Source organism: Saccharothrix ecbatanensis (assembly GCF_014205015.1).
Lineage (GTDB): Bacteria > Actinomycetota > Actinomycetes > Mycobacteriales > Pseudonocardiaceae > Actinosynnema > Actinosynnema ecbatanense.
Window position 1 is genome coordinate 514,358 of sequence record NZ_JACHMO010000001.1, and the last position, 57,671, is coordinate 572,028.

General features: G+C 69.6%; 51 protein-coding genes (2 of these 51 running past the window's edge). 28 read left to right on the forward strand and 23 right to left on the reverse strand.

Annotated elements, in window-relative coordinates; genetic code table 11:
- Positions 1–456 carry the 3' portion of a hypothetical protein gene (locus tag F4560_RS02375; RefSeq protein WP_312868202.1) on the forward strand. 342 nt of this gene lie to the left of the window's left edge, so 456 of the gene's 798 nt are visible here — the last part of the coding sequence; its start codon lies off the left edge, out of view; its stop codon occupies positions 454–456.
- 549 nt (positions 457–1,005) lie between these two features.
- Here the strand turns inward: F4560_RS02375 and F4560_RS02380 are convergent.
- The 3 genes from F4560_RS02380 to F4560_RS02390 form a co-directional block, all read right to left on the reverse strand.
- Positions 1,006–1,179 carry a hypothetical protein gene (locus F4560_RS02380; RefSeq protein WP_184915597.1) on the reverse strand — a complete coding sequence of 58 codons (174 nt, stop codon included), beginning with the start codon at positions 1,177–1,179 and terminating at the stop codon, positions 1,006–1,008.
- A 265-nt stretch (positions 1,180–1,444) separates the two neighbouring features.
- Positions 1,445–3,763: a glycoside hydrolase family 65 protein gene (locus F4560_RS02385; protein WP_184928843.1), complete on the reverse strand. Its 2,319-nt coding sequence runs from the start codon at positions 3,761–3,763 to the stop codon at positions 1,445–1,447.
- 23 nt (positions 3,764–3,786) lie between these two features.
- A complete protein-coding gene (locus tag F4560_RS02390; RefSeq protein WP_184915600.1) occupies positions 3,787–4,503 on the reverse strand; it encodes an HAD family hydrolase in 717 nt (238 codons plus the stop codon).
- Between the two features lie 82 nt (positions 4,504–4,585).
- On the opposite strand from F4560_RS02390, the gene F4560_RS02395 reads away from it, so the two are divergent.
- Complete coding sequence (locus tag F4560_RS02395) at positions 4,586–5,890, forward strand: NAD(P)/FAD-dependent oxidoreductase (RefSeq protein ID WP_184915603.1); 1,305 nt, start codon at positions 4,586–4,588, stop codon at positions 5,888–5,890.
- A 24-nt stretch (positions 5,891–5,914) separates the two neighbouring features.
- On the opposite strand, the gene F4560_RS02400 is transcribed toward F4560_RS02395, so the two are convergent.
- Positions 5,915–6,235: a DUF3140 domain-containing protein gene (locus F4560_RS02400; protein WP_184915607.1), complete on the reverse strand. Its 321-nt coding sequence runs from the start codon at positions 6,233–6,235 to the stop codon at positions 5,915–5,917.
- A gap of 114 nt (positions 6,236–6,349) precedes the next feature.
- Between F4560_RS02400 and F4560_RS02405 the strand changes: the two genes are divergently transcribed.
- Both F4560_RS02405 and F4560_RS02410 read left to right on the forward strand, forming a co-directional pair.
- Positions 6,350–6,739 carry a hypothetical protein gene (locus F4560_RS02405; RefSeq protein WP_184915609.1) on the forward strand — a complete coding sequence of 130 codons (390 nt, stop codon included), beginning with the start codon at positions 6,350–6,352 and terminating at the stop codon, positions 6,737–6,739.
- The gene (locus tag F4560_RS02410) at positions 6,736–6,876 is read left to right on the forward strand and encodes a hypothetical protein (RefSeq protein ID WP_184915612.1); all 141 of its coding nucleotides are present in this window, start codon (positions 6,736–6,738) and stop codon (positions 6,874–6,876) included. Before F4560_RS02405 ends, F4560_RS02410 begins: the two co-directional genes overlap by 4 nt.
- On the opposite strand, the gene F4560_RS02415 is transcribed toward F4560_RS02410, so the two are convergent.
- Both F4560_RS02415 and F4560_RS02420 read right to left on the reverse strand, forming a co-directional pair.
- Positions 6,873–7,499: an SRPBCC domain-containing protein gene (locus F4560_RS02415; protein WP_184915618.1), complete on the reverse strand. Its 627-nt coding sequence runs from the start codon at positions 7,497–7,499 to the stop codon at positions 6,873–6,875. The two genes, F4560_RS02410 and F4560_RS02415, sit on opposite strands and share 4 nt — an antisense overlap.
- Positions 7,496–7,840 carry an ArsR/SmtB family transcription factor gene (locus F4560_RS02420; RefSeq protein ID WP_184928844.1) on the reverse strand — a complete coding sequence of 115 codons (345 nt, stop codon included), beginning with the start codon at positions 7,838–7,840 and terminating at the stop codon, positions 7,496–7,498. The genes F4560_RS02415 and F4560_RS02420 overlap by 4 nt, the downstream gene beginning before the upstream one ends.
- A 116-nt stretch (positions 7,841–7,956) precedes the next feature.
- Between F4560_RS02420 and F4560_RS02425 the strand changes: the two genes are divergently transcribed.
- From F4560_RS02425 to F4560_RS02445, 5 genes are all read left to right on the forward strand, one after another.
- Positions 7,957–8,607, forward strand: a complete 651-nt coding sequence (locus F4560_RS02425) for a hypothetical protein (protein WP_184915619.1) — start codon at positions 7,957–7,959, stop codon at positions 8,605–8,607.
- Positions 8,608–8,757: 150 nt separating this feature from the next.
- Positions 8,758–9,426, forward strand: coding sequence for a sunset domain-containing protein (locus tag F4560_RS02430; RefSeq protein WP_184915620.1), 669 nt, complete (start codon positions 8,758–8,760; stop codon positions 9,424–9,426).
- A gap of 127 nt (positions 9,427–9,553) precedes the next feature.
- Positions 9,554–10,591, forward strand: a complete 1,038-nt coding sequence (locus F4560_RS02435) for a chemotaxis protein CheB (RefSeq protein WP_184915622.1) — start codon at positions 9,554–9,556, stop codon at positions 10,589–10,591.
- Positions 10,588–11,319, forward strand: a complete 732-nt coding sequence (locus F4560_RS02440; protein WP_184915624.1) for an ATP-binding protein — start codon at positions 10,588–10,590, stop codon at positions 11,317–11,319. Before F4560_RS02435 ends, F4560_RS02440 begins: the two co-directional genes overlap by 4 nt.
- Positions 11,320–11,339: 20 nt before the next feature.
- Complete coding sequence (locus F4560_RS02445; RefSeq protein ID WP_184915626.1) at positions 11,340–13,202, forward strand: CheR family methyltransferase; 1,863 nt, start codon at positions 11,340–11,342, stop codon at positions 13,200–13,202.
- 15 nt (positions 13,203–13,217) lie between these two features.
- Here F4560_RS02445 and F4560_RS02450 read toward each other — a convergent pair whose 3' ends face one another.
- The 3 genes from F4560_RS02450 to F4560_RS02460 form a co-directional block, all read right to left on the reverse strand.
- Positions 13,218–13,565: an STAS domain-containing protein gene (locus F4560_RS02450; RefSeq protein WP_184915628.1), complete on the reverse strand. Its 348-nt coding sequence runs from the start codon at positions 13,563–13,565 to the stop codon at positions 13,218–13,220.
- A gap of 121 nt (positions 13,566–13,686) precedes the next feature.
- Complete coding sequence (locus F4560_RS02455; protein WP_184915631.1) at positions 13,687–14,691, reverse strand: C40 family peptidase; 1,005 nt, start codon at positions 14,689–14,691, stop codon at positions 13,687–13,689.
- A gap of 131 nt (positions 14,692–14,822) precedes the next feature.
- Positions 14,823–15,695 carry a PfkB family carbohydrate kinase gene (locus F4560_RS02460; RefSeq protein WP_184928845.1) on the reverse strand — a complete coding sequence of 291 codons (873 nt, stop codon included), beginning with the start codon at positions 15,693–15,695 and terminating at the stop codon, positions 14,823–14,825.
- A gap of 126 nt (positions 15,696–15,821) precedes the next feature.
- Between F4560_RS02460 and F4560_RS02465 the strand changes: the two genes are divergently transcribed.
- Positions 15,822–17,117, forward strand: coding sequence for a lytic polysaccharide monooxygenase (locus F4560_RS02465; protein WP_184915634.1), 1,296 nt, complete (start codon positions 15,822–15,824; stop codon positions 17,115–17,117).
- Positions 17,102–17,662 (forward strand): hypothetical protein, encoded by a 561-nt coding sequence (locus F4560_RS02470; RefSeq protein ID WP_184915637.1) that lies wholly within the window; start codon positions 17,102–17,104, stop codon positions 17,660–17,662. The genes F4560_RS02465 and F4560_RS02470 overlap by 16 nt, the downstream gene beginning before the upstream one ends.
- 8 nt (positions 17,663–17,670) lie before the next feature.
- On the opposite strand, the gene F4560_RS02475 is transcribed toward F4560_RS02470, so the two are convergent.
- The 4 genes from F4560_RS02475 to F4560_RS02490 all read right to left on the reverse strand — a co-directional run bounded on the left by F4560_RS02475 (position 17,671) and on the right by F4560_RS02490 (position 21,907).
- Positions 17,671–18,714 (reverse strand): LacI family DNA-binding transcriptional regulator, encoded by a 1,044-nt coding sequence (locus F4560_RS02475; RefSeq protein WP_184915642.1) that lies wholly within the window; start codon positions 18,712–18,714, stop codon positions 17,671–17,673.
- A 228-nt stretch (positions 18,715–18,942) separates the two neighbouring features.
- Entirely contained in the window at positions 18,943–19,761 is an 819-nt protein-coding gene (locus tag F4560_RS02480; protein ID WP_184915644.1) for a carbohydrate ABC transporter permease, read from the reverse strand.
- Positions 19,758–20,612, reverse strand: a complete 855-nt coding sequence (locus F4560_RS02485; RefSeq protein WP_184915646.1) for a carbohydrate ABC transporter permease — start codon at positions 20,610–20,612, stop codon at positions 19,758–19,760. Before F4560_RS02485 ends, F4560_RS02480 begins: the two co-directional genes overlap by 4 nt.
- Positions 20,612–21,907 (reverse strand): extracellular solute-binding protein, encoded by a 1,296-nt coding sequence (locus F4560_RS02490; protein WP_221483307.1) that lies wholly within the window; start codon positions 21,905–21,907, stop codon positions 20,612–20,614. The genes F4560_RS02485 and F4560_RS02490 overlap by 1 nt, the downstream gene beginning before the upstream one ends.
- Before the next feature lie 194 nt (positions 21,908–22,101).
- On the opposite strand from F4560_RS02490, the gene F4560_RS02495 reads away from it, so the two are divergent.
- Both F4560_RS02495 and F4560_RS02500 read left to right on the forward strand, forming a co-directional pair.
- A complete protein-coding gene (locus F4560_RS02495; RefSeq protein ID WP_184915647.1) occupies positions 22,102–23,091 on the forward strand; it encodes a LacI family DNA-binding transcriptional regulator in 990 nt (329 codons plus the stop codon).
- Complete coding sequence (locus tag F4560_RS02500; protein ID WP_184915648.1) at positions 23,085–25,409, forward strand: beta-xylosidase/alpha-l-arabinosidase; 2,325 nt, start codon at positions 23,085–23,087, stop codon at positions 25,407–25,409. The genes F4560_RS02495 and F4560_RS02500 overlap by 7 nt, the downstream gene beginning before the upstream one ends.
- 163 nt (positions 25,410–25,572) lie before the next feature.
- Here the strand turns inward: F4560_RS02500 and F4560_RS02505 are convergent, their stop codons facing one another.
- Positions 25,573–26,541 (reverse strand): acetylxylan esterase, encoded by a 969-nt coding sequence (locus F4560_RS02505; RefSeq protein WP_184915649.1) that lies wholly within the window; start codon positions 26,539–26,541, stop codon positions 25,573–25,575.
- A 104-nt stretch (positions 26,542–26,645) separates the two neighbouring features.
- Here F4560_RS02505 and F4560_RS02510 point away from each other — a divergent pair, with 104 nt between their 5' ends.
- The 6 genes from F4560_RS02510 to F4560_RS02535 all read left to right on the forward strand — a co-directional run bounded on the left by F4560_RS02510 (position 26,646) and on the right by F4560_RS02535 (position 32,900).
- Entirely contained in the window at positions 26,646–27,668 is a 1,023-nt protein-coding gene (locus F4560_RS02510) for a LacI family DNA-binding transcriptional regulator (RefSeq protein WP_184915650.1), read from the forward strand.
- A gap of 294 nt (positions 27,669–27,962) precedes the next feature.
- Complete coding sequence (locus tag F4560_RS02515) at positions 27,963–29,579, forward strand: cellulase family glycosylhydrolase (protein WP_184915652.1); 1,617 nt, start codon at positions 27,963–27,965, stop codon at positions 29,577–29,579.
- A gap of 9 nt (positions 29,580–29,588) precedes the next feature.
- Positions 29,589–30,695, forward strand: coding sequence for a cellulose binding domain-containing protein (locus F4560_RS02520; RefSeq protein WP_184915654.1), 1,107 nt, complete (start codon positions 29,589–29,591; stop codon positions 30,693–30,695).
- 143 nt (positions 30,696–30,838) lie between these two features.
- Positions 30,839–31,243, forward strand: a complete 405-nt coding sequence (locus F4560_RS02525; RefSeq protein ID WP_184915657.1) for a YciI family protein — start codon at positions 30,839–30,841, stop codon at positions 31,241–31,243.
- 14 nt (positions 31,244–31,257) lie between these two features.
- Positions 31,258–32,454 carry an RNA polymerase sigma factor gene (locus F4560_RS02530; protein ID WP_184915660.1) on the forward strand — a complete coding sequence of 399 codons (1,197 nt, stop codon included), beginning with the start codon at positions 31,258–31,260 and terminating at the stop codon, positions 32,452–32,454.
- A 41-nt stretch (positions 32,455–32,495) separates the two neighbouring features.
- The gene (locus F4560_RS02535) at positions 32,496–32,900 is read left to right on the forward strand and encodes a DnaJ family domain-containing protein (RefSeq protein WP_184915663.1); all 405 of its coding nucleotides are present in this window, start codon (positions 32,496–32,498) and stop codon (positions 32,898–32,900) included.
- A gap of 66 nt (positions 32,901–32,966) precedes the next feature.
- Here the strand turns inward: F4560_RS02535 and F4560_RS02540 are convergent, their stop codons facing one another.
- Positions 32,967–33,200 carry a helix-turn-helix transcriptional regulator gene (locus F4560_RS02540; RefSeq protein WP_246477703.1) on the reverse strand — a complete coding sequence of 78 codons (234 nt, stop codon included), beginning with the start codon at positions 33,198–33,200 and terminating at the stop codon, positions 32,967–32,969.
- 110 nt (positions 33,201–33,310) lie between these two features.
- Positions 33,311–33,835 (reverse strand): GNAT family N-acetyltransferase, encoded by a 525-nt coding sequence (locus F4560_RS02545; RefSeq protein ID WP_184915668.1) that lies wholly within the window; start codon positions 33,833–33,835, stop codon positions 33,311–33,313.
- 242 nt (positions 33,836–34,077) lie between these two features.
- Between F4560_RS02545 and F4560_RS43960 the strand changes: the two genes are divergently transcribed.
- The 6 genes from F4560_RS43960 (at position 34,078) to F4560_RS02580 (ending at position 41,401) form a co-directional block, all read left to right on the forward strand.
- Positions 34,078–36,177: a pectinesterase family protein gene (locus F4560_RS43960; RefSeq protein ID WP_312868221.1), complete on the forward strand. Its 2,100-nt coding sequence runs from the start codon at positions 34,078–34,080 to the stop codon at positions 36,175–36,177.
- Positions 36,174–37,049 (forward strand): carbohydrate ABC transporter permease, encoded by an 876-nt coding sequence (locus F4560_RS02560; RefSeq protein ID WP_184915671.1) that lies wholly within the window; start codon positions 36,174–36,176, stop codon positions 37,047–37,049. The genes F4560_RS43960 and F4560_RS02560 overlap by 4 nt, the downstream gene beginning before the upstream one ends.
- Positions 37,046–37,939: a carbohydrate ABC transporter permease gene (locus tag F4560_RS02565; RefSeq protein ID WP_184915674.1), complete on the forward strand. Its 894-nt coding sequence runs from the start codon at positions 37,046–37,048 to the stop codon at positions 37,937–37,939. The genes F4560_RS02560 and F4560_RS02565 overlap by 4 nt, the downstream gene beginning before the upstream one ends.
- An 8-nt stretch (positions 37,940–37,947) precedes the next feature.
- Entirely contained in the window at positions 37,948–39,234 is a 1,287-nt protein-coding gene (locus tag F4560_RS02570; protein WP_184915677.1) for an ABC transporter substrate-binding protein, read from the forward strand.
- The gene (locus F4560_RS02575) at positions 39,231–40,382 is read left to right on the forward strand and encodes an enolase C-terminal domain-like protein (RefSeq protein ID WP_184915679.1); all 1,152 of its coding nucleotides are present in this window, start codon (positions 39,231–39,233) and stop codon (positions 40,380–40,382) included. The genes F4560_RS02570 and F4560_RS02575 overlap by 4 nt, the downstream gene beginning before the upstream one ends.
- An 80-nt stretch (positions 40,383–40,462) precedes the next feature.
- The gene (locus F4560_RS02580; protein WP_184915682.1) at positions 40,463–41,401 is read left to right on the forward strand and encodes a pectate lyase family protein; all 939 of its coding nucleotides are present in this window, start codon (positions 40,463–40,465) and stop codon (positions 41,399–41,401) included.
- 64 nt (positions 41,402–41,465) lie between these two features.
- On the opposite strand, the gene F4560_RS02585 is transcribed toward F4560_RS02580, so the two are convergent.
- From F4560_RS02585 to F4560_RS02595, 3 genes are all read right to left on the reverse strand, one after another.
- Entirely contained in the window at positions 41,466–42,947 is a 1,482-nt protein-coding gene (locus tag F4560_RS02585; protein ID WP_312868226.1) for a ricin-type beta-trefoil lectin domain protein, read from the reverse strand.
- A 163-nt stretch (positions 42,948–43,110) separates the two neighbouring features.
- Positions 43,111–46,956, reverse strand: coding sequence for a galactose-binding domain-containing protein (locus F4560_RS02590; RefSeq protein ID WP_184915689.1), 3,846 nt, complete (start codon positions 46,954–46,956; stop codon positions 43,111–43,113).
- A gap of 222 nt (positions 46,957–47,178) precedes the next feature.
- The gene (locus F4560_RS02595) at positions 47,179–47,355 is read right to left on the reverse strand and encodes a hypothetical protein (protein WP_184915691.1); all 177 of its coding nucleotides are present in this window, start codon (positions 47,353–47,355) and stop codon (positions 47,179–47,181) included.
- 172 nt (positions 47,356–47,527) lie between these two features.
- Between F4560_RS02595 and F4560_RS02600 the strand changes: the two genes are divergently transcribed.
- The gene (locus F4560_RS02600; protein ID WP_184915693.1) at positions 47,528–49,948 is read left to right on the forward strand and encodes a tetratricopeptide repeat protein; all 2,421 of its coding nucleotides are present in this window, start codon (positions 47,528–47,530) and stop codon (positions 49,946–49,948) included.
- Positions 49,949–50,269: 321 nt separating this feature from the next.
- On the opposite strand, the gene yjfF is transcribed toward F4560_RS02600, so the two are convergent.
- The 4 genes from yjfF to F4560_RS02620 form a co-directional block, all read right to left on the reverse strand.
- On the reverse strand, positions 50,270–51,226 hold the full coding sequence (gene yjfF / locus F4560_RS02605; protein ID WP_184928848.1) for a galactofuranose ABC transporter, permease protein YjfF: 957 nt from the start codon (positions 51,224–51,226) through the stop codon (positions 50,270–50,272).
- Positions 51,227–51,276: 50 nt separating this feature from the next.
- Entirely contained in the window at positions 51,277–52,299 is a 1,023-nt protein-coding gene (locus F4560_RS02610) for an ABC transporter permease (RefSeq protein WP_184915695.1), read from the reverse strand.
- Positions 52,296–53,792: a sugar ABC transporter ATP-binding protein gene (locus F4560_RS02615; RefSeq protein ID WP_184928849.1), complete on the reverse strand. Its 1,497-nt coding sequence runs from the start codon at positions 53,790–53,792 to the stop codon at positions 52,296–52,298. The genes F4560_RS02610 and F4560_RS02615 overlap by 4 nt, the downstream gene beginning before the upstream one ends.
- A 100-nt stretch (positions 53,793–53,892) precedes the next feature.
- Positions 53,893–54,867: an ABC transporter substrate-binding protein gene (locus F4560_RS02620; protein WP_312868230.1), complete on the reverse strand. Its 975-nt coding sequence runs from the start codon at positions 54,865–54,867 to the stop codon at positions 53,893–53,895.
- A 252-nt stretch (positions 54,868–55,119) separates the two neighbouring features.
- Between F4560_RS02620 and F4560_RS02625 the strand changes: the two genes are divergently transcribed.
- On the forward strand, positions 55,120–57,336 hold the full coding sequence (locus F4560_RS02625) for an immunoglobulin-like domain-containing protein (protein ID WP_184915697.1): 2,217 nt from the start codon (positions 55,120–55,122) through the stop codon (positions 57,334–57,336).
- Between the two features lie 81 nt (positions 57,337–57,417).
- Positions 57,418–57,671, forward strand: partial view of an alpha-L-arabinofuranosidase family protein gene (locus tag F4560_RS02630; protein WP_184915699.1) — the beginning only. It continues 2,224 nt past the right edge of the window; only the first 254 of its 2,478 coding nucleotides appear in the window; it begins with the start codon at positions 57,418–57,420; its stop codon lies off the right edge, out of view.

Sequence of the window (57,671 nt, forward strand, 5' to 3'; positions counted from 1 at the left end):
GACAAGATGGCCCTGTTCGAACGCCGGGGCGAGTACGTCGTGCGGGACGGCGTCGTGCACGGGTACGACCGGCGCGGCTGGTTACGGCCGCTGACGGGCGACCACGACGTGTTCGACATCCGCGCGTCCGGTGGCATGCCCCTGACCCGCCGCCGCTACGACCGGGCGGTGGCGACCATGATGTCGCTGGACATGGGCGTGACCCACGGCGCCCACATGTACTGGCGGCCCACCACCAAGTCCGACCGGGCGATGTTCGAGTCGATCGCCCGCAGCGGCGACGACAAGCTGCGGTTCAACCCGGACGGCACGATGAGCGCCGGCGACTACTCGCGCTTGAACGCCGGGATCAAGGCGATGACCACGCCCGCCAAGGCCGCCCGGCCGTACGCCAGCGTCTCCCACGTGGGCAGACCGAGGGTGCCGGTGTCCTCGGCGTCGGCGATGAACAGCTGACCGTAGAGCAGGACCAGGGCGACACCGTAGAGCCGGGCGTGCCGGTGGTCCCACGCGAGCATGACCCCGGCCAGGCCGGTGGCGACGTAGAGGGCGTGGGTCCCGCTGTCGGCGAGGGGGAGGAACGGGACGGAGGCGAGGACGAGCTGGAGCGCGCCGACCAGGAGCGCGAGCAGTTGGGCCCGGCTGAACGGCCGGCGCCCGGTGGTCGGGTCGGCTTCGCGGTCGGCCTTCTTCGTGGCTTTCCGGGACTTCACGGCTGCCTCGTTCCGCATGGCGGGGGGTTACCCGCGCCCGTTCGGCTCATCCCCCAGGGGTGGCGGTTCCGCCTAGAAATCCCATCGCCGTACACGGTTCGGTATTACGGGTCAGCACGTGTCACGATCGATATCACCTGATCGGGGAGTAGGTCTGCTCTGGGTGGCAGGCACCGGCGGTGTGCAGTCCGCTGTCGGGAGCAACGCCCGTGCCGCGGTCCGCTCCACCCGATCGGGGTCGTCCGGAGTGGTCGGCCACTCCGCCGCGGGCGGCGGAGTCCGGGGTCGGAAGTCAGGCCTTGGGCCGCTTGCGCGGCTCGGTCGGCGTCTTGGTCCGGTCGGCGGGAGGCGGGGACTGCGGCGCCGTCTTGCCCGCCTGGACGGGTTCGGCCGGCTCGCGGGGGTCGGGTGTGAGGTCGGCGAGGTAGGTGGCCGCCAACTCGTCGTAGATCGGTGTTGAGCTCACGTTTCGGAATCCTGTAGGGCCACGGCCCGCGGCGCTGCCCCTCTCACTCCTGTGGGTTACCTTGCGATCGGTAGGAACCGCATTTTTGCGGAGATCATTTCGCCGCGATGACGTAGATCACGCATCGGGTACCCGATTCCGCGATTGAAACCCGGTAACAGGGGTACTCCAGCCCACGATGAGGGCTTAGGCGACCACCACCCCCCACTGGTCGCCTAACAGTCCCGGCCGGGCTCCCATCCCCCCTGGAGCCCGGCCGGGCGCCTCATCCCCCCGGTGGCACCCGCCGAGCGGGCGCACGGGACGGCGGCTGGTTCAGGACCGGCGGCTCCGGCGGATCCGGTGTGGACAACGTGACCGGCCGGCCCGGTTCGACCAGCACCGGGACGCCGTGGTGACGGGTGCGCAACGCTTCGCCCGCGACGATCCGGTACGTGACCGAACCCGGCTCGACCTCCACCGCGAAGCGGGTGCCCCGGAACGCCATCCGGAACGCCATCCGGCTCAGCCCCGGCGGCAGGCGCGGCGCGAACGTCAGCCCGCCGTCGTGGTCACGCATCCCGCCGAACCCGGCCACCAAGCCCACCCAGGCTCCCGCCAGCGACGCCATGTGCAGTCCGTTGTGGACGTTGCGGTGCAGGTCGTGAAGGTCGGTGAACGCCGCCTCGGCCAGGTAGTCGTAGGCCAGCCGCAACGCGCCCACCTCGGCGGCCAGCACCGCCTGCGTCCCCGCCGACAGGGAGGAGTCGCGCACCGTCCGTGACTCGTAGTAGGCGAAGTTCCGGGCCTTCTGCAACGGCGTGAACGCGTCGCCGCGCACGTGCATGGCCAGCACGAGATCGGCCTGCTTGACCACCTGCTTGCGGTACAGGTCGAAGTACGGCCGGTTGAGCAGCAGCGGGTACTCGTCCGGGTCGGTGCCGTCGAAGTCCCACTCCGCGTGCGACGTGAACCCCTCGTTCTGCGGGTGCACGCCCAGGAGCTGGTCGAACGGGATCACGATCACGTCGGCGGCCTTCCGCCACCCGGCGATCTCCTCGGCGGTCACGTCCAGGCGCTCGGCCACGTCGGAGTGCCGGTCGCACGCGTCCGCCGCGCAGCGCAGGTTCTTCTGCGCGACGAGGTTGGTGTAGACGTTGTTGTCCGCCAACGCCGAGTACTCGTCCGGCCCGGTCACCCCGTCGATGCGGAACCCGTCGTGCTGGTCGTGGTGCCCCAGCGACGTCCACAGCCGGGCGGTCTCGACCAGGATCTCCGCGCCGCACTCGCGTTCGAACGCCATGTCGCCGGTTGCGTTCACGTACTGCGCCACCGCGTGCGAGACGTCGCCGGAGACGTGGAACGCCGCCGTGCTCGCGGGCCAGTACGCGGAGCACTCCGCGCCGCTGATCGACCGCCACGGGAACGCCGCGCCGCGCTGGCCGAGCACCGCCGCCCGCTCCCGCGCCTTGTCCAACGTCGAGTGCCGCCACCGCAACGCGTCCCGCGCCGCCTCCGGCACCGTGTAGGCCAGCACGGGCAGCACGAACATCTCCGTGTCCCAGAACGCGTGCCCGTCGTACCCCGGCCCGGTCAGGCCCTTGCCCGGGATCGCCCGCGTCTCACCGCGCACCGCGGCCTGCATGATGTGGAACAGCGCGAACCGCAGCGCCTGCTGGAGCTCGTCGTCGCCGCGCAGCTCGATGTCGGCGACCTCCCAGAAGTCGTCCAGGAACTGCCGCTGCTCCGCCAGCAGGCCGTCCCACCCGGTCTGCCGCGCGCCCGCCAGCGCCGCCTCGACCTGGGCCCGCAGCGCCGGGATCGACCGTTGCGCGGACCAGCCGTAGCCCAGGTACTTCACCAGCCGCAGCTTTCCGCCCGCGGGCACGTCGATGGCGGCGGTGAACCTGGCAAGGTCGCCTTCGGCGCGGATCTCGGTGCGCAGGCCGTCCTCGACCTCCAGCTCGTGGTCCATCGCGGCGGCCATCCGCAGACCGGAGTTGCGCGCGTGGTGGGCCAGCACCGCCCGGTAGTCCTCGACGTGCGCGAACTCCGCCACCAGCGGGTCGTTCAGCGCGGCGGCCACCCTGGGGTCGTCGCTGTCGTGCTCGACGGGTTCGTTGGCCAGCAGGTCGGACTGCACCACCAGCTGGAGGTCCTCGCTCGGCTCGACCTCGTAGTGGATGGCCGCCACGGCGCGCTGGGTCAGCGACACCAGCCGTTCGCTGCGCACGGTCACCCGGCGGCCCGTCGGCGACTCCCACTCGGTGTGCCGGCGCAGCGTTCCGGTGCGGAAGTCCAGCTCACGCCGGTGCACGGGGGCCCGGCCGTAGCGCATGTCCAGCGGCTCGTCCTCGACCAGCAGCCGGATCACCTTGCCGTCGGTGACGTTGACGACGGTCTGCCCGGCCTCGGGGTAGCCGTAGCCGGACTCGCCGTACGGCAGCGCGTGCTCCTCGTAGAACCCGTTCAGGTAGGTGCCGGGCAGTCCGCGCGGCTCGCCCTCGTCCAGCGTGCCGCGCATGCCGATGTGGCCGTTGGACAGCGCGAAGATCGATTCGGTGCGGCGCAGCTGGTCCACCGCGAGGCCGTCCCACCGCACCATCCAGGGATCGACCACCCAGCCCGTCACAGCAGCTCCGCGAGGTCTTCGACCACGACGTCCGCGCCGTGTGCCGCCAGGGCTTCGCGTTGACCGGTCCGGTCCACGCCGACGACGTGCCCGAACCCGCCCGCACGGCCCGCCTCCACGCCGGACAGCGCGTCCTCGAACACGGCGGCTTGGTCCGGCCGGACGCCGAGCAGCCGCGCGCCCGCCAGGAACGAGTCCGGCGCGGGCTTGCCCTTGAGCCCGTCACGGCTGATGACCACGCCGTCCACCAGGGCTTGCACGAACGGGGCGAGACCGGCCGCGTCGAGCACCTTCCGGGCGTTCGCCGACGACGTCACCACGCCGATGCCCAGGCCGGCGTCCTCGACCGCCCGCAGGTAGGGCACCGTGCCCGCGTACGGCGTCACGCCTTCGTGTCGGATGATCGCCTCCAGCAGGTCGTTCTTGCGGTTGCCCACGCCGTGCACGGTGTCCCGGTCGGGAGGGTCGTCGGGCTCGCCCTCCGGCAGCGCGATCCCGCGCGAGGTCAGGAACGCCCGCACCCCGTCGTAGCGCGGACGGCCGTCCACGTACTGGATGTAGTCGTTCTCGGCGAACGGCGGTTCGCCGCGCGGGCGCAGGAAGTCGTCGAAGGTGCGCCGCCAGGCACGGCGGTGCAGCACGGCCGTGCTCGTCAGCACGCCGTCGAGGTCGAAGAGACAGGCGGTGATCGCGTCGGGCAGTCCCAGGGCCATGGATCGTGTCTACCCGTTCCTGGTCCGGGGTACCCGCCAGCGGAACGGGACGAGACGGACTCCCCACCGGAGGGATCGAGCCATGGGCAAGCCGCGCGTGCTGGTCGTCGGAACGGGCTTCGCGGGCTACCACTGCCTGCGCACGCTGGAACGGGTGCTGCCGGCCGACGCCGCCGACCTGGTGGCGGTCAACCCCACCGACTACATGCTCTACGTCCCGCTGCTGCCCGAGGTCGCCGGAGGTTCGCTCGACCCGCGCCGGGTGGCCGTGCCGTTGCGGCCCAAGCTGCCGCGCACCCGGCTGGTGCAGGCGCACGCGACGGGGCTCGACCTGGCCGCGCGGACGTGCACCGTGGTGGACGTCGAGGGGCGCGAACAAGTCCTGGAGTGGGACCGGCTCGTGCTGACGGCCGGTTCGGTCACCCGGTTGATGTCGATCCCCGGCGTGGCCGAGCACGCGTTCGGGTTCAAGTCGGTCGCGGAGGCGGTGTACCTGCGTGATCACGTGCTGCGGCAGGTCGAGTTGGCCGAGCTGGCCACCGACCCGGCCGAACGGGCGGCGCGGGCGACGTTCGTGGTGGTCGGCGCGGGCTACACGGGCACCGAGCTGGTGGCGCAGGGCCAGCAGCTCACCCGGTCGGCGTTGCGCGGACGCAGCGGGTTGTCCGAGTCCCAGGTGAAGTGGGTGCTGGTGGACATGGCGCCGCGGGTGTTGCCGGGGCTGGACGAGCGGCTGTCCGGGCCCGCCGCGCGGGTGCTGCGGGCGCGGGGCGCGGACGTGCGGCTGGAGACGAGCGTGGAGGAGGTCACCGCGAACTGCGCGCGGCTGACCGACGGCTCGGAGATCCCGACCCGGACGCTGGTGTGGTGTGTCGGCGTGCGGCCGGATCCGTTGGTGGAGTCGGTCAAGCTGGCCACGGTGAAGGGGCGCGTGGCGGTCGATCCGACGCTGGCCGTGCCGACCAACCCGCACATGTTCGCGGCCGGTGACATCGCCGCCGTGCCGGACGTGTTCAACGACGGCAAGCCGACGCCGATGACCGCGCAGCACGCGCAACGCCAGGGCAAGCTCGCCGGCCGGAACGTCGCGGCCTCCCTCGGTCACGGCGCCGTGGGGACGTACCGGCACCGCGACCTCGGCTTCGTGGTGGACCTGGCCGGCGCCCAGGCCGTCGCCGACCCGCTGCACGTGCCGCTCACCGGGCTGCCCGCGAAGGCGGTGGCGCGTGGCTACCACCTGCTGGCGATGCCCGGGAACCGGCTGCGGGTGGCCGTCGACTGGCTCACCGAGCTCGTCGCCCGCCGCCAGGTCGTGCAGTTCGGCCTCGTCCCCGAGGCGGGCGTGCGGTTGGGTGACGCCGAGAAAATCGGCGTCGGCCCCCGATGACGGCGCTCCCCCTGGTGACGGCGCTCAAGCGGGCTTGAGCGGGTCGTGGCCGATCGACATCAGCCGGTGCCTCCAGTGCGCCTCGCCCGCCGTCGGCTCCAGGTCGTCGCGCCGCTGCTCGTGCACCCGGTCCACGACCTTGCGCATCACCTTGACGTCCTCGGTGGTCAGGTCGGTGCGCCGCTTGCGCAGGACCCGCAGCACCTCCTGGCCGGTAGGCGTCCCCGCCTGGTCGGGCAGGGCCTCGGTCTCCTCGTCCGCCGAGCGGGTGCGCAGCCAGTCCTCCAGCTCGTGCGAGGTCATGTTCACTACGCGGTGGAACTCGTCCCACAAGGTGTCGGTCATGCGGCAGAGGGTTGCCACTCGCCCGCACCCCGAAACGGGGGAGTTCCGGCGTCTTTGCGTGATCCGAACACTCGCCGGACACGCCCCACACCCTCGGACGCCATCGTGATCGGCATGAACACGTGGATTCGCCGCATCGCCGTCATCGGGACCGCCGCACTCGGTTTCACCTCAACGGGTGTCGCCACCGGTGTCGCTGCCGCACAGGAGTACGCGCCCATCACCATCAGCCCGGAGAAGGTCCAGCAGCTGTGCGAGCAGCGCGCGCCGAGGATCGAGGAGCGGATCGAACGGATCACCACCCGCGTCAACGGCGGACCGGAGGTGATCGGTTCGACCGCTTGGCTCCAGGCCAACGCGCAGAAAGCCCGCGACGCCGGCCACACCGCCCGCGCGGAACGGTTGGAGCAGCGGGCGGCACGGCGCGGGGACCAGCTGACCAGGCTGGCCGACGCCCAGCACCGCGTCGACAAGTTCCAGGCCGACCACTGCGGCACGAAGTGAAGGCACTGACGGCCGCGGTGGTGTTGCTGCTGTCGCTGGTCGCGTGCCGGGCCGACGACGCCAGACCGACGGACCCGGGCTTCGACGGGATCGAGACGACGCTCGACGCCGTCGAAGCCGAGATCGCCGAACCCTAGGCCTGGTCCTCGGCGTCCGGCGCGAACTGCGCCTTCGACGCCTCGACCGCCGCCGCCAACTCCTCCGCCGTGGCCGTGCCGGACTCCTCGACCGCCGCGGTCCACAGCTCGATGGAGCCGAGGTTGAAGCGCTGGGTCTCCGGCGAGGCGGCGGCGGTGGTCGGGTCGAAGCCCTCGCCCGTCTCGCCCGCGAGGAACAGGGCCAGGCCGAGCAGCGCGCCGTCCCAGCCCGGTCCCACGTACAGCGCGCCCGCCCCGCTGCCCGCCATCGCCTTGGGCACGGTGTGCTCCAGCTCGACGGTCGTGCGGTCGTTGCCCTCCGGGATCAGGCGCAGCTCCACGATGCTGGTCTCGCCGCCGAACGTCACCCGCAGCAGCTTCGGCGGCGCGCACGTCAGGATGTCGCCGCTCGCGTTGCCCTCCAGCTGGAAGCTCCCGCCCACGCGCAGGTCGCCGCTGACCGGCAGGAACCAGCGCTTGAGCCGCTCCGGGTCGGTGACCGCGTCCCACACGTCCTCGGCCGCCGCGGTGTAGGTGCGGCGCAGCAGCACGCCCACGGTGTCGGCCGTGCCGGCGTGGACCTCGCGCTGGATGGCTTTGAGCTGGTCGGCGATGTCGATCACTGTCGTTCCTCCCTGAGTCGTCTCTCGCGCTGGACGCGCGCGAGTTCGGTGGCCAGCGCGTCGAGGTGGCCGCTCCAGAACCGGCGGAACCGGTCCAGCCACTCGTCCGCCTCCCGCAGGCCTTGGTCGTCCAGCGCGTAGAGGCGCCGGGTGCCCTCCGCGCGGACGCGGGCGAAGCCGTTCTCGCGCAGCACGCGCAGGTGCTGGGATACGGCCGGCTGCGAGATGCCGAACTCCCGGCTGACCACCTCCGTGACCGCGCCGGAGGCCTGCTCGCCATCGGCGAGCAGCTCCAGGATGCGGCGGCGGACCGGGTCGCCGAGTACGTCGAACGCGTGCACGACCTGCATCTTTCGGTTTCAGCTTATATAAGTCAAATCTATGGCTCCGGAATTGTCGGTGGTCGGTGGCACTATCTCGAACGGGTGTTCGGTACGCGTTCGAAGGGAGCCATGAGATGCGTGTTCGACTCGATCCCCGTCAGTGGCCCGGCCGTGTCATCCCCGAGACCGACGCCGAGATCGACACGGCGGTCGAGGCGCTCTGCCTGCGTGCGACCTGGCCCGACGCCAACCGCGCCGCCGTGCGCAGGGTCGTCGAGCCGTGGTTCGGCGAGGGGTGGAGCGTCGATGCCCTGCTGGCGGCGGTCGACCGCAGGCCGGACGGCACCAGGCAGGGCAGCCCGAGAAGCCGCGACCAGGTAGCGCACGACTTCCTCCGTGCGCGACTGCGTTCGTGGTGGCAGCAGGGGGGCGCGCACCGAGCGCGCCCCCCGGTGCCCGGCATGACGCTGGGCACGTGGTGGCGGGTCAACCGGCGCAACGCCCGGCTGACCCAGCCGCGGCCGGCGCGGCCGTTGAGCGCGGCGGGGACGTTGGCCCGTGAGCAGTCGCGCGAGCGGGTGCGGGCGAGGCTGAAGGATCCGGTGCAGCGTTCACGGGAGTTGGCGCGGCGGCGGCAGGAGGTGCTCGACGGCCTTCTCGTGCCAGGGCAACGGGTGCCGACGTTCGACGACGCGCGCAAGCTGCTGGTCGATGTGCGGCTGCCCGCGCACCCGGTGTGCAGCCGGTGCGGGTGCAGGCAGGGGGTGCTGCCACACGCCGCGTGACGCGTGCCTAGTCTGTGGTCCCCGACACGGTGAACATTCGGCCGATGGGTCGCGCGCGGCTCGTCGGTATGCGCCAGTCGGCGTCCTGTTCCGCTCGCAGTGGCCGTATAGGAGTTTGCAGTGTCCTGGTTGATCACTCTCGTCCTGTGCGTGGTGGCGTTCCTGGCCGGCGCGGCGTTCACCCGGCTGCGCCACAACGCCGCGGCGCGCGCCCTGGCCGACCGTCCGGCGGCCGACACCAAGCCGGCAACGGCCCCCGAACCCGCACCTGTCGTGCTCCCGGTGCAGGCGTCGGCGCCTGAAGCCACGGCGCCTGAAGCCACGGCAGTCGTCTCCGAGGAAACCGCGCCGGCAGAAGCCGCCACCGCGCCCGTTGCCACCGAACCAGTTGCGACCGAACCAGTTGCGACCGAGCCCGTTGCCGCTGAGCCTGTCGCCGAGCCTGTTGTGACCGCGGAGACCGCTCCCGAGCCCGAGGTCGTCGTGGAGCCCGTGACCGCCGTGGAGCCGGTGGCCGTCGCGGAGCCGGAAGTTGTTGCGGAGCCCGAGGTTGTCGCGGAGCCCGAGCCCGAGCCGGCGGCGGTTGTCGAGCCGGAAGCGCCCGAAGCCCCGGCTGCCCCGGTTGCCGAAGAGCCGGCGGATGGCGAGGAGGAGATCGAGGTCAAGGCGAACTCCAAGTCGATGATCTTCCACACGCCCGACTCGCCGTACTACAAGCGGATGAAGGGCGATGTCACGTTCCGCTCGGTCGCCGAGGCGGAGCGCGCCGGCTACACCCAGTGGACCCCGAAGGCCAAGGTCGGCTCCTCCGCCCAGTAGTCCCCGCCCAGTAGTCATCAGCTCAGTAGTCATCAGCCCGGCAGGCCGGCGACGAACGGTCCGATGCGCCGGTCGTCACGACGAGTAAGCTCGCGCAACTCGGGTATCCACCGATCGGGGTGACCTGATGCCAACGCGAGACCTGATCGTCGTCGGCGCGTCCGCCGGAGGTGTCGAAGCTCTGCGCTCGTTCGTCGCCGGCCTGCCCGCTGACCTGGACGCCGCCATCGCGGTGGTCCTGCACCTGCCGGCCGGCGGCACGAGTGCGCTCGCCGGAATCCTCGGGCGTAGCGGTTCGCTACCCGCTGTCACGGCGTCCGACGGGATGGCGCTCCAACGGGGCCGGGTGCACGTCGCCCCGCCCGACCACCACCTGCTCGTCGTGGACGGCTCGGCCCGCCTCTCGCACGGCCCGACCGAGAACGGCCACCGCCCGGCCGTCGACGCGTTGTTCCGCTCCGCCGCCACCGCGCACGGCGCGGGCGTGATCGGCGTGGTGCTGTCCGGCGCGCTGGACGACGGCACCGCGGGCATGCTCACCATCGCCGGTCGCGGCGGCCTCACCGTCGTGCAGGACCCGGAAGACGCGCTCTACGACGGGATGCCCACCAGCGTGCTGCGGCACTTGGACGTCGACCACGTGGTCCCGTCCGCCAAGATCGGAGCGCTGCTGCGGGACTGCGTCGGGCTGCGGGTCGACGTGGGCGGGGAGCCCTCGGAACTGGCCCGCCGCGAGTCCGCGATCGCCGCCACCACCGGGGGAGTGCGCTCCGATGAGGTGATCCCCTTGGGGAGACCGTCGAACTTCAGCTGTCCCGACTGCGACGGCAACCTGGTCGAACTGACCCTGGCCGAACCGGACGGCGTGCCGAAGCGGTTCCGCTGCCAGGTCGGCCACGCGTGGACCGCCGAAGCGTTGTTGCAGGCGCAGGGCGCGGCGCTGGAGAAGGCGGTGTGGACGGCGCTGCGCACGTTGGAGGAGAAGGCGGGTCTGGCCCGCCGGATGCGCGGTGACGCGTCCGCCCGCGGCGCGGACATGCTGGTCCGCCGCTTCCAGCGCACCGAGGAGGAAGCCGCGCAGGCCGCCGACGTGCTGCGGCGCCACCTGCTGTCCGGCACGTTCGCCCACCCGGCCGACGAGGTCGGAGAGGAGTTCGTCACGTGACCGCGTTCGCACTCCACCGCACGGACGTGGACGGCGCCGTCGTGGTGCGCCCGACGGGACTGCTGGACCTCACCACCTACCGCGATCTGCGCGACGGCCTGCTCAAGTGCGCGGCGGACGAGCCGAGGGCCGTCATCGTGCGGCTCGACGAGGGGTTCGAGTGCGCGACGCCCGCGTTCATGTCGGTCTTCACCACGGTGTGGATGCGCGTGTCCGAATGGCCCGGTGTGCCGATCATGCTGGTGGGGGAGTCGCCCCTGCACCGCGAGGTGCTCGACAACGGCGGCGCGGGCACGCTGGTGCCGAGTTTCCTGGTGCTGGACGCCGCTTTGGAGGCCCTCGGGCAGCCGCCCGAGCGCAGGCGTGACGAGATCCTGCTCCCCGAGACCCTGGTGGCCGGGCTGCTGGCCCGGAACTTCGTCCGCGAGGCGTGCGAGCGCTGGCTGGTCGACCACCTCACCGAGAACGCGGTGACGGTGGCCACCGAGCTGGTGGAGAACGCCGTCCGCCACGGCCGGTCCGAGCCGGTGCTGCGCCTGGAACTGCGCGGCGACCAGCTGAGCGTCGCGGTGCGCGACGCGAGCCCGGAACCGCCCCGGGAACCGAAGATTGACACGCAGCGGCCGGGCGGCCGGGGCATCACGATCGTCGACTCCCTCAGCCGGGTGTGGGGCTGCTCGCCGTGGTCGCGCGGCGGCAAGGTCGTCTGGGCCGTCATCGGGGAGTGACCCGAGTAGCGTTCGGTGCCGTGAGCGATCGCCAGTCGCCGGACGAGGACTTCGAAGAGGTGCTGCGCTACCTCAAGGAGACTCGCGGCTTCGACTTCACCGGGTACAAGCGCACCAGCCTCATGCGCCGCGTCCACCACCGGATGAGCCAGGTCGGCATCGAGTCCCACGCCGACTACATCGACCGCCTCCAGGTCGACCCGGACGAGTTCAACGCGCTGTTCAACACCATCCTGATCAACGTCACGGGCTTCTTCCGCGACCGGGAGGCGTGGGACTGCCTGCGCGACGACGTGGTGTCCGCGATGCTCGCCGAACGCGGTCCGGACGAGCCGATCCGGGTGTGGAGCGCCGGGTGCGCGTCGGGGGAGGAGGCGTACACCCTCGCGATGGTGCTGGCCGAGGTGCTCGGCCCCGAGCGGTTCCGCCGCCAGGTCAAGATCTACGCCACGGACGTGGACGGCGAGGCGCTGGCGCACGCCCGGCAGGCGGTCTACACCGAACGCGAGCTGGAGGGCGTGCCGCCGGAGCTGGTGACGACGTACTTCGAGCCGCACCAAGGGCGGTACGCGTTCCGCAAGGACCTGCGCCGCACGGTGATCTTCGGCCGCAACGACCTGGTGCAGGACGCGCCGATCTCCCGGATCGACCTGCTGGTGTGCCGCAACACCCTGATGTACTTCAACCAGGAGACGCAGGCCAGGATCCTCGGCCGGTTCCACTTCGCGTTGACCCCGCGCGGCGTGCTGTTCCTCGGCAAGGCGGAGATGCTGCTCGCCCACGGCCGCCTGTTCGACCCGATCGACCTCAAGCGGCGGCTCTTCCGCAAGGCCAACGGCTCCGGGGGTGGTGTGCCGAACTTCGTCACGCACGCGTTCGCGCAGGACCGCCGGATCGACGTCGGCGGGCTGGACCGGCTGCGTGAGCACGCGTTCGCGGGCGGCCCGGTCGCCCAGGCGGTGATCAACAGCGAGGACGTGCTGGTGCTGGCCAACCAGCAGGCGGAGGCGCTGTTCGGGTTGAGCGGTCAGGACGTCGGCCGCCCGCTGCGCGACCTCGACCTGTCGTACCGGCCGGTGGAGCTGCGCGGCCACGTCGAGCAGGTGCGCAACGAGCGGCGGCCGCTGCGGGTCAAGGAGGTCTCGTGGCAGCGGCCGGGCGGTGAGCTGCTGTGGCTGGAGGTGGACCTCAACCCGTTGTTCGGCAACCCGTTGTCCGGCCAGGACAGCGCGATCATCGGCATCTCGATCGTGTTCCACGACGTGACCGCCACCCGGCGGCTGTTCGACGACCTCGAATTCGCCAACCAGCAGCTGGAAACGGCCTACGAGGAGCTCCAGTCCACGAACGAGGAACTGGAGACCACCAACGAGGAGCTCCAGTCCACCGTGGAGGAGCTGGAGACCACGAACGAGGAGCTCCAGTCCACCAACGAGGAACTGGAGACGATGAACGAGGAGTTGCAGTCGACCAACGACGAACTCCAGACGATCAACGACACGCTCCGCGACCGCACCCGCGAACTCGACCAGGTGAACGACTTCCTGGAGTCGATCCTCACCTCGCTGCGCGCCGGCGTGATCGTGCTCGACCCGGGGATGCGGGTCATCGCGTGGAACCGGGGCGCGGAGGAGCTGTGGGGCGTGCGCCGGGACGAAGCCGTGGGCGAGCACCTGCTCAACCTCGACATCGGCCTGCCCCTGGCGGAGCTGCGGCCGGTGGTGCGGCAGGCCCTGGGCGACGCGTCGTTCCTGACCGAGGTGAAGGTCGGTGCGATCAACCGGAAGGGGCGTGACGTGGTCGTGCGGGTGGTGTGCAGCTCGCTGCGGTCCAACGCCGGTGAGCCGAACGGCGCGATCCTCGTCATGGAGCAGAGCGGCTGACGTCGCCGTTCGGGCTCAGCTCGCCTCGTCCACCGCTCCCACGATGGTGAAGTGGGCGGTCATCTCCGTGACCTCCAACGGGCGGAGCACCACCTGCGTGGTCGCCACCAGCCGCAGCTTCGTGCCCGCCTCCGCGCACGCGGCGTCCACCTTGATCAGCAGGTTGATGCCGGTCGAGCCGAGGAACGTGACGCCGGACAGGTCGAGGACCAGCGTCCCGATCCCGTCGGCGAGCCTGCGGAGCACGAATTCCTCGACCTCCGGGACCGTCGCCATGTCCAGCTCGCCGGCCACTCCGACGACAGCCACGCCCACGGCCACGTCACGCGCGGTGAGCGCGACGGTGTCGGTGAAATCGTCCATGTCCACCCCTGGGTGTGGTCGGCAGGATGCGGCTGTCTGCTCAACCGCGCCCAGCCTAGGCCCAGGGGAACGCGCCGCGCCCGTCAGGACGCGTGCGACCGGTGCCGGAGTGCGTCGGGAATCAGCCGACCACGCGCCGGATGACGCTGATCGGTCCGATGGAGTCGATGTCCTGGACCTTGACCGGCACGCCCTCGGTGGACGCGTGCACGGCGCGGATGCCGTCGATCGCCATGGACACGTGCGTCTGGCCGGAGTAGTAGATGACCAGGTCGCCGGCCCGCACCTCGTTGCGCGACACCGACCGCCCGATCGTGGCCTGGCCGTAGGTGGTGCGGGGGATGCTGATGCCGGCCGTGCGGTACGCCGCCTGCATCAGGCTGGAACAGTCCCAGGTGTTCGGGCCGTTCGAGCCGTACACGTACGACTTGCCGCGCTGGGCGAGCGCGAACGCCAGCGCCTGCCCGGCCTGGCCCGCGGGCACCGGGATGGCGCTCATGTCGCCGGCCGCGTTCAACGACGCCCGCTCGGACGCGCTCAGCGAGCGGTAGGCGTTGCGGGCGTCGGTGATCTGGCCGTCCAGGGCGATCTTGCGCTGGTCGATGTCGATGATGGCCTGGTTCGCCGCGCCGGCCGCCTCGGTGGCACGGTGGGCCGCGTCGTTCGCCTGGTTCACCGCGTCGGACAACCCCTGCAACGCCTCCGCGTTACCGCCCGCGAGGACGCCGAGCGCGCTCATCCGGTTCAGGAAGTCCTGCTGCGAGTCGCTGACCAGGAGGGCGGAGAGCTGGTTGAAGCGGGCGCCTTCGAACGAGGCCTCGGTGAGGAGGTCGACCTGGCCGCGCAGCGCTTCCTGGGCCTGCTGGGCGCCGGCGAGGTCGCGGTTCGCCTGGTCGAGCGCGCCCTGCGCGGTGCCGAGGGCTTCCTGCGCGCGGAGGTGCTCCTCGTTCAGCGCCTCGGCCTGCATGGAGAGCTCGTTGTACTTCTTCAACGCGTCGGAGGCGTTGGGCGGCAGCACGGGATCTGCCGCGGCGTGGTGGAACGGCATGGCGGCGCCGACCAGCGCGGTGACGGCGGTGGCCGTCAGGGCGGCTCGGACGGTGCGCAGAGCAGGGTTCGACGCCACGGTCGCGCGATCCTCCTTGAAGCCGGGTGAGGGTGCCCGAACGGGTCACACCCGCTCAGATCTCGGACAGGTTACGGAACCGAGGTGCGCTAGTCCATCAGGGGTCCCGTTCCACGCACTTCGGTGCGCGGTCAGGCCAAGCCGGTGAGGTCGGTTCGGCCACCGGGGTGACCGACGGCGCGGCCGGAGGCTGTGGTGGCCAGTCGGGCGGCGACTGGGGGAGGGTCGCCGCGCAGCAACGCCACGGTCAGGGCTGCCACGAACGCGTCACCGCCGCCCGTCGTGTCGACCACGTCCTCGTCGGTCAACGGGATCACCGCCGCGTCGTCGTCCCACACAACGACATTGCCCTCACCGGGCACCTCCAGCGCCACCACCGACGGCCCCCGCGCCAGCAGCTCGCGTCCCGCCCGCACGGCCTCCTCCGCACCGGTGATCCGCCGCCCCGCCAACGCCTCCGCCTCGCGGTGATCGGCACGCACGACGTCGGCGGCGGCCAGGAGTTCGGCTTGGCGACCGTCCGGCGCACCGTCCAGCACGACCAACCCGCCGGCCGCACGCACAGCGGCCAGCGCGGTGTCGGAAGGTTGCTCGAGCTGGACGATCACCGCGTCCGCCCCCGCCAACATCGACGCCGCGGCACGGACGTCCTCCGGCGTCACCAGCGTCCGACTCGGGACGTCCTCCAGGTACCGGTACGCGCCGCCGCACACGACGTCCACGATCAACGCCGTCCGGGTCGACTCCCGCCGGACCACCGCCGCCGTCGCTACGCCGTCCGCGCCCAGCCGCTCGACCAGTAGGCGGCCGTCCCGATCGTCCCCCACGACACCGACCAACGCGGCCGTCGCGCCGAGCTGCCGGGCCCCGCGGGCGATGTTGGCGCCCTTCCCGCCGAGCACTTCGCGGCGTTCCCGAACCTCCGCGCGGGCACCCGGATCGGGCACTTCGGACACCACCAGCACCAGGTCACGGGCTATCTGGCCGACCACCGCGATCCGCATGGTCGAGCGGTACCCGGCGGCCACCAGTTGAAACAGACCGTTGACGTGCGGTCACCGGTAGTGCGATCGTAATTCTGGGAGCGCTCCCAGACACATTGTTCACAGATCACCGTCGATCTGAAGGAGATGTCCTTGCGACTCAAGCGCTTAGGGGCGTTGGCCGTGGCCGCGCTCGGTATCGTCGGTGTGACCACGGTGTTCGTCCAGAGCGGCGTAGCGGTGGCGCACGGTTCGATGACCTACCCCGCAAGCCGCACCTACGCCTGCTACGAAGACGGCCGGATCGGCGGCGGCGGTGGCGACCTGAACCCGACGAACCCGGCGTGCGTCGCCGCGGTGCAGATCGGCGGGAAGCAGCCGCTGTGGGACTGGTACGGCAACCTCATCAGCCTGGCGGGCGGCAAGCACCGCGAGATCATCGCGGACGGCGACCTGTGCGGCCCCACCACCAAGTACGACGCCTACAACCTGGCCCGCAGCGACTGGCCGGTGACCAACCTCCGGGCGGGCGCGGCGATCAACTTCAAGTACAACGCCTGGGCGCCGCACCCCGGTCGCTGGGACCAGTACGTCACGCGGGACGGCTTCGACGTCACGCAGCCGTTGAAGTGGTCCGACCTGGAGCCCGCGCCGTTCGACACGATCACCAACCCGGTCGCGTCCGGCGGCGAGTACTCGTGGAACGGCACCCTGCCGAACAAGTCCGGCCGCCACATCATCTACTCGATCTGGCAGCGCAACGACAGCCCCGAGGCGTTCTACAGCTGCTCGGACGTGAACTTCACGGGCGGCGGCACCGGCGGTGACACCGTCGCTCCGACGGCTCCGGGCACGCCCACCGGCACGGCCTCGTCCAACTCGGTGGCGTTGAGCTGGGCCGCGGCGACGGACAACGTGGCCGTCAGCGGCTACACGGTCTACCGCGAGGCGGGCGCCACCGACGTGTCGGTCGCGACCAGCACGGGCACCTCGGCCACCGTCACGGGCCTCACCGCGAGCACCGCGTACCAGTTCTACGTGGTGGCACGGGACGCGGCGGGCAACACCTCGCCGCCCTCGGCCCTGGTGTCCGTGACGACCACCCCCGGTGGCACGACGCCCGGCGCATGCTCGGTGACGTACAACGTGCCCAGCTCGTGGTCCGGTGGCTTCACCGCGAACGTGACGGTGAAGAACACGGGCACGAGCGCGGTCAACGCGTGGCAGCTGGTCTGGGACCTCCCGGCGGGTCAGGGCATCACCCAGGCCTGGTCGGCGGACGTCGTCGTGGCGGCGGGCAAGGCCACCGCGAAGGGCGCGAGCTGGAACCAGAACATCCAGCCGGGTCAGACGGTGAGCTTCGGGTTCAACGGTTCGGCGCAGGGGACGCCGACGAACCCGACCTCGTTCGCCCTCAACGGCGCTTCGTGCGCCACGGCCTGATGTTCGCCCGATGCGCGGCCCTGGTCGCGCTCCTGGTGGGGTCGGTCGCCTGTTCCTCGGCGACCGGCTCCACCGGCCTGGCGGCCAACGCGCTGGGCCCGCCCCTCGCCACCTCGTCCGAGGTGGGCGAGTGGGTGGAGGAGAAGACCGGGGAGTGCGACGACGTCGAGCCGCGCACGATGGAGGAGTTCGCCGAGTTCGTCGGCCCGCTCCGGGCGAAGCTCTACGCGCCGTACATCGCGGAGTGGGCGACGTGCAAGGCGGGTCCGTACGAACGACTCGGGCTGGTGGTGTTCCAGCGCGAGAAGCTGGCGGACTTCCAGCGCGCGTGGCAGGCGGCGCTCACCAGCGGCGAGGTCTCGGACAACCCGGACTTCGGCTTCGGCAACGGCTTCGCGTTGAGCGGCACGCTCGGCCTGGAGCTGTTGGGACTGCACGACCTGCGTTGCACTCCGGTGCTGCCCGGCGACCAAGTAGGACACACCGTGCCCGCTGAGGCACAGGGGTGCATCTACGCGCAGAAGCCGGGCGGCCACCACCACTAGGCGGCTCGTCAGCGCGGCGCGGCGGTGCTTTGTCGCACCACCAGCGTGGTGGCAAGCTCGATTCGGCGGTGTTCGGGCTCTTCACCACGTGCCAGCGTGATGGCGAGACGGGTGCCCGCCGCGGCCATGTCCTGCAGCGGCTGTCGGACTGTGGTCAGCGGCGGGCCCACCCATTGCGCCACCGGGAGGTCGTCGAAGCCGACGACGCTCAGGTCTTCCGGGATGCGCAGGCCGGCCGCCCGTGCCGCCTCGTAGACGCCGAGGGCCTGGAGGTCCGAGCCGGCGAACACGGCGGTGGGCGGGTCGGCGAGGTCGAGCAGCGGGGCGAACTGCGCGCGGCCGGACTCCACGTGGAAGTCGCCGTAGCGCACCAGGGCGGTGTCGTAGTCCAGGCCCGCCGTCTCCAGCGCGGCCCGGTAGCCGTCGACCCGGGCGCGGCTGCACAGCACCCGCTCGGGACCGCCGATCATGGCGATGCGGCGGTGGCCCAGTTCGATCAGGTGCCGGGTGGCGGTGAGGCCGCCGTTCCAGTTGGTGGCGCCTATGGACGGCGTCTCCAGCTGGGGTTCGCCGATCGGGTCGACCACGACGACCGGGATGTCCCGCGCGCGGAGCTTCGCCAGCTGCGAGGACGTGAGGTCGGAGAAGACGGAGATCACGGCCAGCGGCTTGCGGGCGATGACGCCTTCGAGCCAGCCGTGACCGGGGGTGAGCCGACCCTGCGACTCGGACAGCACCAGCGCGAGACCCTGCTCGGAGGCGACCTGCTCGGCGCCGCGGATGATCTCCAGCGCCCAGGCGCTCTCCAGCTCGTGGAACATCAGTTCCACCAGGTTGGACCGCTTCGAGCGTTCGTCCGCCCGCCGCTGGTAACCGTGCCTGCGGATGATCGCCTCGACCCGTTCCCGGGTGTGCGGAGCGACGTCCGCGCGACCGTTCATGACCTTCGAAACAGTCGGAACCGAAACCCCTGCCTCGGCCGCGATGGCGGCGATGGTGATCTTACCTGAGGCGGTGCCATCCGAGGGTGACGGGTCGGCTTTGGTCGGCATGAGGGCAGTCTACGACAGCCCCGCCCAGTTCCGGCCGCCTGACGCGGTGCGGGACCGGTGGGTTGTTGGTCACTCGGCCGCCCGGTAACCCGTTCGAAACAATCGATGTCTAAACCGAAACTGTCGAACGTCCAGTGATTGAGACGCTGCGCATGCACATGTTACGGGAAAGCAGAAGGGCTCGGGCCCGTGGGAGAGCACGGGCCCGAGCCCGGGGAGCGGGGACTGCTACTTGCCGAAACCGGCCGTGAGGCCGCTGAGCAGGAACCGCCGCCCGATCAGGTACACCGCGAAGATCGGCAGCACGGACAGCGTCACCGCCGCGAGCAGCGCGGGCACGTTGGTGCCGAACTGCCCCTGGAAGTCCCACAACCCGAGGGTGAGCACCCGCGAAGACTCAGACTGGGTGAGCACCAAGGGGAAGAGGAACCCGTTCCACGCGTTGAGCGACGTGTAGACGACCACGGTCATGATCGCCGGCCTGGCCAACGGCAGGACCAGCGACACGAGCACGCGCAACGGGCCGGCGCCGTCGATCGACTGCGCCTCGTACAGCTCGCGCGGCACGTCGCGCAGGCTGTTGGTGAGCACCAGCATGGCCACCGGCAGCGCGAACGCCGCCGTCGGCAGGATGATCGCGGTGAGCGTGTCGTACAGCTGCATCCTGGTGATCATCAGGTACACCGGGATGATCGTGGCCTGCGCGGGGATCGCCAGACCCATGAGGATCAGGGTGAACCCGCGCTGCACGAACGGCCCCGTGTTCCGGACCACCGCGTAGGCGGCCGGCACCGCGATGAGCACCACGATGCCCACCGTCGCGACCGTCACGATCACGTTGTTCAGCAGGTACTGGCCGAAGCCGCCGGTCAGCACGGTGACGTAGTTGTCCAGCGTCAGCGCGTCCGGCACCGCCCAGGCGCTCTTGCCGAGGTACTCGGATCGAGTGCGCAGCGACACCGTGACCAGGTAGATCAGCGGTCCGAGGATGAAAGCCAGCCACGCCAGGGCGAACAGCCCGGCGGGCCAGTTGGGACGAGACTTCACGACCCCTCCTGCTGGCTGCTCATCGAGCGGAACCCGCTCCACCGCATGACCGCGATCGACAACGCGGTGCCGAGCACGACCAGCACGACCGCGATCGCGCTCGCGTAGCCCATCTCGAACCCGCTGAAGCCGGTGATGTACATGTGCAGCGGCAGGATGCGGGTCGCGGTGCCCGGTCCGCCGTTGGTCAGGATCAGCACGGTGTCGAACGTGGTCAGCGAGCCGACCAGCATCAGGACCGACGACGTGACGATCGTGTAGCGCAACTGCGGCAGCGTGATGTGCAGGAACTTCCCGACCCTGGTGGCCCCGTCGAGCGTCGCCGCCTCGTAGAGCGACGGCGGCACCGCCCGCGCCGCACCCTGGTAGAGCAGGGTGTGGAACGGGATGAACTGCCAGGAGATCACGAGGACCACCGTGTAGAGCGCGATGTCCGGGTCGCCCAGGAACAGCGGGCCACCGACGAACGCGCCGAAGTTCGGCTCCAGCAATGCCTGCCACAAGAGTGCGATGGCAGCCGTGGACAGCAGCAGCGGGAGGAAGAAGATCGAGCTGAGCACTGCCCTTGACCGCTGCTTGCCGGCCGCCCAGACCCCGACCAGCAACGCGATCGGGGTCTGGACGAGCCACGACATGACCATCAGCAACAGGGTCCGCCACACCGAGGCGCGAGCCTCGGAGTCATCGAGCAACCGGGACCAGTTCTCGCCGCCGTTGAGCTGCGGCGTGCCCAGACCGTCCCAAGCGGTGAAGCTCAGGTAGATCACCAGGACCATGGGCAACGCGGCGAACAGGGCGAAGAACGCGAACGCCGGCACGGCATACCAGGCCGAAGGCCGCTGGGACGACATCAGCGCGCGGCCACCGCGTCGACGAACTGCTGCGGCGAGACCGTGCCCAGGAAGAACTCCTGGAGCTGGGTCAGCATGAACGTGGCCTTGTCAGCCGGCAGGTCCTGGTCCCAGGACAGCTGGAAGTTCTTCGAGTCCAGCACCATCTTGTAGATGTCGGACGCGTAGTCCGGGTGCGCGGACTTCTTGAGCTTCTCCTCGGCGCCCACCACCGGCGGGACGTCACCGGCCTCGATCAGGGCCTCGATGTAGGAGTCCTCGTGGAGCGTGGTCGTGACGAACTTCTTCGCCGCGTCCAGGTTCTTCGAGTCCGCCGTGGCGGAGTAGAAGTTGCTCACGTTGCCGACCAGGTTGGACGGGTCGCCCTTGCCGCCGGGGATCGACGGGAACTCGATCCAGCCCAGGTCGCCGTTCTTCACGAAGTCCGGGCTCTGGTCCAGCTGGTTGGTGTACTCCCACGAACCCATGAGGTGCATGGCGGCCTTGCCCTGGGCGAGGATCGTCGACGCGCCACCGGCGTCGTAGCCCACGGACGCGAACGCGTTGCCGAAGCCACCGCGGTCGATGAGCTCCTTGAGCTTGGTCATGGCCCCGACCACGGCCGGGTCCTTCCAGCCCTCGGGGCCCTTGTCCCGGATGGTCTTGAACACCTCGTGGCCCGCGAAGCGGTCGAGCACGTACTCGGCCCACATCAGCTCGGTCCACGCCTGGGTGCCGGCCAGGGCGATGGGCGTGATGCCCTTCGCCTTGAAGGTGTCGACCAGGGTGAGCAGCTCGTCCCACGTCTTCGGCGGCTGCGCGCCGGCCTCGGTGAAGACCTTCTTGTTGAAGAACAGCAGGACCGGCTGCATGCCCCGCATCGGGACGCCGTAGTTCTTGCCGTCGAGCTTCGCGCCGTCGAGGACGCTGGGGATGAACTTCTCCTTGGCGGCCTTGTTCTCGTCCAGCACGGAGGTCAGGTCGGCGACCTTGCCGGCGTCGACGTACTCCTTGAGGTTGCCGCCACCCCAGTTGAAGAACAGGTCGGGGGCCTGGGGCGAGCCGATGGCCACCCGCAGCCGCTGCTTGTAGGGGTCGTTGCCGAACGTCTCGAGGGAGGCGTCACCGCCACCCGCCTTGAACGAGTCGATCGACTTCTGCTCGATCTTGTTGAGGACCGGGTCCTCGAGGGCCCAGATCTTCAGGGCGCCACCGCTGGTCTCGCCCGGACCGGACGTACCACACGCGGACACCACTGCTGTCACGGCGACGAGCCCCATCGCGATGAGGGGACGCACCCATGAACGGCGGGACATGCGACCGCCACCCTTCTGCCACGCTGCGGAATTGATTCGTGGCATCGAAACATTTCGAAACATCCACGACTTGCGCAGACCCTAGGCCCGTGCCGAATCGGTGTCAAGCATCACCTGATGGCGCGTCTCAGTGATGTTTCTGCACGTCAGAAGGTCACTCTTGTGTTTCGATCGAGTTTCGATACTATCGGCCCATGCGTCGAGCCACGTTGGCCACGATTGCCGCAGCAGCGGGGGTGTCTCTCCCGACGGTGTCCAAAGTCCTGAACGGGAAGGACGACGTCGGCGCGGAGACACGGGCTCGTGTGCGGCAGTTGCTCGCCGAGTACGACTACGTGCCGGTGGGGTCCCGTCGGGCCTCCGGGCACCTGCTCGTGGACCTCGTGTTCACGGCTCTCGACAGCCCCTGGGCGGTGGAGATCATCCGCGGTGTCGTGGACACCGGACTGCACGTCGTGGTCTCGTCCACGGACAAACCCCGTCAGCACACCTCGTGGGCCGCGTCGCTGGTCGAGGCCCGGCGCGCGGGCGCGCTGCTGGTCACCTCCCAGCTGACCGCTGCCGACCGCCGTGTGCTGGCCAACTCCCGCATCCCGGTCGTGGTCATCGATCCGGTCGACCTGCCGCAGCCGAACGTGCCGAGCGTCGGCGCGACGAACTGGGCCGGCGGACTGTCCGCCACCGAACACCTCCTCAGACTGGGCCACCGCCGGGTCGGCGTCATCGGCGGACCGGCCGGGATGCTGTGCAGCCGGGCGCGGGTCGACGGCTACCGCGCCGCGCTGGACCGGGCGGGCATCGCGTTCAACCCCGAACTGGTCAAGCACGGGGACTTCAAGCACGAGGGCGGGTTCCGCCGCGCGGCCGAGCTGCTGGCGTTGCCGGACCGGCCGACGGCGATCTTCGCGGGCAACGACGAGCAGGCGTTGGGCGTGATCGAGGCGGCCCGGATCATCGGGCTTTCGGTGCCGCACGACCTGAGCGTGGTCGGGTTCGACGACCTGCCGGTCGCGGTCTGGTCGTCACCCGCCCTCACCACCGTGCGCCAGCCGCTCACCGAGATGGGCCGCCACGCGGGCCGCATGCTCGCGGACCTGATCGCGGGCCGTCCCGTGGAGACGGAACGGGTGGAACTGGCCACCGAACTCGTCGTCCGATCGTCAACGAAGGAGCCGCCGTGCTGAACATCTGGGCCGATCCCGGAAAGCCGACCGGTGAGCGGGTCGCCGCCTTGCTGGCCGAGCTGACCCTGGAGGAGAAGCTGGCCCAGCTGGTCGGGGTGTGGGTGGGTGTGTCGGAGACCGACCAGGAGGTCGCTCCCGCGCAGCACGAGTTCGCCGAGCCGCTGCCGCCGTGGGACGAGTTGACCAAGCCTGGCCTCGGCCAGCTGACCCGCGTGTTCGGCACGGGGCCGATCGACCCGTTGGTCGGCGCGAAGGTGCTGGCCGAGACGCAGCGCAAGCTGGTCGCGAACACCCGCTTCGGCATCCCCGCCATGGCGCACGAGGAATGCCTGGCCGGCTTCACCGCCTGGCAGGCCACCGTCTTTCCCATCCCCCTCGCGTGGGGCGCCTCGTTCGACCCGGTGACGGTCGAGCGGATGGCACGCGAGGTCGGTCTCGTGATGCGCGACGTCGGCGTCCACCAGGGATTGGCGCCGGTGTTGGACGTGTCGCGCGACCCGCGGTGGGGGCGCACCGAGGAGACCATCGGTGAGGACCCGTACCTCGTCGGCCTCCTCGGTGCGGCGTACACCAAGGGCTTGGAGTCCAGCGGGATCGTCGCCACCCTGAAGCACTTCGCGGGCTACTCGGCCTCGCGCGGTGGGCGCAACCACGCGCCGGTGCACATGGGCCCGCGCGAGTTCGCGGACGTGGTGCTGCCGCCGTTCGAGATGGCTTTGCGGCTGGGTGGCGCACGGTCGGTCATGCACTCGTACGCCGAGGTGGACGGCGTGCCGCCGGCTTCCGACGAGTCCCTGCTCACCGATCTGCTGCGCGGCCAGTGGGGCTTCGAGGGCGTGGTGGTCGCGGACTACTTCGGGGTGTCGTTCCTGGAGACCTCGCACGCCATCGCGGGCTCGCCGGGTGAGGCCGCCGCGTTGGCGCTGGCCGCCGGTGTGGACGTGGAGCTGCCCAGCGTGCGCTGCTACGGCGAACCGCTCGCGGAGCTGGTGCGGTCCGGTCAGGTGGAAGAAGCGCTGGTCGACCGCGCGGTGGTCCGCGTGCTGACGCAGAAGTGCGAGCTGGGCCTGCTGGACGAGGGCTGGGCGCCCGAGTCGCCCGCCGTGCTGCGCGGCGAGCCGGTCGACCTGGACCCGCCGGCGCTGCGCGACCTGGCCCGCACGATGGCCGAGCGTTCCGTGGTGCTGCTGGACAACGCCGCCGGCGTGCTGCCGCTGCGTGACGCGGGCAAGCTCGCCGTGGTCGGACCGTGCGCTGACGACCTGCTGGCGCTGATGGGGTGCTACGCCTTCCCGAACCACGTGGGCGTGCAGCACCCCGAGATTCCGCTGGGTGTCGAGATGGACACGATGGTGCAGGCCGTGCTGAAGGAGTTCCCGGCCGCGACCGTCACCAACGCCAAGGGCTGCGAGGTCGACGGCGACGACCGGTCCGCCATCGAGGACGCGGTGGCCATCGCGCGCGACGCCGACGTGGTGCTCGCCGTGCTGGGCGACCGGGCCGGGCTGTTCGGCCGCGGCACGTCCGGTGAGGGCTGCGACGCCGAGGACCTGTCCCTGCCCGGTGTGCAGGGCGACCTGCTGGAGGCGTTGCTGGCGCTGGACGTGCCGGTGGTGCTGGTCATGCTGAGCGGTCGTCCCTACGCGCTCGGCCCGTACCAGCCGGCCGCCGTGGTCCAGGCGTTCTTCCCGGGTGAAGAAGGCGCGGGCGCGGTCGCGGGCGTGCTGAGCGGACGCGTGAACCCGTCCGGCAAGCTGCCCGTGCAGGTGCCGCGCGGTTCCGGCGGCCAGCCGACCACCTACCTGCACCCGCCGCTCGGCGGTCCGGGCGGGGTCAGCTCGGTCGACCCGTCGCCCGCGTTCCCGTTCGGGCACGGCCTGTCCTACACGACGTTCGAGCTGTCCGACTTCACCGCGGGCGACGAGTTCCCGTCCGACGGCGAGGTCGAGGTGTCGTGCCTGGTGCGCAACACCGGTGACCGGGCCGGCGCCGAGGTCGTCCAGCTCTACCTGAACGACCCGGTCGCCCGTGTCACCCGGCCGGTGCGTCAGCTCGTCGGTTTCGCGCGGATCGACCTGGAGCCGGGTGAGGCCGCCGAGGTGGCGTTCCGGCTGCACGCCGACCGCACGTCGTTCACCGGCCGCGACGGCAAGCGCGTGGTCGAGACGGGCGAGATCGTGCTCCAGGTCGGCTGCTCCAGCACGGACATCCGCTGGAAGCAGTCCGTGCGGCTGACCGGGGAGAGCAGGATCGTCGGCTACGACCGGGTGCTGGTGACCCCCGTGAGCGTCACGTCACCGGTGCCGACGCGCCGATGAAGCCGATGAAGCCGATGTACAAGACCGCCACCAAGCTGGTCGTGGACACAGGAGGCCTCAGGTCCAGTTACCTGGGGCACCCGGAGAGCCGCCGAGTCCACTGACCGGGCTGGGGCGTGAGGGGGCTATGGCGGTGGTCCCCTCACGCCCCGCCTTTACGGCTTCACAGGTTCGCCCGAAGGTGGCGGAGCTTGCGCTCGTCGTGCACCCGCGGCGTGGCGTGACCGGTGAACGGGAACACCACCATCTCCTTCGGCGCGGTGATCTCGTTGTACGCCGCGTACACAGTGGACGGTGGGCACACGTCGTCCATCAGGCCCACGCTCAGCAATGAGGTCGCGGTGATCCGGCGGGACAGCAACGCGCCGTCCACGTACCGCAGGGTGTCGAGGGCCGCCGGGATCAGGTCCACCTGCTGCGCCAGGAACTTGGAGATCTCCGAGTACGGCTCCGCGTCGGTGATCGTGATCGCCCGCTGGAAGTCGCACAGGAACGGCACGTCGGCGTGGCACACCTTCACCGCTTCGCCGTTCAGCGCGGCGGCGGCCAGCGCCAACCCGCCGCCCTGGCTGCCGCCGGACACCGCGATCCTGGTCTCGTCCACGCCGTCCAGCGAGGCGGCCACCTCCACGGCACGTGCCGCGTCCACCATCAGGCGGGTCACGTAGTACGTCTCGGGTGAGGCGATGCCGCGCGTCATCACGCCGGGGTACTCGGGGCCCGCGAACCCGGAGTCCGGGGTGGTGCCCACCGTCCACCGCCCGCCCTGGCCGCGGGTGTCCATCACGAACACCGCGTACCCGGCGGCCGGCAGCAACGTGTGCTCGGACGGCAGGCCGCGCCCGCCGCCGTAGCCGATGAAGCAGACGACGGTCGGCAGCGACTCCACGCCGGAACCGGCCGGGCGGATGTACCACCCGCGCACCCGGTCGCCGCCGTAGCCGGAGAACTCGACGTCCCACACCGCCAGCGGTCCGTAGGCGTCGGCCGCGTACGGCGTCAGCACCGGCGGCAGCGCGCCGCCACGGGCCTCCTCCAGCCGTGACTTCCACCAGAGGTCGAGGTTGTCCGGCTCGGCGGTCTCGGTCCGGTAAAGCGCGAGCTCCCGCTCGGAGAGGTCGAACCAGGGCACGGCGGTCCCCTTTCACGTAATCCGTTAAGCGCTTAATCACCCTACCGGGCGGAACCGCCGGAACGGCGGTCTAGACTCGTTGATCACCGACCGAGGAGGCGCGGGTGGGAGCCAAGCGTCCGACGATCTCGGACATCGCCAAGGCCGCGGGCGTGTCCACCGGAGCGGTGTCCTACGCGCTCAACAACCGGCCGGGCGTCTCGGAACCGACCCGCCGTCGGATCATGGAGATCGCGGACCGGCTCGGTTGGGTGCCCAGCAGCGCCGCCCGTTCGCTGAGCGACGGGCGTGCGAACGCGATCGGGCTGGTGGTGGACCGGCCCGCGCGGGTGATCGGCGTCGAGCCGTACTTCATGCAGCTCATCTCGGGGATCCAGGGCGCGTTGGCGGGTGGGCCGACGTCGTTGTTGTTGCAGGTCACGGACAACGCGGACGCCGAGCTGGCGGCGTACCGGCGGTGGTGGGGCGAGCGTCGGGTGGACGGCGTGCTGCTGGTCGACCTGGTGCAGAACGACCCCCGGGTGGAGCTCGTGCGTGAGCTCCGTCTGCCCGCTGTCGTGTTGGGTGAGCCCGTCGTGCCGGACCTGCCTTGTGTGTGGACCGACGACGAGATGGCCGTGGCGGAGGTCTTGGAGTACCTGGTGGCGTTGGGTCACCGCCGGGTGGTCCGGGTGGCCGGGCCGACCAAGTTCGTGCACACCCAGACGCGCTCGCGTGCGTTCACCGAGGCCGCCGCCCGGCTCGGCCTGACCGAGGCCCGCGTGGTGCACGCCGACTACTCCGACGAGGCCGCCGCCCGCGTCACCCGGCGCGTGCTGACCAGCGGGACGCCTCCGACCGCGCTGGTTTTCGACAACGACGTGATGGCCGTGTCCGCGTTGGGCGTGGCGCACGAACTGGGCCTGACCGTCCCCGACCAGCTCTCTTTGGTCGCGTGGGACGACTCCGCCCTCTGCCGCCTGGTCCGCCCGGCCCTGTCGGCGGTCCGCCGCCCGATCGCCGAACGCGGCGCCGCCGCCGTCCGCCTCCTCTTGGACGTCATCGGCGGCGGCCCCGCCGAACAGGTCAAGACCTCGGACCCCGAGCTGGTCCCCCGCTCCAGCACCGCCCACCCCCCACCCTCTTAACCCACCCCGCGCGAGTCCTACGTTCAGAACGCGTGAGTCGTACCTTCAGGACCACCGTGTCCTACGTTCAGGACCCCCGAATTCAACGCTCAGAACAGTCGATCTTGTACTGAGCGTTGAACTCGGGGGTCGCGAACGTAGGACTCACGCGTTCTGAACGTAGGACTCACGGGGGGTGGAAGGATCACCGTTGACACTTAAGCGGTTAAGTGCTTTGGTGTGGATGCCTGCCACAGGTAGGCGCGCTGCCCTGCGCTCGTTATGTCAACGTCGACAACAACGCGAGGTACATCCATGCGCAAGCGATTCGCCTTGGCCGGCGCCGCCATCGCCGCCTTGGTCCTGTCACTGCTGACCGTGGTGCCGGCGCAAGCCGCGGCCGGGTTCACCGTCAGCAACGGGCGTCTCCTGGACGCCAACGGCAACGACTTCGTCATGCGTGGCGTCAACCACGCGCACACCTGGTACGCCGACCGCACCACCCAGGCCCTCAAGGACATCAAGGCCACGGGTGCGAACACGGTCCGCGTCGTGCTCAGCTCCGGCGACCGGTGGACCCTCAACAACGCCGCCGACGTCACCAACGTCATCACCCAGTGCAAGGCCAACAAGCTCATCTGCGTGATGGAGGTGCACGACACCACCGGCTACCAGGAGCAGAGCGGCGCCATCAGCCTGGCCCGCGCGGTCGAGTACTGGAAGAGCATCCAGAGCGCGATGGCCGGCCAGGAGAAGTACGTCATCCTCAACATCGGCAACGAGCCGTGGGGCAACGTCGGTTACACCGGGTGGACCCAGGCCACCAAGGACGCCATCACGTCCCTGCGCGCCGCGGGCTTCCAGCACACGATCATGGTGGACGCGCCGAACTGGGGCCAGGACTGGGACAACACCATGCGCGCCAACGCCGCCTCGGTCTTCGCCACGGACCCGCAGAAGAACACGGTGTTCTCCATCCACATGTACGGCGTGTACAACACGGCCGCCAAGGTCAACGACTACCTGAACGCGTTCGTCGCGGCGAAGCTGCCGATCGTGGTCGGCGAGTTCGGGCACGACCACTCCGACGGCAACCCGGACGAGGACACGATCTTCGCCACCACGCAGGCGCTCAAGCTGGGCTACCTGGCGTGGTCGTGGTCCGGCAACGGCGGCGGCGTCGAGTACCTCGACATGGTCACCGGCTTCAACGCCGCCCAGCTGACGAGTTGGGGTCAGCGCGCGATCAACGGCGCGAACGGCATCAAGGCCACCTCCCGCCAGGCCAGCGTCTACGACAGCGGCACCGGCCCGGACATCACCGCGCCGTCCACCCCCGGCACCCCGGCCGCGTCCGGCGTCACGTCCACCGGCGTCACCCTGGCCTGGACCGCGTCCTCCGACAACGTCGGCGTCACCGGCTACGACGTGGTGCGCGTCAACGGCACCACGGAGACCGCGGCGGCGAGCTCCACCACCAACAGCGCGACCATCACCGGCCTCTCGGCGAGCACGGCGTACACGTTCGCCGTCTACGCCCGTGACGCGGCGGGCAACCGGTCCGCCCGTTCCGGCACGGTCACCGTGACCACCCAGTCCGGCGGCGGCACGGGCACCTGCGCGGTCACCTACAAGGTCGCCGGCCAGTGGCAGGGCGGCTTCCAGGGCGACGTCAAGATCGCCAACACCGGCACCACCGCGGTGAACGGCTGGACGCTCCGCTGGACGTGGGCCAACGGCCAGTCCGTCAGCCAGTCCTGGGGCGCCACCACGAGCCAGTCCGCCGCCACGCTGAGCGCGACCAACGTGTCCTACACCGGCAACATCCCGGTGAACGGCTCGGTCAGCTTCGGCTTCATCGGCTCGTGGAACGGCACCAACGCGGCGCCCACGTCGTTCACCCTCAACGGCGCAAGCTGCACCACCGCCTAGGAGCCGGCGATGTCGAGAAAAGCCGCTGTCACAACGCTCTTAGCCGCGCTGGCCACGCTGGTCGGCCTCCTGGTCGCCGCACCGGGCCAGGCGGTCGAGGCCGCCGCACCGACGCGGATCATGGCGCTGGGCGACTCGATCACCGGGTCGCCGGGCTGCTGGCGGGCGCTGCTGGACCGCGACCTGCGCAACGCCGGGCACACGGACATCGACTTCGTCGGCACCCGGACCGGTGACGGTTGCGGGTTCGCCTACGACGGCGAGAACGAGGGCCACGGCGGCGCGCTGGTCACGGCGGTGGCCGACCAGAACCAGCTCGTCGGGTGGTTGGGCGCCACCAACCCGAACGTGGTGCTCATGCACTTCGGGACCAACGACGTGTGGAGCAACCGGTCGACCGCGACGATCCTGGCCGCGTACGGCAAGTTGGTCGACCAGATGCGCGCGAACAACGCGAGCATGAAGGTGATCGTCGCCAAGATCATCCCGATGGCGGCGAGCGCCTGCGGCGAGTGCCCACAGCGGGTGGTCGACCTGAACGCGGCGATCCCGGGCTGGGCGGCGGGCAAGTCCACCGCGCAGTCGCCGATCACCGTGGTCGACCAGTGGGCCGGGTTCGCCACCGGGACCGACACCTACGACGGTGTGCACCCGAACGCGTCCGGTGATCGCAAGATCGCGAACAAGTGGTTCCCGGCCGTGGTGTCCGCGCTCAACGGCACCACGCCCACGTCCACCACGACGAGCACCACGACGTCGACAAGCACCACCACCACTACAACGAGGACGACCAGCACGAGTTCGCCGCCGGTGGAATGCGGCGTCTCGCTCAGGATCGTCAACCAGTGGCCGGGCGGGTTCTCGGGGGAGATCGAGATCCGCAACGGCAACGCGACCGCGACCAAGGGCTGGCGGGTCCAGTTCGACCTGCGGGCCGGCATGGCCGTGACCCAGGGGTGGAACGGCACGTTCAGCCAGAGCGGTTCCACCGTGACGGTGTCCAACGCGTCCTGGAACGGCGCCATCCAGCCGCTGACCTCGATCAAGGTCGGGTTCAACGGCTCGGGTGACGCCACCGGTTGGGTTCCGCCGAGGCCCCTCTGCTCGCTGACCTGACGGGTTCTCGCGGTTGTGCCCCGCATCCGGGGCACAACCGCGAGTGACTCAGGTCACACTTGAACGTGTAGGGAAGTCCGGAACGGCTCCGTCCACAGGTTGAAAGCGCCAAGATGGGCGCGACGAAGACCTAGGAGTCCGACATGGCGAAGTTCCTGCTCCTGATGAACTACGGCCCGGCCGCCAACTGCGACGTCCCGATGGACCAGTGGCCGCACGAGGACATCGCCGCGCACATCCAGTTCCAGAACGACCTGGGCAGCGAGCTGACCGGGAACGGCGAGCTGGTCGACGCGCAGGGCCTGGCGAGCCCCGAGCTGGCCAAGACGGTGACGTTCACCGGCTCCGGCGCGCCGGTCGTCACCGACGGCCCGTTCCCGGAGTCCAAGGAGCTGCTGGCCGGCTACTGGATGGTCGACACCACGCTGGAGCGCGCGCTGGAGATCGCGGCGAAGGCGTCGGCCGCGCCCGGTCCCAACGGCGTTCCGATGGGCATCCCGATCGAGGTGCGGGAGCTGATGTCGGCGCCCGCTTCGCCCGACCTGTGACCCACGCGGTACCTGTGGGCAAGACCGTCGAGGACCTGCTGCGCGAGTGCGCGCCGCAGGTCGTCGGCGTGATCGCACGTCGGTTCGGCGACTTCGCGTCGGCCGAGGACGCCGTGCAGGAGGCGTTGCTGGCGGCGGCGCGGCACTGGCCGGTGGACGGCGTGCCGGACAACCCGCGCGGCTGGCTCGTGCAGACGGCGGCGCGGAAGATGACCGACCTGATCCGCAGCGAGGTGGCGCGGCGACGGCGTGAGGACGAGGTGTTCCACGCACCGTCGCCCGGTGACGCGGTGGACCGGGACGACACGCTGGTGGTGCTGTTCCTGTGCTGCCACCCGGAGTTGACGCCCGCGTCGGCGATCGCGCTGACGTTGCGCGCGGTGGGCGGCCTGGCCACGGCGGAGATCGCGAACGCGTTCCTGGTGCCCGAGGCGACCATGACGCAGCGGATCACCCGGGCCAAGCAGAAGCTGCGCGGCGCGGGTTTCGCCATGCCCGGACCGGACGAGTTCGCCGCGCGGCTGCGGTCCGTGCTGCACGTGCTGTACCTGATCTTCAACGAGGGCTACACCAGCAGCGTCGGCGGCTCCCTGCACCGCACCGAGCTGTCGGGTGAGGCGATCCGGCTGACCAGGGCGGTGCACGCCCGGCTGCCGTCCGACCCGGAGGTGGCGGGCCTGCTGGCGTTGATGCTGCTCACCGACGCGCGCCGGCCCGCACGCACCGGCCCGAACGGCTCGCTGATCCCGTTGGCCGACCAGGACCGGTCGTCGTGGGACAAGGCCCTGATCGTGGAGGGCGTCGAGCTGATCATGGCGGCGGTGGAGCGCGGCGCGATCGGCGAGTACCAGTTGCAGGCCTCGATCGCGGCCATCCACGATGACGCGCTGCGCGCGGAGGACACGGACTGGCCGCAGATCCTGGGCATGTACGGGCTGCTGGAGCGGATGACCGGCAACCCGATGGTCTCGCTGAACCGGGCGATCGCGGTGGCGATGGTGCACGGTCCCGCCGAGGGCCTGAAGCTGATCGACGCCCTGGACGGGCGGCTGCCGGGCCACTACCGCCTCGACGCCGTCCGCGCCCACCTGCACGAGATGTCCGGTGACGTGCCCCGCGCCGTGGCGCACTACCGGGCGGCGGCAGCGCGCACGACGAGCACACCGGAGCAGCGGTACCTGATGGAGAAGGCGGCCAAGCTCGCCCAGTAGGCGACCTCGAGTCGGTAACCTCGGATGCGGGGGTGGTGGCCGTGACCGAGCGCAAACCGGCCGGCGTCGGGTTCGAGACCTGGATCGACCGGCAGATCCGCGAGGCCGAGGACCGCGGCGAGTTCGAGAACCTGCCCGGTGCGGGAAAGCCGTTGCCCGGTCTGCACGCGCCGCACGACGAACTGTGGTGGGTGAAGGAGAAGCTCCGCCGCGAAGAGGGCACCGCCCTCCCCCCGACGTTGTTGCTGCGCAAGCAAGCCGCGGCCGCGCGCGAGGCCGCCGGGCGGGCGTCGAGCGAGGCCGAGGTGCGGTCGATCCTGGCCGACATCAACGCGAGGATCGACGAGGCGATCCGCAAGCCGATGTCGGGTCCGCCCCTGAACCTGATGCCGTTCGACGTGGAGCACGTCGTGGCCGAGTGGCGCAAGGGCCCTGCCGCTCGCTGACACCCGCCCGGCGCTGCGCGCGAGAGCACGGAATCCGGTTGTCACCGCAATTGTGTGAATGTGCGGTCAATGGTCCCTGCGGGTGCGCCTGGCGATCGCGGCAGCTTGTTCGAGTTCCTGTTGTGACGTGCCGAGCACACGTCCGAGCCAGGTGCGCCAGTACGGCCCGGGAATGCGTTTTCCGCGCTCCCAGCGGGACACCTCCTCCCGCGTGATGCTGACGTTGCCGGACACCGCGTGCAGCTCCGCTGCCAGGTCGTACTGGGTCAGCCCGCGTCCGCGCCGGAGTTCGGGGAGCATTTCACTGATCGGTCCCTGGTGCTCCCGTGCGGCTGGTCGGTGCACTGCGCACAACCTCCCTGGTTTCGGTCGAATGACGTCGGCCAGTGTTCCACCCGATTTCCGCCCGGTCATTCGCCCAATCGAACAGACCATTCAACGGTAGGGCCGGTGTCGACCGGCGCCGCGCCCGCCGAGCGCAGCATTCGGGCGACGGCCTGGTGGCCGGCGAGGTGCGTGGCGGTGAACCGGTCGAACCCGTTGGCCACCGCGACGGCCGCCAGCCGGCGCGTCATCGCGGTGGCCAGGCCGACGCGTCGCCAGGGCGGGGTGACCACCACCGCGATCTCGGCCGCGCCCGGTTCGCGGGTCGCCTCATAACGCGCGATCGCCACGCCACGGCCGTCGGCGTCCCGTGCCGCGATCGCGCAGCGGCGGACGTGGTCCAGGTCCGTGAGGTGGGTGAGCAGCGCGGGCGTCACGGTCGGCGCGGCGCCGCAGAACCGTTGGAACAGGGTGTCCAGGTCCGCGTGCCGCAGCGCGTCGGCCAGTTCGTCGCGGTCGGCGGGCGTCACCGGGGTCAGCCACACCTCCCGGTTGTCGGCGAGCCGGTGTCTGGCGGAAGAGCGGTGCGAGACCTCGCGGAACGTGATCATCGCTCGATTTTGGCCCGCGGGCGGTCGTCGACGCAGGGGGCCAGGTGCGCGGGATCGTCGAATGGGCGTCGAACGGAGTTACGTCGTTGACGTACGGCGGATACTTTCGCAATACTCTGTTCGCACTTCTGGATAGCGTTCACACATATGAACGATCTCGCCGCGGAAGGCCCCTCGTCATGCGGATATTGAGTTCTGCGCTCGTGCTTTCATGCGCCCTCGGCGTGTTCGCGGCGGCACCCGTGCACGCAGGTACCGACCTGGGCAAACAGGTGCTTCAGGCCGGTGACGGCTGGGCTTCGAGCGGTACCGGCACGACCGGTGGGTCGGCCGCGACCACTGAGCACGTCGTGCGTGACGCGGAGGAACTGCGGGCCGCGCTGGCCGCGCCCGCCCCGCGCATCATCAAGGTGCGCGGCGTTATCGACCTGCGCGCCGATTGCTCCACCTATGCGGCCGACGGATACACGCTCGCGGGCTATTTGGCGGCATACGACCCCGCCGTTTGGGGGCGTGACACCGAAGTCAGCGGCCCGTTGGAGGACGCCCGCGCGGCATCCGCGCGGCGTCAGGCGGCGGCCATCGCGTTGAACGTCGGCTCCGACACCACGCTCGTCGGCGACGGCCGCGGCGCGGGCATCACCGGCGCGAACGTGCGGGTGCACGGCGTGCAGAACGTGATCATCCGCAACCTCACCTTCCGCGACACCCGCGACTGCTTCCCGCAGTGGGACCCGACCGACGGCTCCGAGGGCAACTGGAACTCGGACTACGACGCGGTGTCCCTGCAACGGGCGACGAACGTGTGGGTCGACCACAACACGTTCACCGACCAGCCGCACCCGGACAGCGAGTCGCCGACCTACTTCGGCCGGCCCTATCAGCAGCACGACGGCTCGCTCGACATGACCAGCGGCACCGACCTGGTCACGGCGTCGTACAACCTGTTCGAGGACCACGGCAAGACGATGCTGATCGGCTCGTCGAACACCTCGACCACCGACCCCGGCAAGCTGCGGGTCTCCATTCACCACAACGTGTTCCGCAACGTCGAGGAGCGGCTGCCGCGGGTGCGGTTCGGCCAGGTGCACGTCTACAACAACCTCTACGAGCCGGGACCGTCGTTCGTCTACGCCTGGGGCGTCGGCGTGAAGTCCGCGCTCTACGTGGAGAACAACTACGTCAAGCTGTCCGGCGGCGGCGCGGTGGAAGACCTCATCTACAACTGGGGCGGCACCGCGATCACCGAGGTCGGCACGGTCGTGGACGGTCGGCCGACCGACGTGCTGGACGCGTTCAACGCGGCCAACCCGACCGCGCAGCTCGCCGGTGACGCCGGCTGGACGCCCACCCTGAACAAGGGCCTTGAGAAGGCAGTGCGGGTCAAGGACCTGAAGGCCGGCGCGATGCAGCGCGAGCGCTACCACGTGGCCAAGGGCACCGACTTCGACACCGTGCAGACCGCGATCGACGCCGCTCCGCCCGGCACCACCATCACCATCGGCAAGGGCGTGTACCGCGAGGTCATCCGGGTGCCCCGGACCAAGCCCGACCTGCTGCTGAAGGGCTCCACCGGCACCGCGCGCGACGTCGTCATCGACTACGACAACGCCAACGGCACCAAGAAGCCCGACGGGACGACGTACGGGACGACCGGTTCGGCCACGGCGACGATCGAGGCGGACGGCTTCACCGCGCGCGACCTGACGTTCAGCAACTCGTTCGACCGGGCCGCGCACCCCGAGATCACGTCCACGCAGGCAGTCGCGGTGAAGGCGACGGGCGACCGCCAGTACTACGACCGCGTTCGGTTCATCGGCCATCAGGACACCCTCTACGCCGACACGCGGGCCGCCGGGACGCGGGCCCGCCAGTACTACCGGGGTGGCGAGATCGTAGGCGACGTCGACTTCATCTTCGGCCGCGCCACGGCGGTGTTCGACCAGATGACGATCCGGGCGCTCGACCGGGGCAGTGACCCGAACGGGTACATCACGGCCGCCAGCACGCGGCGCGACAACCCGCACGGGTTCCTGATCATGAACTCGACCATCGTGAGCGACGCCCCCGCGGGCACCTACTACCTGGGCCGGCCGTGGCACCCCGGCGGCGACCCGGACGCCATCGCGTCCGTCGTCATCCGCGACACGAAGCTGCCCGCCGCCGTGAAGACCGCGCCGTGGACCGACATGTCCGGCTTCTCGTGGCGTGACGCCAGGTTCGCCGAACACCGGAACTCCGGTCCGGGCGCGACCGCCGGAGCCGACCGGCCGCAGCTCACGTCCGAACATGCCTCGCAGCACACCCGCCGCGCGTACCTCGGCGACTGGAACCCCGCATGAGGACTCGCACGTGGGCGCCTTACGCGCTGATCGCACCGACGCTGGTGCTGATGGCGGTCTTCCTGGTCTACCCGATCGGGAGCGTCGTCTACTACAGCCTCCAGCGGTACAACGTCACGCAGCCGTGGAAGAACGGCTTCGCGGGGCTGGACAACTTCAAGCAGATGCTGTTCGACGACCCGCTGTTCTGGCAGAGCCTCGTGTTCAGCGCCAAGTGGGTGTTCGTCGAAGTCGGACTCCAGCTGCTGCTCGGCCTGATCCTGGCGCTGGTGGTGAACGAGACGTTCATCGGCCGCGGCATCGCCCGCGCGCTGGTGTTCTCGCCGTGGGCGGTGTCCGGCGTGCTCACCACCGGCATCTGGATCCTGCTGCTCAACCCGTCCACTGGCATCTTCCAGGAACTCTCGGAGCTGGGCATCGGCTCGCCGGGCACCTCGGTGCTCGGCAACCCCGACACGGTGTTCGACGCCCTGGTGGTCACCGAGCTGTGGCGCGGTGTGCCGTTCTTCGCGATCCTGCTGCTGGCCGACCTCCAGAGCATCCCCAAGGACCTCTACGAGGCGGCGTCGGTGGACGGCGCGAGCCGGTGGCGGCGCTTCACCAGCGTCACCCTGCCGCACCTCAAGGACGCGATCATCCTGTCCACGCTGCTCCGCGCGGTGTGGGAGTTCAACAACGTCGACCTCATCTACACGCTCACCGGCGGCGGCCCGGCGAACCAGACCACCACGCTGCCGCTGTACGTCGCCAGGCAGGCCGTGGACTCGCACAACTTCGGGTACGGCTCGGCGCTGACCGTCGCCGGGTTCCTCATCCTGCTGTTCTTCTCGATCCTGTACCTGCGGTTGTCGAAGTTCGGGAGCCGGGCATGACCGAAACACTCACTCGACCCCCCGTGAACACCCCTCCGCCACCCCGGAAGCCGACGAAACGGCGGCGCCGGGCCGTGGCCGAGGAGCCGGGCAAGCGGTGGCTCATCCACGTGCCGCTGGTCGTGTACCTGCTGTTCACGCTCATCCCGTTCTACTGGATGATCGTGTTCGCGGTGCGGCCGACGGGCTCCACGCAGCTGGTCCCGTGGCCGATCACGCTGGAGCACTTCGACACGGTGTGGAACGACATCGGCTTCGGGATCTTCTTCTACAACAGCGTGATGATCGGCCTCGGCGTGCTGGTGTTCGTCACCATCCTGTCGACCATGGGCGGTTACGCGCTGGCCCGGTTCAAGTTCCGCGGCCAACGGGTGTTCCTGCTGGCGCTGCTGTGCACCCAGTTCATCCCGGGCGCGATGATGCTGATCCCGCTGTTCGTCATCTTCAAGGGCGCGGGGCTGCTCAACAGCCTCACCGGCCTGGTCATCGCGGAGGTGGCGTTCCAGCTGCCGCTCGCGCTGATCCTGATGAGCGGGTTCGTCCGCAACATCTCGTACGAACTGGAAGAAGCCGCCATGGTGGACGGCTGCTCGCGCATGCGGGCGTTCTTCGCGGTCACCTTGCCGCAGCTCAAGCCCGCGCTCGTGGCGGTCGGGTCGTTCGCGTTCATCGGCGCCTGGAACCAGTTCCTGTTCGCGCTGATGTTCGCGTCACGGCAGGACAAGTTCACGCTGCCGGTCGGCCTGAGCTACGCGCTGGGTGAGTTCAACACCGACTTCGGTGCGCTCGCCGCAGGTGGCGTCGTAGCGGCCGTTCCGGTGGTCCTCGTTTTCGCCGTCGTGCAGCGGTTCCTGGTGCAGGGGCTCAGCGCCGGGGCTGTCAAGGGATAGGGAGCATCATGAGAAGACTGCTGGTCGCTGTGGCCGCCGCCGCGCTGGCGTTGACCGCCTGCGGATCCGGGGAGACGGGCGGGGGTGACGGGAAGGTCACCATCACGTTCTGGGACAACAACGGCGGCCCCGCGCGCACGCCCATCTACGAGGAGCTGATCAAGCGGTTCGAGTCCGCGAACCCGAACATCCACGTCGAGTACGTCGGCATCCCCAGCGCGTCGGTGCAGCAGAAGTACGACACCGCCATCGCCGGCGGTGAGACGCCGGACGTCGGCGGCGTGACCACGTCGTACCTCGCCCACCTGGTCGGCCAGGAGGCGCTCGCGCCCGTCGACGACCGCATCAACAGCGGTCCGCTGAAGGACAAGCTGCTGCCCTCGCTGGTCGAGACGGTCCGCCAGACCGGGCCGGACGGCAAGCTCTACCTCGTCCCGTCCTCCGCGAACATGGACGTCATCTGGTACCGCACCGACTGGTTCAAGGACGCGGGCATCGAGCCGCCGAAGACGTGGGACGAGTTCATCACCGCGGCCACCAAGCTGACCGACACGGCCGCGAACAAGTACGGCTACACCATCCGCGGTGGCGCGGGCTCGGTGTTCCAGCTGATCACCGAGGCGTACGCGTACTCCGGCGTGGACAACTTCTACGAGGGCGGCCAGAGCACGCTCAACGACAGCGCCAACGCCGAGCTGGTCGACAAGATCGCCAAGCTGTACAAGAAGGCCACGCCCGAGGCCGACGTCAACAACAGCTTCACCCAGATGATCGCCCAGTTCACCGGCGGCTCGATCGGGATGATGCACCACAACCTCGGCTCCTACAGCGACGTGACCAAGGCGTTGGGTGACAAGGTCGCCGCGATCCCGCTGCCCGTCGGCCCGAGCGGCAAGCGGACCGTCGTGCCGAACCCGACCGACGGCTTCGCGGTGTTCAAGAACAGCGAGAACCAGGACGCCGCCTGGAAGTTCGCCGAGTTCCTGACCTCGTCCGAGTCCAACAGCTACTGGAACGAGAAGGTCGGCCAGATCCCGGCCAACACCGACGTGCGCAGCGCGGCGTGGATCGACAAGGCCGCGCACGTGAAGATGGCGCTCGGCGTCATGGAGGACCCGGCCACCATCCTCGTGCCCGCGCCGGTCTACCTGCCGCAGTACTCCTCGATCACCAAGACCGACAGCGAACCCCAGTACCAGAAGGTGCTCCTCGGCGAGTTGTCCGCGCAGCAGTTCCTGGACGACATGGCGAAGAAGCTGACCGAGGCGCAGAAGGAGTGGGAGGAGCGCAAATGATCGAGCGCGTCGAGGTGTCGGTGTTCACGACCACCGCGTGGACCGCGGTGGACCCGCACGGGCACCGACACCCGAGCGCCCGGCACGAGGTCCGCGAGGCGCTGCTGGAGATCACCGACTCGGACGGTGTCGTCGGACGCGTCCAGGTGCACCCCGACCAGCTGCGCCCCGCCGTGCTCGACTCGATCGTGAAGCCCGTGCTGATCGGCGCGGACCCGTGGGACCGGGAACGGCTCTGGAAAGCGATGGCGCGCAAGCAGCGCGGCTCGCACGGCCGGTTCACGGACCGGGCGTTGGGCTACGTCGACACCGCGTTGTGGGACTTGGTGGGCAAGCAGGTCGGGCAGCCGGTGTGGAAGCTGCTCGGCGGCGCCCGGTCCCGCATCCCGGCCTACGCCAGCACCATGTGCGGTGACGAGACGCCCGGCGGTCTGAGCACGCCGGGTGACTACGCGGAGTTCGCCAAGCAGCTGGTGGAGCAGGGTTACCGGGCGATCAAGCTGCACACGTGGATGCCGCCGGTTCCCGGCGCGCCCAACGTGCGGGCGGACATCGCGGCCTGCGAGGCGGTGCGTGACGCGGTCGGTCCCGGCGTGGAGCTGATGCTCGACGCCAACCACTGGTACTCCCGCACCGAGGCGCTGGAGCTGGGCCGTGCGCTGGAGGGCCTGGGCTTCTACTGGTTCGAGGAGCCGATGGAGGAGGCGTCGATCAGCTCCTACCGGTGGCTGGCCGAGCAGCTGTCCATCCCGGTGATCGGCCCGGAAGTGGCGTGGGGCAAGCACATGAGCCGAGCCGAGTGGATCACGTCCGGCGCGTGCGACATCCTGCGCGCCGGGCCGACCGACGTCGGCGGCATCTCGCCGACGGTCAAGGCGCTGCACCTGGCCGAGTCGTTCAACATGGACTGCGAGATCCACGGTGACGGCTCCGCCAGCCTGGCCGTCCTCGGCGGCACCGACAACGGCCGCTGGTACGAGCGCGGCCTGCTGCACCCGCTGCACGACTTCGACCGCGTGCCGCCGCACCGGCTCGCGATCGCCGACCCGCTCGACGCCGACGGGCACGTCGCCATGACCTCCTCTCCCGGTCTCGGTGACGAGTTCGACGTCGAGCACATCCGCAAGCACACCGTGGAGAGGTGGTGAGTCCGGTGTAGGCCACAGGCCGCCGTCACGTTCCCCGCCGCCGGTTCCCTTTTCATCCATTGTCGTATGGAGGAAACCGCATGTCCCGCAAGATCTCCCGTGCGCTGCTAGCGGCCACGGCCCTGGCCGCGACCGCGATCGTGGCGCCCACGGCGAACGCCGCGTCGTTCAACCTCGAAGGCTGGGCCACGCAGTGCGGCGGAACGACCGGTGGCGGCAGCGCCTCCCCGGTCACCGTCAGCACCACCGCGGCGTTCATCTCGGCCGTCCAGTCGACCAGCGCGTCGGTGGTCCGGGTCTCCGGCACCATCACGCTGTCGAGCATGACCAAGGTCGCGTCCAACAAGACGATCATCGGTGTCGGCTCCGGCGCGACGATCGCCGGCCACGGCCTGAACATCTCCAAGGTCTCGAACGTCATCGTCCGCAACCTGAACTTCCGGGACTGGCGGGACGACGGCATCCAGGTCGAGACCTCGACGAGGGTCTGGGTCGACCACAACACCCTGCGCAACGGCTACGACGGCGCGATCGACGTCAAGCGCGGGTCCGACTGCGTGACCGTGTCGTGGAACAAGATCAGCAGCCACGACAAGACCATGCTGCTCGGCCACAGCGACGACAACGGCAGCCAGGACCGCGGCAAGCTGCGGGTCAGCTACCACCACAACTGGTTCGACGGCACCAACCAGCGCCACCCGCGGGTCCGCTTCGGCAACCCGGTGCACGTCTACAACAACTACTACGGCGGCGTGACGTCGTACGGTGTCGCTTCCACCGAGGAAGCCGGTGTCCTCGTCGAGGGCAACTACTTCGAGAACACCAAGGACCCGTTCCACCGCGGTGAGGGCAGCTCGGACCCCGCCAACCTGGTGGCGCGCAACAACCACATGGTCAACTCGGGTTCGGGTGACCAGGGTGGCAGCGTGAAGTCGATCCCGTACTCCTACGCCTTGGACAGCGCGAGCGGCGTGAAGTCCATCGTCACCGGAGGTGCGGGCACGGGCAAGGTCGGCTAGTCGACGCCCTGCCGGAATCGGCGGCCCTTGGCACGTCTCCCGCCAAGGGCCGCCTCCGGTTGTCCTACCCGCGACGCCACTTCTGGTTCGCGCCGCCGGTGCACTCCCACTGCTGCAACGGCGTGCCCGTGCCGCCCCAAGAGGTCACGTCGACGCACTTGTTCGCCTGCGGGTTGACCAGGTCGCCCGCGCCGCTCAGCACGAACTGCTGTGCCGGGTTGCCGGAGCAGCGGGCGAGCTGGATGGCCGCGCCGTTGTCACGCGAGCCCCAGGCGACGTCCATGCACAGCCCGAACGCGCGGACCGTGCCGTCACCGGGGAACGTCCAGTTCTGCGCCGCCGAGTTGTTGCAGTCCCACAGCTGGAGGCGCTGGCCCTCGACACCGTTCGAGTTCGGCACGTCGATGCACTTGTCCTGCCAGCCGATGATCCGGCTCGTGCTGCCACCGCCACCAGTGGTGGTGAGCTGGAGGCCGTACACGCCCAGGATCTCGTTCAGCGGCTGGAACAACGTCGTGCCGCCGGACGAGCAGTTGCCCGAACCACCGGACGTGACGCCTTGCGCCTGGTTGCCCGCGAGCCACGCGCCACCCGAGTCGCCGCCCTCGGCACACGCCGTGGTGGACGTGAGGCCGTGCACGAGCCGCCCGGAGTAGTTCACCGTCACGTTCTTCGCCTGGACCGTGCCGCAGCGCCAGCCCGTGGTCCGGCCGGAACGGCACACCGACGCGCCGACGCCCGCCTCCTGCGACCCGGCGACCGCGACGCTGCCACCCGCGTAGTTGTTCACGTAGGGGGTCGGGGTCCAGTTGGAGTTGGTGCGGACCCACCCGTAGTCGTTCTCGGGGAACGACGAGCCGGCGAACGTGCCCTGGCTGACGTTGTTGAAGCCCAACGTCGGGCTGCCGGTGCCGCCGCAGTGCCCGGCCGTGACGAAACCGCCGTTGTTCACCGAGAACCCGACCGAGCACAGCGTGTTGCCGTTGATGACGTACTGGTCGCCGCCCCGGATGTCGTACAGGGGACGCGGCGCGTCGGCCGACACGACGGTCTTCACGTCCACACCGGCCCGTGCCGCGAACGCCCGTGCGGCGGACTCCGTGCGGGCTTGGACGACCACGGCGTTGGACGCCGGGTCCACGTGCCAGGAGTGGACGTCCGTCGCGGCGGGCGTGCGGTCCAGCGTGGCCTTGGTGTCCGCCAACGACTTCTCGCTCCGGGACACCCGCACCGGTGACGCGCCGGCGGCCCGGACCGCGGCGGCGTCGGCCGGGTCGACCACGCCGACCTTCAGGCCGCCGTCGTACCAGGCGCCGCCGAACCGGTCGCCGAGTCGGGCCCGCAACGCGGTCTCGACCGGGACGGACGCGGCCTCCTCGGCCTGGCGCACGGCGGCTTGGGCCGGGTCCCAGCCCAGGTCACGGGCCAGGGCGACGTGCAGGGCGTCGTCCGAGGGAGGTGCGGCGGGTGCGGCCTGGGCGGGTGTGGGCAGGACGGCTAGCGCGGTGGCGAACACCACCGCGCAACTCTGCGCGATCAGTCTCACGACAACTCCTTGTGCAGGGTAGGAGAGGTGTGAGAGCGCTCTCGCGGGGAAGCTTCGCATGTGGTCCAGACCGCGTCAACAACGCGGGGGAGCGCACCCCCGCAGCGGGAAATGCGGCGGCGCCGCCCTGGGCATCAGGACGGCGCCTCGCGTAAAGGGGGGATCAGGGGTTGACGGTGATGGTGAACGTCGAGGTCAGGTTGCGGATGTTCTCGACGTTGTTGCTGAACCGCAGGTTGTTGAACGTCACCGAGCCGACCGCCGGCCCCTGCCCGGCCTCCGGCAGCTCGTTCGCCCACAGCCCGATCCCGGACTTCCGCTCGTACTGGTCACCGCTCAACCGCGCCCCGGAGATCGAGACGTTGGTCAGCACGGTGTCCTGGATCGGGTTCTCCGGCGCCGACCCGGTGTACTTCGTCTGGAACATGATCCCCGCGTACGTCGGATCGATGATGTCCACGTCCGACACCCGGATGCCGCGGAACGGCTTGGAGGCGGAGAACATCCAGATGCCCGGGAAGGTCTGCCCGTTCCAGAAGTGCCCGCCGGTCCGGACCAGTGTGATCCCGGTGAACGTCGTCGGCTCCGGCCCGAAACCGTTCATCGGGTAGCCGAAGTCCAGCGAGCTGATCGTCACGCCCGAGTACGTCAACGTGTCCGCGATGTAGATGTTCCGGAACGTGTTGAGGAAACCGCCGTACACCGCCAAACCGGCCGCGCGCCAGGTCGTCAACGACGTCAGGTTCTCGTACACGTTGTTCTTCTCGTCCGCGCCGCCGGCGTCGATCGCCGAGAACAACGCGAAGCTGTCGTCACCGGTCGACCGCGCCTCGATGTTGGCCACCCGGTTGTCCGTGCTGCCGTTGGTCATGTTGATGCCGTCGGCGAACATGTTCCGGATCCGCGAGTCCTTGATCGTCATGAAGTCGGTGTTCGCGCCCCAGTACAGGCACACCATGTGCTCGGCCCAGATGTTCTCGATGGTGATGTTCGAGACGCCTCCGAAGTCGAACACCTTGCCCGGCCCGTCGATCCGCGACACGTAGTTGCCGAAGAACGCGAACCCGCTGAACGTCGACCCGTTCACCGACTGCTCGGCCCGGAAGCCCGCGTCGGTGTTCTCCTGCGTGGCGGGCACGACGAACTTCGTGAACCACGGACCGGCGCCGATCACCCGCACCGGCTTGCCGTACACCTGGAACTTCTGCGCGGTGGTGTAGGTGCCCGCGGGCAGGTACACGCCGAGCAGGTTGCCGCTGGTGTCCATGCGGAACCGGTCCAAGGCGCTCTGCACGTCCTGGTGGCCGAACCCGCTAGGGGTGATGTACCGGGCCGGGTCGGGGTTCGGCGCGGCCACGGCGTTCTCGAAGTTCACGAAGTCGACGGCGTAGGTGGTCGTGTTCGCCGAGTCCTTCTGGAGCTTGATCTTCGTGCCCGCCGGGAACGTGCCGTTCAGCATCACGTTCGCTTCGTCGTAGATGTGCCGCGGCCCACCGGCGCCGGGGGAGTTGCCCGGGTTGGCTTCGTTGCCGTAGAGCCAGATGTGCCGCGAGTTCAGGTCGATCGCCTTGTGGAACGTCCCGTTGACGTACACGTTCAGCGTCGAGCTGATACCGCCGCCACCCGCCGAGTCGGGGATGGAGAAGCGGGTGACCAGCGTGTTGGTCGGACCGCTCGTGGTGAACTCGACCGACGCGCCGGTGCTGTTCAACGTCACCGCCCGACGTCCCGACGCCTCACCGGCAAGATCACCGATGGTGCGGTTGGGCCCGATCTTCACCGCACCGCCCGCGGTCGCGGCGTCCTCTGCCTCGATGTGCTCCCACGGCACGTTCGCACCACGCCCGACGAACAAGGACTGCGTCGTCACGTTGTTCGCCTGCCGCGCCGCGATCTCGTTGGCGTCGACCGCGACGTCTGTGCGCAGCGTGTACTTCCCGTTGGCGGCAGGCCACGTGCCCAACGCGATCGGCGACGCGGACTGACCGGCCTGAATGGTCCCGGTGTAGCTGCCGCTGAACGTCCGCACAGTCGCACCGGTCGTAGCGTTCACCAGCGTCAACGTGACGCCGTGCGCACCGCCGGCAGAGGCGATAGAACCCTCGTTCCGCAGGACGACGGAGAACGTCACGTTCTGCCCGTTGGCCGGGTTGTTCGGCGACCAGCTCAGCGTGCCGACCAGGTCAGAGCTGGGCACAGGCGTGACAACCAGAGCAGTCGGGTGCAGCCGAGCGTTGTTGGCCTCGTTCTGCTCGACCACCTTCTTCGTCTCGTCGACCTTCGCCGTGTACTGGTACGACCCGGACCCACGCGGCCCGATGTCCGCCGTCACGGTCGCCGACGCACCGGCGGCCAACGCCCCGACCACCGCCGTGCCGACCGAGTCATCGCCCAGGAAGAACGTCACATCAGTCGCGCCGGACGCCGCCGTACCCGCGTTCCGCACGGTCGCGGACAACGTCACCGCGTTCGTCTCCACCGGGCTCACCGGCGTGAACGACGTAGCGCTCACGACCAGGTCCGGATTGGGCGCCGCCACCCCGAACACCTGGAACTCGGCAACCTGCCCACCGGGCGCACCAGTGTTGGACGTGATCCGCAACTGCACGTCCGCCACCCGGCCGGAAAGCGGGATGGTCACCGTGTTGCCGGATGCCGGGTTGAACACGTAGTCCCACGCCGCCACCAGGTTCGTGAAGCCCGAAGCGCCCTGCTCACGACCCAGCACCTGGATGTTCTGCGTCCGAGTGCCCCACGCCGACGCCGGGTTGAGCTTCAACACCACCGAGCTGATGTCCGCGTTCGCACCGAGCTGCGTGGTCAACGTGTTCGGGTAGGTAGCGCCCTCCCAGTACGTCGTCACGTCATCGTCGTTGGCATTCGTTGCGACGAACGTGAACACGTGGGAAGAAGACGTGATCGGCCGTCCCTTGGCCAGGTTCGTCCCCGCAGACCCAGGCCGCGTCACCGAGTTGCTGGCCGCGGACTGGTTGCCGGCAGCATCCTTGGCGATCACGTGGTACGTAACCGCAACCCCGTCCGGCTGCGAGTCCGTGTACGTCGTGCCCGCCACACTGGTCCGCAGCACACCGTTGGCATAGACGTCATACCCCACGACACCGGTGTTGTCGCTCGACGCCGACCAGGCGAGCCGGATCTGCCCGGCCTGCGGCGACGTGTAGGCGAGGTTGCCCGGTGCCGTAGGCGGCTGCGTGTCCCCACCCGACGGCCCGTGCACCTCGAACTCGGAAATCTGCCCCGCGGGCCACCCGCTGTTGCCGGTGATCAGCAGCCGCAGGTACCGCGTAGTGGTCGCGGTGAACTGGATCGTCACCGTGCTATTCGCGGTCGGGTTGAACGCGTACTGCGCAGACGGCACGAGGTCACTGAAGTTCTGCCTGTCCGTGCTGTGCTGCACCGCCAACGTTTGCGTCCGCGCGCCCCAGCCCGCCGTCGGCAGCTTGAGCACGATCCGGTCCGCCTTCACGGACGCCCCGAGGTCCGCCCGCAGCCACTGCGGGAACGCGTTGTTGGCGCTCTCCCAGTAGGTGGCCTGGTTGCCGTCACCGACGTTGGCGGCCTGGTAGACGTCGTTGTGGCTGCTCGAGGTGTAGGTGGCGGCAACGGCGGCGCCCACCGCCTCGCGGACCCCGATGTCGGCAACTTGCGTACCTTCGACCCGCACGTAGCGCACCAGCGTCGGGTCGACGTCGAACGTCAGCTCGTTGCCCTCGGCCGGATCGAACGTCCGCTGGCCGGAGGGCACCAAAGTGGCGAACCCCTTGCCGTCAAGGCTGGTCTGAACCGCGAACGTCCGGTCCTGCCTGGCGTACTCGTCGGGCATCGACAGCCGGACCTGGTCGATGCGGGTCGGCGCGCCGAGGTCGAGCCCGGCGGTCGAGGGTGAGGGCGCGCCCTGGGCGGTAGGGGAGACCAGGGCCGGCGCGATGAGTGACAGCGCTAGCAGGGATGCGGCTATGCGTGAACGAGCACGTGTCGTCGTTGACATCGGCGTGCTGGCCCCTTCTCGTGAGGGCGTTCCAGGTGTTTGTTAAGAAGTTCCGTAGAGTTGTCGACTTCTTGCGTAACCAGCTCGAAGGGTTGCAGAGCCGCATCCGGAAAGTCAACGGTCAGAACCGCCCGACCCACCCCGTTGCGCCATCCGGCGCAGCAACACGAAGAAGGCCGCTCCCGGCGTGGGGAGCGGCCTTCTCCGACACAGCTTCGAGTTCTAGGACTTCGCCTTGCGCTTGGCGGCGAGCACGCCGATCAGGCCGACGACCCCGAGGGGGAAGCCGATCAGGGGAAGCAGCGGAATCCCGCCGATCAATCCAATGCCGTTCAGCAGCACCCCCAGGAGCAGCAGGACCGTCCAGCCCCCTGCACCGTTCCCGCTTTGTCCGGCCACGTCGACTCCCTCCACTCGTGTGGCGCTCCACTCGTGTGGCGCGAAAGCTAGCCCCGCCAACGGCACGCCCAGCACCGCATTGCCTTGTTTCACCAGGTGGCACGGCATCACGAAGGCCCCGCTCCGGCCCGTTCCGGGGATCTACACTCGTGATCATCTTGGGGAGGTGGCGGTGAGCGACCCGAAAACGGCGTTCGCACAGGCGCTGGCACGGTTGCGCGAACGACTGCCGGACGTGTCCGACGAGGCGTTGGCCCGCCGCGCGAGCGCGATCGTCCTGCCGTCAGGAAGGCGCGTGGCGGTCAACGCGCGCAGGCTGGGGGAGTGGCTGGGCGGCCAGTCCGTCCCACGGGACTTCGACGCGGTGCTGGCCGTCGTCATGGCGACCGGCGGCGTCCCCAAGCTCAACGAGCTGCGCGACCTGTGGCGCACCGCCCACCAGGACCGCCGCCAGACCCCGAAATCGGGACGAGTGGTGGTCGGCCGCCCGCCCACCGACGCCGCGGCACTGCGCGACCGGCCCGGACTGGCCGACGCGATAGACGCCGCACTGCGCACCGCCGACGTCCGCCAAGTGCTGCTCACCGGTCCGGGCGGCGCGGGCAAGTCCCAACTGGCGACCGCCGCGTTCCACCGAGCACGTGCCGACGTGGTGGTCTGGGCAGGAGCACGGACCAGGCAATCAGTCCTCACCGCTTACGCACGAGCCTGGCGTGCGCTCGTGAAGGCCGACGCGGGCGACGACGACGAGGCCCAAGCCGACCTGTTCCTGGCCTGGCTCCGCTCCACCACCACCTCCTGGCTGGTGGTCCTGGACGACGTGGACGACCCGGCGGAACTGTCCGGCCTCTGGCCCGCGGGCGAAGCGGGACGCAGCCTGATCACCACCCAACGACGCGACGCCGCCCTTCGCAGACCGGACGCCCAGGTCGTCAGCGTGGGCATGTTCGACCCGGACGAGGCAACCGCCTACCTGTCCGCACGCCTGGCCGTGGACCCCCGCCACGACCCGGACCGGCTGGCGACCCTCGCCGAAGCCCTCGGCCACTACCCCCTGGCACTGTCCCAAGCCGCGGCGTTCCTGATCGACACAGGCATGGACGTGTCGACTTACCTCGACCTCCTGTCCGACCGACGCCAACGCGTAGCCGACCTGTTCCCCCCGACCTCACCCGCGGACGAGCACCAGGACACAGTCGCGAACACGGTGCGCCTGGCAGTCGAACGAGCGAAAGCCATAGCCGCCAACGCGACGGACGTCCTCGGCCTGGTCTCAGTGCTGGCCCCCGACGGCATCCCCGAATCCGTCCTCCTCGACGACGGCCGAAACCTGCTCGCCCTCCGCGCGCTGCACCGGCTCAACCTGGTCACCCATGACAGCCGGGTAGAGGCGCACGCGCTGGTCCAACGCGCCGCACGAGATCTCGTCGGCGACCTCACCCAGGTCGCCGTCGCGGCAGCCGACGCGATCGAACGCGAGTGGTCGACAGCGGACCCCGACACCGCCGCGGCCCTCTACCGCAACACCGAAGTCCTCCGATCGGTCGCCGGCGAACACCTGTGGGCCGGCGGAATGCACCCCGTGCTGCGCAGGTTGGGCCAGCACCTGGCGGACATCGGCCGACCGGCCGCGGCCCGCGACGTGGCACGGCACCTCCTGACCCGCGCCGTCAGCCCTCGCGACGTGGTAGTCCTGCGAACGCAGGTCGCGAAGGCGATCGGCGACCTGGGAGACCCGGCAACCGCACTGGACCACTTCGGCGAGATCCGCGACCTCGCCGAGAGAAAACTCGGCCAGACCGACCTGGACACCCTCTGGGTCCGCTTCCACCAGGCCACGTACCGCCTGGAGACCGGCCTGATCGAGACGGCGCTCGGCGAGTTGACGTCTCTAGCCGACGCCTGCGACCTACCCGCCGCCCACCCGCTCAAGATCGCCGCCGAAGACAACCGCGCACTGTGCATGGGCCTGTCCGGCGACATCACCGGCGCACGCGACGCGGCATCGGCCCTACACGCCGTACTCCGCCGGGAACTAGGACCGCGACACAGGCAGACGCTGCGCGTCCTACTGGGCCTGGGCCGCTGGATCGGGGAGATCGGCGACGCGCGATCCGCCGTAGCCGCCTACCAGGAGGCGGCAGACGGCCTGGAAGAAGTGGCCCCCGGTCACCACGACACGTTGATCGCCCGGCACAACCTGGCCTACTGGCGTGCCGTGGCAGGCGACCTGACCGAGGCGATCGCCGAATTCGAGACCGCCGCCGCGGATGCGGAACGAACGCTGGGCGAAGACCACCCGACCACCCTCACTTACAAGTCGAACCTCGTGTTCTGGCGAGGCGTGGCAGGCGACCGGACCGCAGTCGCCGACCTGGCCACCCTGCGCGAATCGGTGGAGGCAGTGTTAGGCGCCAACCACCCCCGCGTGCTGCGGATCAGGCAGCAACGCGCCGAACTCCTCCACCGAACCGGGCAACGAGAAGAAGCGGTGGACGAACTGCAAGTCGTGCTGGCCGAGATGTCCCAGGTGCAGGGAGCGAACCACCCACGAACCCGAGAAGCCGCCGACCTACTGTCCGGCTGGCAGTAACCCAGCACGCGCGGGACGACGTCGAACGCGGCGCGGGCCACCGGTTGGTGCCGGGCCGCGTAGGCACCGAGGCTGGGCGGGATCAGATAGCCCAACCTCGCCCGCACCCAACCGCCACCGCCCCACAAGGCCCGATTTGACATGGGTTCGGGTGCCATAGGCTGGACGAAGCCGGGCAGGCTTGGCGGACGCTCTTCCCGCCATGCCTGCCCGGCTTTGGCCTGCCTGGGGTGCCCGTACGGGCCCCATGTCAAATCGGGCCGGACCCGCCCACACACCACAATCGACCCGACCTCAGAACCACCACGGTCGGACCAACCACTAACTACGACGCACAATCACCCGCTGCAAGGCGATGAACGCCAGCAACAACCCACCGATCACGATCTTCGTCCACCAGGACGACAACGTGCCCTCGAACGAGATCAGCGTCTGGATCGTGCCCAACACCAGCACACCCACCACAGAGCCGATCACGAACCCGACCCCACCGGACAGCAGGCTGCCACCGACCACCACAGCGGCGATGGCGTCCAGTTCCATGCCCACCGCGTGCAGGCTGTACCCGGACAGCATGTACAGGCTGAACAGCAGCCCGCCCAACGCCGAGCAGAACCCGCTGATCACGTACACGCCGATCTTCACCCGCGTGGTCGCCAGACCCATCAGCCGAGCTGACGACTCGCTGCCGCCCACCGCGTACACCGTGCGCCCGAACCGCGTCAGGTGCAGCACGTAGACCGCCGCGATCACCGCCACCAGCGCGATCACCACGCCGTACGTGATCGTCACGCCACCCGGCAGCTCGACCGACCCGGTGGCCATGTCGCGGAACGTCGGGTCCTTGATCGACACCGACTCCACGCTGATCACGAAGCACAGCCCACGGGCCAGGAACATGCCCGCCAACGTCACGATGAACGGCTGCACGCCGAACCGGTGGATGATCCACCCCATCGCCAACCCGAGCCCCGACCCGACCGCGAGCACCACGATCACCGTCAGCCAGGCGGGCCACCCGGCCCGCAGCATCGCCGCCGCGATCATCGTGGACAACGCCACCACCGACCCCACCGACAGGTCGATGCCACCGGTCAGGATCACGAACGTCATCCCCACCGCGAGCACGATCAGGAACGCGTTGTCGATGAACAGGTTCGCCATCACCTGACCGGACGCGAACCCCTCGTACCGCACCGAGCCAACGCCGAACGTCGCCACGAACACGACAAAAGTAGCGATCACCGGCAGGAAACGCGTGGGTACCCTCACCGCCATCCCGGAGGACTTCCGCGGCGGTGTCACCTCAGGCTGCAAAGTCACAGTCTTCATGCGGGCACCCCTTGCTTCCCACGAACCCCACGAACTCCACCAACCCCAGGACCCCCGGAACCCCCACGACCCCCACGACCCCGGATCCCGACCGGCGCCTGCATCAGGCACACCGCGATCACCACGACCGCCTTGAACACCAACGTGATCTCGGGCGGGATGCCGATGGAGTAGACCGTCGTGGTCAACGTCTGGATGATCAACGCGCCGAGCAGCGTCCCGGTCAACGAGTACCGACCACCCGCCAACGACGTGCCACCGATGACAACCGCCAGGATCGCGTCCATCTCGATCCACAACCCGGCGTTGTTGGCATCGGCCGCGCTCACGTTCGAGCTGATCATCAGCCCCGCCACCGCCGCGCACACAGCCGCGAACACGTACACGGTCCAGATGATCGTGCGCGCCTTGACACCGGCCAGCCGCGACGCCGACGGATTGACCCCGACCGACTCGATCAGCAGCCCCAACGCCGTCTTCCGCGTCACCAACGCCACCAGCCCCAACACCGCCAGGCTGATGAGAATCGCGATCGGCAGCACCAAGAACCCGGCGCCCACCTCGCGATAGGTCGGCGAGTCGACCGTGACGATCTGCCCCTCGGTGATCAGCATCGCGATACCGCGCCCGGCCGTCATCAGCACCAGCGTGGCGATGATCGGCTGGATGCCCAGCACCGACACCAGGAACCCGTTCCACAGCCCCAGCGCCGCGCACAACAGCAACGCCAGACCCATGCCGATCCACGCGTCACCGCCAGAAGCGATGTACGTGCACGTCACGGCACCCGCGATAGCCGCCACCGCACCGACCGACAGGTCGATCCCGCGCGTGGCGATCACCAGCGTCATGCCCAACGCGATCAACAGCGTCGGAGCGCCGTTGCGCAGGATGTCGATCAAGCTGCCGAACAGGTGCCCGTCCTGCAACCGCAACGAGAAGAACGACGGCTCGACCACCACGTTCAACACCAGCAACGCGACCAGCGCCAACGCCGGCCACAGCAACCTCTTGTTCATACCGCCACCTCCTCGCGGTCGGTCTCCGCGCCGCCGGCGATGAGCGCCATGATCTCGTCGACCGTGGTGTCACCGGCCAGTTCGGCGACCTTCTGCCGGTCGCGCATCACCACCACGCGGTCGGACACGCGCACCACCTCCTCCAGTTCGGCGGAGATGAACAGCACGGCCATGCCCTCCGCCGCCAGATCCGCGACGACCTTCTGGATCTGCGCCTTCGCGCCCACGTCGATACCGCGCGTCGGCTCGTCCAGGATCAACAGCTTCGGCTCGGTCACCAACCACCGCGCCAACAGCACCTTCTGCTGGTTGCCGCCCGACAGGTTCCCGACCGCCCGGTCCGGATCGGCAGGCCGGATGTCCAACAACTCGATGTACTTCGCCACCAACTCGTCGGCAAGCTTCCGCGGCACCGGCCGCGCCCACCCGCGCGCCGCCTGCAACGCCAGGATCAGGTTGTCCCGCACACTCAGGTCGGCCACGATGCCCTCGCCCTTGCGGTCCTCCGAGGAGAACGCGAGACCGACCTCGATCGCCGCCCTCGGCCCGGTCAACCGCACCGGCTTGCCATCCACCAGCACCCGACCGGAATCGGCCTTGTCCGCACCGAACAGCAGCCGCGCCACCTCCGTGCGGCCCGAACCCAGCAACCCGGCCATCCCGACCACCTCGCCGGACCGGATCTCCAGGTCGAACGGCGCGACCGAACCCTTGCGGCCCAACCCCTCCGCGACCAGGAAAGCCTGACCAGGCGTGCCCGAACGGCGCTCGATCTCCTCCAACACGCCCATCTCACGGCCCAGCATCGCCGACACGAGCTCGATCCGGCTCAGCTTCGCCGTGGCGTACTCGCCGACCAACCGGCCGTTGCGCAGCACCGTCATCCGGTCCGAGATCTCGTACACCTGCTCCAGGAAGTGCGAGACGAACAGCACCGCGACACCCTCGTCCCGCAGCACCCGGATGATCCGGAACAGCTCCGCGACCTCGTCCACGTCCAGGCTCGACGTCGGCTCGTCCAGCACCAGCACCCGCGCGTCCACCGCGACCGCCCGCGCGATCGCGACCAGCTGCTGCACCGCGATCGGGTGGCTCTCCAGCACGGAGCCCGGATCGATGTGCAGGCCGATGCGCTCCAACAGCTCGGCGGAACGCGCGCGCATCGCCTTGCCGTCGATACGGCCGAACTTGCGCGGCTCACGCCCGAGCAGGATGTTCTCCGCCACGGTCAGGTTCGCGCACAGGTTGACCTCTTGGTACACCGTGCTGATCCCGGCGGCCTGCGCCTGCGCCGGCCCACCGAACGACACGGACTCGCCCGCGTAGTGGATCGCACCCGCCGCCAGGGGGTGCACCCCCGTCAGCGCCTTGATGAGCGTGGACTTCCCAGCCCCGTTCTCGCCCATCAACGCGTGGACCTCGCCGGGGAACAGCCGGAAATCCACCTCTTGCAAGGCTTTCACTCCGGGGAACTCCACCGAGATACCCCGCATGTCGACGACCGGCTCGGTCACCGGACAACTCCCCTCACACGAGTGGGTGCGGCCCCCGCCACCACACCCGGAGGGTGGCGGAGGCCGCTGCTTGTGGTGATCAGTACTTGCGGTTGGGGAGCTCGGTCTTCGCCTGCTCCGAGGTGAACGTGGTCTCCTCGGTGACAACGCGCGGCGGGACTTCCTCGCCCGCCAGGACCTTCTTGGACAGGTCCATCAGCTGCTTGCCCAGCAGCGGGTTGCACTCGACGATGAAGTTGATCTCACCGGCGGCCAGCGCGGTCATGCCGTCCTTCACCGCGTCCACGGTGATGATCTTGATGTCCTTGCCGGGCACCTTGCCCGCGGCCTTGATCGCCTCGATCGCGCCCAGACCCATGTCGTCGTTGTGCGCGTAGACCACGTCGATCTGCGGCACCGACTTCAGGAACGCCTCCATGACCTGCTTGCCACCCGACCGAGTGAAGTCACCGGTCTGCGTCGCCACGATCTTCAGGTCCGTGCCCGCGATGGCCTCTTCGAAGCCCTTCTTGCGGTCGATCGCAGGAGCCGCGCCCGTCGTGCCCTGAAGCTCGACGACGTTCTTCGCGCCGGCCGCGTTCTCCTTCAGCCATTCACCGGCCTTCTTGCCTTCCAGTACGAAGTCCGAGCCGAGGAACGTCTTGTAGAGCGTGGTGTCGTCCGAGTCGATCGCGCGGTCGGTGAGGATGACCGGGATGTTCGCGCGCTTGGCCTCGAGCAGCACGGTGTCCCAACCGGTCTCGACAACCGGGCTGAAGGCGATGATGTCCACCTTCTGCTGGATGTAGGACCGGATCGCCTTGATCTGGTTCTCCTGCTTCTGCTGCGCGTCGGAGAACTTCAGGTCGACCCCGGCCGCGGCGGCCTCTTCCTGGATCGACTTGGTGTTCGCGGTGCGCCAGCCGCTCTCGGCGCCCACCTGAGCGAAGCCCATCGTGATCTTGCCGTCATCCTTGGCGCCGGTCGACCCCGCGTCCCCGGACCCACCGGAACCACACGCGGTCAACGCGGCCAACATGACCGCGACAGCGGCGGTCGTGATCTTCTTCAACACTGGTCTTCCTCCGTGGGAACCCGAGACACTGACGGGAACGGCGAACCGCGTGACGGTGGTCACCTGGGCCACCAGAGTGAACGCTCACAATCGGCTCGTCAACCCCTTCGAAACGTCAACTTCGCATCCTTGACACGTTTGTTAGCCGATCGTATGTTAGCGCTCACTATTGTGACCCACCGCACCTGCACGGTCGCATGCCCTGTTCATCCGCGGTCTCGGGGCCGCGCGCAAGACGAGAGCGACTCCCACATGGTCACCCTTCGTCATCGCCCACGCACCTTCGTCGCGACCTTGGTCGCAGCCCTTGTCGCATCGCTGGGCACGGCGGCGCTGGCCGCGCCGTCCGCGTCCGCCGCAGATGGACTCGTTCTGCACTACCCCCTCACCGAATCCTCGGGAGCGGTCGTAGCGGACCTCTCGGGCGGAGGTCGTAACGCAACCGTTATCGGTGACGCCACTCCCGGTGGATCTGAAGGGCTTCAACTCGGTGGCGTCAACGGCCACGTGAAGCTGCCCGACAACGTGCTGCGCGGCTTGACCGACGTCACTGTCTCGGTTCAGGTGCGCATTTCGCCGGACCAGGCCACGCCCTACTTCATCTACGGTATCGGTAATTCCGCGGGCACTGCCGGTAACGGCTACCTGTTCACCACGGGCAACGCCTACCGCTCCGCGATCGCCACCGGCAACTGGTCGACGGAGCAGACCGTGTCGGCCGGTCGGAATCTCGCCAGGGGAGTTTGGAAAACGCTTACCTACACGCTCGGCGGTGGCACCGCCGTGCTGTACGAGGACGGCGTCGAAGTCGCCCGCCGGACCGGCGTCACCACCACCCCGGCGATGATCGGCGGCGGCACGACGACCGCCAACCACATCGGCCGTTCGGTCTACAGCGGCGACCGCCACCTCAAGGGCGCGGTCCGCGACTTCCGCCTCTACGACCGGGCCGTCACCGCCGCCGAGGCGCACGACCTCGGCTTCGTGCCCGTCGAGGAGAAGGCCCGCCGCGACCTGGCCGCCGTCGACCTCGGCGACCTCTCCGCCGTCACCGCGAACCTCACCCTGCCCGTCACCGGCCCGTACGGCTCGGCGATCACCTGGCAGTCGAGCGACGAGGCGCACGTGACCGCTCAGGGCGTCGTCACCCGTCCCGCCGCGGGCTCCGACCCGGCCACCGTGACCCTGACCGCCACCGCCGCCGACCAGACGAGGACGTTCGAGGTCACCGTGCGCCCCGAGCTGACCGACAGCGAGAAGGTCGCCGAAGCCGCCGCCGCCCTGACCGTGTGGGACGCCGACGACATCCGCGGCAACGTCACCCTGCCGACCGAGGGCCTGCACGGCACGGACGTCTCGTGGAAGTCCACCAAGAAGAAGATCATCACCGAGACCGGCGAGGTGACCCGGCCCGCGCACGGCGCCGAGCCCGAGCGGCTGACGCTCACCGCGACCGTCCGCAGCGGCGAGGAGCAGACCAAGCGCCGCTTCGACGTGACGGTGACGCCGAAGCCCGAGGAGCAGGCCTACGAGGGTTACCTGTTCGGCTACTTCACGGGCGAGGGCACGGCCACCGGCGAGCAGGTGTACTTCGCCGCGAGCCAGGGCAACGACGCGCTCAAGTGGGACGAGCTCAACAAGGGCAACCCGGTGCTGACGTCGTCGCTCGGCGACAAGGGCGTGCGCGACCCGTTCATCATCCGGTCCCCGGAGGGCGACAAGTTCTACCTCATCGCCACCGACCTGAAGATGCACGGCAACGGCAACTGGGACCTGGTGCAGCGCAAGGGCAGCCGGTACGTCGAGGTGTGGGAGTCCACCGACCTCGTCAACTGGGGGCAGCAGCGCCACGTGCGGGTGTCGCCCGAGACGGCCGGCAACACGTGGGCGCCCGAGGCGTACTACGACGAGTCGATCGGCGCCTACGTCGTCTTCTGGGCCTCGAAGGTCTACGCCGCGGACGACCCCGAGCACACCGGCAGCACCTACAACAAGATGCTCTACGCGACCACGCGCGACTTCCGCACGTTCAGCGAGCCGCAGGTCTGGGTCGACCCGGGCTACTCGGTCATCGACTCGACCGTGATCAAGCACGGTGACGAGTACTACCGGTTCACCAAGGACGAGCGGAACAACACGTCCACCACGCCGTGCAGCAAGTTCATCCTGGCCGAGAAGTCCACGGAGCTGCGCGACACCTCGTACGACTTCGTGGCCGACTGCATCGGCAAGGGCTCGATCCGCCAGGGCGAGGGTCCGACCGTGTTCAAGTCCAACACCGAGGACCGCTGGTACCTGTTCATCGACGAGTTCGGCGGACGCGGCTACGTCCCGTTCGAGACCACCGACCTCGCCTCGGGCCAGTGGACCCTCTCCACGGACTACTCCCTGCCCAGCCGGCCCCGGCACGGCACCGTCCTGCCCGTCACCAAGGCCGAACTCGACCGCGTCCGCGCGGCCTTCCCCTGACCCCTGACCCCAGACCCCCTGACCTTTAGACCTCCGCACCCGACATCCCTGATCTCCAGCCCCCTGACCTCTGGAGCAAGCATGTCCCGCGTTGTGATGGCCGCGGCACTCGCCGCGAGCCTGCTGGTCGCCGTGCCCGCGTCGGGCACGGCGGCCGACACCGACTACACCCTCAGCGTCGACCCGTCCGCCAAGGGCGCGACGATCGACGACAGCATGTACGGCGTCTTCTTCGAGGACATCAACCGCGCCGCGGACGGCGGCCTCTACGCCGAGCTGGTGCAGAACCGGTCGTTCGAGTACGACCCCGCCGACAACGCCTCCTACACCCCGCT

Bases quoted from the DNA above. Each gene is read 5' to 3' on its own strand.
- F4560_RS02560 (WP_184915671.1), top strand. From the start codon at position 36,174: ATGAGGACTCGCACGTGGGCGCCTTACGCGCTGATCGCACCGACGCTG.
- F4560_RS02405 (WP_184915609.1), top strand. From the start codon at position 6,350: ATGAACACGTGGATTCGCCGCATCGCCGTCATCGGGACCGCCGCACTC.
- F4560_RS02395 (WP_184915603.1), top strand. From the start codon at position 4,586: ATGGGCAAGCCGCGCGTGCTGGTCGTCGGAACGGGCTTCGCGGGCTAC.
- F4560_RS02540 (WP_246477703.1), bottom strand. From the start codon at position 33,200: ATGCTCCCCGAACTCCGGCGCGGACGCGGGCTGACCCAGTACGACCTG.
- F4560_RS02460 (WP_184928845.1), bottom strand. From the start codon at position 15,695: ATGCGGATCGCGGTGGTCGGCCAGATAGCCCGTGACCTGGTGCTGGTG.
- yjfF (WP_184928848.1), bottom strand. From the start codon at position 51,226: ATGGCGGTGAGGGTACCCACGCGTTTCCTGCCGGTGATCGCTACTTTT.
- F4560_RS02610 (WP_184915695.1), bottom strand. From the start codon at position 52,299: ATGAACAAGAGGTTGCTGTGGCCGGCGTTGGCGCTGGTCGCGTTGCTG.
- F4560_RS02475 (WP_184915642.1), bottom strand. From the start codon at position 18,714: ATGCCGACCAAAGCCGACCCGTCACCCTCGGATGGCACCGCCTCAGGT.
- F4560_RS02565 (WP_184915674.1), top strand. From the start codon at position 37,046: ATGACCGAAACACTCACTCGACCCCCCGTGAACACCCCTCCGCCACCC.
- F4560_RS02490 (WP_221483307.1), bottom strand. From the start codon at position 21,907: ATGTCCCGCCGTTCATGGGTGCGTCCCCTCATCGCGATGGGGCTCGTC.
- F4560_RS02525 (WP_184915657.1), top strand. From the start codon at position 30,839: ATGGCGAAGTTCCTGCTCCTGATGAACTACGGCCCGGCCGCCAACTGC.
- F4560_RS02385 (WP_184928843.1), bottom strand. From the start codon at position 3,763: ATGGTGCGGTGGGACGGCCTCGCGGTGGACCAGCTGCGCCGCACCGAA.
- F4560_RS02495 (WP_184915647.1), top strand. From the start codon at position 22,102: ATGCGTCGAGCCACGTTGGCCACGATTGCCGCAGCAGCGGGGGTGTCT.
- F4560_RS02425 (WP_184915619.1), top strand. From the start codon at position 7,957: ATGCGTGTTCGACTCGATCCCCGTCAGTGGCCCGGCCGTGTCATCCCC.
- F4560_RS02450 (WP_184915628.1), bottom strand. From the start codon at position 13,565: ATGGACGATTTCACCGACACCGTCGCGCTCACCGCGCGTGACGTGGCC.
- F4560_RS02435 (WP_184915622.1), top strand. From the start codon at position 9,554: ATGCCAACGCGAGACCTGATCGTCGTCGGCGCGTCCGCCGGAGGTGTC.
- F4560_RS02400 (WP_184915607.1), bottom strand. From the start codon at position 6,235: ATGACCGACACCTTGTGGGACGAGTTCCACCGCGTAGTGAACATGACC.
- F4560_RS02520 (WP_184915654.1), top strand. From the start codon at position 29,589: ATGTCGAGAAAAGCCGCTGTCACAACGCTCTTAGCCGCGCTGGCCACG.
- F4560_RS02570 (WP_184915677.1), top strand. From the start codon at position 37,948: ATGAGAAGACTGCTGGTCGCTGTGGCCGCCGCCGCGCTGGCGTTGACC.
- F4560_RS02545 (WP_184915668.1), bottom strand. From the start codon at position 33,835: ATGATCACGTTCCGCGAGGTCTCGCACCGCTCTTCCGCCAGACACCGG.
- F4560_RS02515 (WP_184915652.1), top strand. From the start codon at position 27,963: ATGCGCAAGCGATTCGCCTTGGCCGGCGCCGCCATCGCCGCCTTGGTC.
- F4560_RS02465 (WP_184915634.1), top strand. From the start codon at position 15,822: ATGTCCTTGCGACTCAAGCGCTTAGGGGCGTTGGCCGTGGCCGCGCTC.
- F4560_RS02625 (WP_184915697.1), top strand. From the start codon at position 55,120: ATGGTCACCCTTCGTCATCGCCCACGCACCTTCGTCGCGACCTTGGTC.
- F4560_RS02615 (WP_184928849.1), bottom strand. From the start codon at position 53,792: ATGCGGGGTATCTCGGTGGAGTTCCCCGGAGTGAAAGCCTTGCAAGAG.
- F4560_RS02590 (WP_184915689.1), bottom strand. From the start codon at position 46,956: ATGTCAACGACGACACGTGCTCGTTCACGCATAGCCGCATCCCTGCTA.
- F4560_RS02575 (WP_184915679.1), top strand. From the start codon at position 39,231: ATGATCGAGCGCGTCGAGGTGTCGGTGTTCACGACCACCGCGTGGACC.
- F4560_RS02390 (WP_184915600.1), bottom strand. From the start codon at position 4,503: ATGGCCCTGGGACTGCCCGACGCGATCACCGCCTGTCTCTTCGACCTC.
- F4560_RS02580 (WP_184915682.1), top strand. From the start codon at position 40,463: ATGTCCCGCAAGATCTCCCGTGCGCTGCTAGCGGCCACGGCCCTGGCC.
- F4560_RS02485 (WP_184915646.1), bottom strand. From the start codon at position 20,612: ATGTCGTCCCAGCGGCCTTCGGCCTGGTATGCCGTGCCGGCGTTCGCG.